This window comes from Streptomyces sp. NPDC056373 (assembly GCF_042262425.1).
Taxonomy (GTDB): Bacteria; Actinomycetota; Actinomycetes; order Streptomycetales; family Streptomycetaceae; genus Streptomyces.
Genome location: NZ_JBHJPX010000006.1, coordinates 412,067 through 468,222, shown reverse-complemented (window position 1 = coordinate 468,222; position 56,156 = coordinate 412,067). Strand labels below are relative to the sequence as shown.

Genomic DNA, 56,156 nt, shown 5'->3' with positions numbered 1-56,156 from the left:
GCGTTTCCGACTCTATCAGATCTTTCCGACCCGATTTCCTCGGTGCTTTCCAGGTTCCCGCTTCCGCGTTTCCCTTTCCGGCGGTTCCGACTTTATCAGAAGTTTTTGGCCGGTCTGACCGGCCGCTCGTTTCCGATTCATCGGGAGAGGCTTCAATGAAAGCAACGTTTCAAGAAGCAGATAGATGTTCACTGTGGCCGGTCTGGGACTAGAGCCCATCTCCAGGCAACTGTTCGAATCTACCTCCCCGCACTTGCCGTGTCAACGGCTCCTGTGGGGCGAAGAGGAGACTAGCAGTTGAACGGACGTGGTCGCACATCCGGCGGTCGGCGGGACGATCAGGCGGCTGTCGGGACGGTCGCGCTGCGTTCCGCCGCCTCGACGTCTCCGGTCTCTCCCGCGCGGGCGGCCCGGCCGCCCAGGACGTAGACGTAAGCCAGGAAGGCCGCTTCGGCGACGACGCCGATGGCTATGCGGGTCCAGGTGGGGAGGCCCGACGGGGTGACGAAGCCTTCGATGGCGCCCGAGACGAAGAGGACGAGGGCCAGGCCTATGGCCATGCCTATGGCCGCGCGGCCTTCCTCCGCGAGCGCCGTGCGCCGTGTCCGCGGACCGGGGTCGATGAGTGTCCAGCCGAGGCGCAGGCCCGTGCCGGCTGCGACGAAGACGGCGGTCAGCTCCAGGAGGCCGTGCGGGAGTACCAGCCCGAGGAACGTGTCGAGGCGGCCGGCCGAGGACATCAGGCCGACGCCGACACCGAGATTCAGCATGTTCTGGAAGAGGATCCAGAGGACCGGGAGTCCGAGGAAGACCCCGAGGATGAGGCACAGGGCGGCTGCCCAGGCGTTGTTCGTCCAGACCTGGGCGGCGAAGCTGGCGGCCGGATGGCTGGAGTAGTACGTCTCGTACTGACCGCCGGGGCGGGTGAGCTCGCGCAGTTCACCGGGAGCCGCGATCGAGCCCTGTACCTCGGGGTGGGTGCCGATCCACCAGCCCAGAAGGGCGGCGACGGCCGTGGACAGGAGAGCGGTGGGCACCCACCAGTGCCGTGCCTTGTAGACGGCGGCGGGGAAACCGTGGGCGAGGAAGCGGGTGACGTCCCGCCAGGAGGCGCGGCGGGTGCCTGTCACGGCACTGCGCGCGCGTGCCACGAGTTGACTGAGCCGGCCGGTCAGCTGCGGGTCGGGGGCGCTGGACTGGATCAGGGAGAGGTGCGTCGCGGTGCGCTGGTAGAGGGTGACGAGTTCGTCGGCCTCAGCGCCGTCGAGGCGGCGCCGGCGGCGGAGGAGGGCTTCGAGGCGGTCCCACTCCGCTCGGTGGGCGGAGACGAAGACGTCGAGGTCCATCGGTGTGCCTGCTCCTCGGCTGGTCGTCGGAGGCTCGTCGTGGATCAGCTTGTCGTACTACGGTGCGATGCGCCCTCAGCTTGGCAGACTGGCCCTGTCGGGGGCAGGGCAGGGGAAGGACGGCGGGCGTGAGTGAGCTGGTGACGGGCGAGGCTGTGGCGTTGGAGCTGCGCCCCGCGAGGCTGCCCAGCAGGGCGCTGGCCGTGCTGCTCGATCTGATGGCGGCCATGGCGGTCTACGTCGCGGTGACCATCGTGCTGGTCACCTCCACGGCCTCCCTCGACGAGGCGGCGCAGACGGCGTTGTCCATCGCGTCCTTCGTTCTCGTGCTGGTGGGTGGGCCGATCGCGGTCGAGACCCTCAGTCACGGGCGGTCGCTCGGGAAGATGGCGTGCGGTCTGCGGGTGGTGCGGGACGACGGAGGCCCCATCCGGTTCCGGCATGCGCTGGTGAGGGGCTTGATCGGGGTGATCGAGATCCTCATGACCTTCGGGATCGTCGCCTGTATCGCCTCGTTCGTGTCGGCGCGCGGGCGGCGGCTGGGAGACGTGTTCGCGGGGACGCTCGTCGTGCGGGAGCGGATTCCGGTCACGCGGACCGGTTTCGTGCCGCCTCCTCCGCCCTGGCTGTCCGGGCGGTTCGCGGGGCTCGATCTGTCGGCGGTGCCCGACGGGTTGTGGCTCGCCGTCCGGCAGTACCTGACGCGCATGCAGCAGCTGGATCCGCAGGTGGGCCGGTCGATGGCGGAGCGGCTGGCGGCGGATCTGGCGGAGCGTACGGGGGCTCCGGTGCCCCACGGTGTGCCGCCGGCCGCGTATCTGGCGGCGGTCGTGCAGGAACGGCAGGCGCGGGAGGCCCGGCGGGCTTTCGGGAACGAGGCGGCCCTGGCGGCGAAGTCCACCGCCGCCCCGGCGCCCGCCGCCCCGGTCGCCGCGGCCGATGCTGCCGTGGACGGCGCCACTCCCGGATTCCGACCCCCGGCGGGGGCTGTGCCCGGGGTGGTGCCCGAGGTGGTCGAGCCGTCCGACGGGGAGCGGCTCGCAAAGCCGGCGGTGCCACCGGCGGTTCCGGCCGGCGAGCAGCCTCGCACCGGGTTCGTGCCTCCGGCCTAGGGCGGGGCGGGGCAGGCGGCGCCGGCGGAACGCGGCTGCCCGCTCAGGTGAACACCGACGGCGGTGATTCCAGGTCTTCGAGCTCGATGCCGGGGGCCGCGAGCACCACGTCCCCGGCGATGTGCACGGCGTGCTGCTCACCTGTGTCCAGGGCTGTGACCTGGTATTCGTCCACGGTCAGGGGGCCGTTGTCAGTGGCGTGTGCTTCGCTTCTCAGCAAGGTCCAGGACTGGTCCAGGGTGCGGGGGGCGAGGACCGGGTCCGTGAAGGCGACGAGGCGTACGCGGGTGGCCGCTGAGGAGGGGGTGAGGCGCAGGAGGCGGGCGGTGGCGACGAGGAAGGCCGGGGATGTGCCGGTGAAGGCGTGGGCGCGGACATTGCCTTCGGTGGCCTCGGTCCCGGTGGGGTCGGTGCGGACCCAGGTGACGCCGTCGAGGGCTGCGCCACGGACCTGCCAGGCGGCGGCGTGGAGTTCCAGGCGGATGGGTCGGCCCAGTTCGTCGAGGGTGAGGTCGACGGAGCCGTGGTGATCGCCTGCGGGGGTGGTGAGCTGGGAGACGTAGCGCCAGCCGGAGGGGCCGGGGGCGCATTGGAAGTGTTCGTCCGCGAGGGGGGTGTGATCGTGCGGATCGTGGAGCGAATAGCGGCCGCGGGGCATGGGAGTCCTGGGTCCTGACGGGCTGGGCCGGTCGCCGGCCGGGCGAACGGAGCAGGCCCCCGGCACGGGGGTGCGGGGGCCTGCCTCGGGGATCTGACCGGTTACCGGCCGGCCGGCAGCGGTGCTGCTCGGCTCAGTGGCGATATCGGCTCAGTAGCGGTAGTGGTCCGGCTTGAACGGGCCCTCTACCTTCACGCCGATGTACTCGGCCTGCTCCGGGCGGAGCGTCGTCAGCTTCACGCCGAGCGCGTCGAGGTGGAGGCGGGCGACCTTCTCGTCGAGGTGCTTGGGCAGCACGTAGACACCGGTCGGGTACTCGTCGGGCTTGGTGAACAGCTCGATCTGGGCCAGGGTCTGGTCCGCGAAGGAGTTGGACATCACGAACGAGGGGTGGCCGGTGGCGTTGCCCAGGTTCAGCAGGCGGCCCTCGGACAGGACGATGATCACCTTGCCGTCGGGGAAGGTCCAGGTGTGGACCTGGGGCTTGACCTCGTCCTTGACGATGCCGGGGATCTTCGCGAGGCCGGCCATGTCGATCTCGTTGTCGAAGTGGCCGATGTTGCCGACGATCGCCTGGTGCTTCATCTTGGCCATGTCCGCGGCCATGATGATGTCCTTGTTGCCGGTCGTGGTGATGAAGATGTCGGCCTTGTCGACGACGTCGTCGAGGGTGGCGACCTGGTAGCCGTCCATCGCGGCCTGCAGGGCGCAGATCGGGTCGATCTCGGTGACGATCACCCGGGCGCCCTGGCCGCGCAGGGACTCCGCGCAGCCCTTGCCCACGTCGCCGTAGCCGAAGACGACCGCGGTCTTGCCGCCGATGAGGACGTCGGTGGCGCGGTTGATGCCGTCGATCAGGGAGTGGCGGCAGCCGTACTTGTTGTCGAACTTCGACTTGGTGACGGCGTCGTTGACGTTGATCGCCGGGAACAGCAGGACACCGTCGCGCTGCATCTCGTACAGGCGGTGGACACCGGTCGTGGTCTCCTCGGTGACACCGCGGATCTCCGAGGAGAGCTGGGTCCACTTCTGGGGGTCCTCGCCCAGGGTGCGGTTCAGCAGCTCCAGGATGACGCGGTGCTCGTCGGACTCGGCCGTGTCGGGCGAGGGGGCCTTGCCGTCCTTCTCGTACTCCACGCCCTTGTGGACCAGGAGGGTGGCGTCACCACCGTCGTCCAGGATCATGTTGGGGCCGCCGGTGGGGCTGTCCGGCCAGGTCAGCGCCTGCTCCGTGCACCACCAGTACTCCTGGAGGGTCTCGCCCTTCCAGGCGAAGACCGGCACACCCTGCGGGTTGTCGGGCGTGCCGTTCGGGCCGACGGCGATGGCGGCGGCCGCGTGGTCCTGGGTGGAGAAGATGTTGCAGGACGCCCAGCGGACCTGCGCGCCCAGGGCGACCAGCGTCTCGATGAGCACGGCGGTCTGCACCGTCATGTGCAGGGAGCCGGTGACACGGGCGCCGGCCAGGGGCTGTGCGTCGGCGTACTCCTTGCGGATCGCCATCAGGCCCGGCATCTCGTGCTCGGCGAGGGTGATCTCCTTGCGGCCGAACTCGGCCAGGGAGAGGTCGGCGACCTTGAAGTCCTGTCGGTTCTCGACAGTCGTCATTGCGAGCTGCTCCTCGGGGTGTGGGTCGAGGGTGGGTACGGCTGGTCTGCGCGGCGGCGGACACAGGGGTGCCCGAAAGAGGACACAGGCATGCCCGCGTACGCGCAGCGCAGTCCGTCGGAGGCCCTCTCTCCCTCGGCCGGTCCGCTTCAGGACCGCCCGACCGCCATCAGCAGCGACGTCTGGCTCCGTCCCAAGCTACACCGGGCGCGGGCGCGATCCCCAGTCCGTGGGCGAACACATCGAGCCGATCATGTGACGGACCGGAGGACGGACCGGGCGGCACGAACTGCGTGACGGGGCCGGGAAGCGGGACGACGAGCCAGGTGGCGGGGCCGGGAAGCGGGACGGGGCCCGCCGAGTGGTTCGGCGGGCCCCGTGGGCCGGAGAGGGAGGGTCAGTGCTCGGCGGGGTGGGGGGCGGGGCCGCCCGGGGAGGCCTCGGGGTCGGGGCCCTTGGCCGCTTCCTTCTCGCTGTAGATGTCCGGCTCGAGGTAGATCACGCGGGCGATCGGGACGGCGTCGCGGATGCGGGCCTCGGCGGCGTCGATGGCGGTGGCGATCTCGGTGGCCGTGTCGTCGTGCTGGACGGCGATCTTGGCGGCGACGAGGAGTTCCTCGGGGCCGAGGTGGAGCGTGCGCATGTGGATGATGCGGGTGACCGTGTCACCGTCCACGATGGCGGCCTCGATCTTGCGGGTCTCCTCGGCGCCGGCGGACTCGCCGAGCAGCAGGGACTTGGTCTCGGCGGCGAGGACCAGCGCGATCAGGACGAGCAGGACGCCGATGCAGAGGGTGCCGATGCCGTCCCAGACGCTCTCGCCGGTCAGCAGGGCGAGGCCGACGCCGCCGAGCGCGAGGACCAGGCCGACGAGGGCGCCGAAGTCCTCCAGGAGGACGACCGGCAGCTCGGGGGCCTTGGCGTGGCGGATGAAGTCCTTCCACGAGCGGTGGCCGCGGAGGGTGTTGGACTCCTTGATGGCCGTGCGGAAGGAGAAGCCCTCGGCGATGATCGCGAAGACCAGGACGCCGACGGGCCAGTACCAGTGCGTCAGCTCGTGCGGGTGCTTGATCTTCTCGTAGCCCTCGTAGAGGGCGAACATGCCGCCGAGCGAGAAGAGCACGATGGAGACGAGGAAGGCGTAGATGTAGCGCTCGCGGCCGTAGCCGAAGGGGTGTTCGGGGGTGGCCTCGCGCTTGGCCTTCTTGCCGCCGACCAGGAGCAGTGCCTGGTTGCCGGAGTCGGCGACGGAGTGCACGGACTCTGCGAGCATCGACGACGAGCCGCTGAAGAGGAACGCCACGAACTTCGCCACCGCGATCGCGAGGTTGGCGCCCAATGCCGCCACGATCGCCTTGGTACCGCCTGACGCGCTCATATGTCCGCGTTGTCCCTTCGTACGCCGTTCCAGGGCCCGGGCGACCGCCTTGGTGCGCGCCCGTGGCTTTGCCCGTGCTTGACGGTGGGCCATTGTTGCAGCCCGCCGTGACAGCGGTGAGTCAGGTCACCAGCACGGGGTTCTCGAAACGGTCAGGCGACGACGGTGGCCCGGAAAAGCGTTCCCGTTCCGGATACTTCGGCCTTTTCGCCGGCGGGGACGAAGACGGACGCGCCGGGGGTGAGGTCGTGCTCGCCGGCCCGGACGGTGCCGGCCGTGCAGAGCAGGATCTGCGGGGTCGGGCGGGTGAGGTCGTGGGTGGCGCCCGCCTCGGGGAGGACGTAGCGGGACAGGCGGAACTCGTCGATGGGGGTCTCGTAGACCTCCTCGCCGTCCGGGGTGGCCTCGGGCCGCAGGACGCCGGGGTCGCTGGGGAGGAAGCGGACGATGCGCAGGAGTTCGGGGACGTCGACGTGCTTGGGGGTGAGGCCGCAGCGCAGGACGTTGTCGGAGTTGGCCATGATCTCCACGCCGAGGCCGTTCAGGTAGGCGTGCGGGACGCCGGCGCCGAGGTAGAGGGCCTCGCCCGGCTGGAGCCGGACGTGGTTCAGCAGCATCGCGGCGAGAACGCCGGGGTCGCCCGGGTAGTGGTGGGCGATGTCGGCGTAGGGGGCGTAGGCGCCGCCGAGGCGGGTGCAGGCGGTCGCGGCCTCCGCGACCGTGCGGGACATCTCGTCGGGGTCGGCGGTGAGGATCGCCGTGAGGACCTCGCGCAGGGCGGCGTCCTCGGGGTGGGCGTGGAGCAGGTCGACGTAGGGCTTGAGGGAGTCGACTCCGAGGTCGTCGAGGAGAGCCGCTGCGGCCAGGGGGGCGCGGAAGCCGCACAGGCCGTCGAACTCGGTGAGGGCGCAGATCAGTTCGGGCTTGTGGTTGGCGTCCTTGTAGTTGCGGTGCGGGGCGTCCAGGGGGATGCCCCGTCGCTCCTCGTCGGCGTAGCCCTCCTGCGCCTGGGCGAGGTCGGGGTGGACCTGGAGGGACAGCGGGGCGCCCGCGGCGAGGATCTTGAGGAGGAAGGGCAGCCGGGGGCCGAACCTGGCGACGGCGGCGGGCCCGAGTTCCTTCTCGGGGTCGGCGTCGAGGACCTCGACGAGCGTGCCCCGGCCGGTGCGCGAGGGCGCGCCCGGGTGGGCGCCCATCCACATCTCCGCCTGCGGTTCGCCGGTCGGTTCGACGCCGAGCAGCTGCGGGATGGCGGTCGGGGAGCCCCAGGCGTAGGGGCGGACGGTGTTGTCGAGGCGGTCCATGGGGTTCTCTCTGCGTGGTGCGGGGGCGGGCGCGTCAGGGTGTCCCGGGCAAGATCAGGCCCTCGAAGCGAGCGCCAGGTAAACGGCGGCGAAATCCGTGATGGCGATCAGTTCGGCGAGGGTCTCCAGTTCGCCGCCGGCTTCCGGTTCGAGCTCGCTGATCGGTGTGTCGTGGCTCAGGGCGAGGTCGCGGGCGCCGGGTGCGGCGGTGAGGCCGCCGATGGGGCGGTCGCGCAGCAGCACCACGCGCGCGTGCAGGGCGGGTGGCTCCTCGACGCGGTCGCGGAAGAAGTCGTCGGGGTCGGCGCTGGCGGCCAGGGGGCCGGCGAGCAGGGCACCGTGGGCGGCGAGCGCCTCGGGGAGTTCGGCGACGACGGCGGGGGTGCCGGACAGCTCGGCGAGGGCGGCGGCGAAGCGGCGGCCCGCGGGCCCTGCCGAGGTGCCTTCGGTCCAGACGACGGGGAGCGCGTCGGCCAGTTCGGCGGCCAGGGTCTTGGCGGCGTTGCTGTAGGTGGCGATGGCCGGGCCGCAGCGTTCGGCGACGAGGTCGAGCCGGTCGGCGACCTTGCCGAGGGCGTCCGGCGGGGCGTCGAGCACGCCGGTGCGGTCCAGGAGTGCCAGCAGCGGGGTGAGCAGGGCCCACAGGACGCCGGGGGCGGACGCGGCCAGGGGCTCGTCCTGGTCGTACGGGGCGGTCGCCACGGGGACGAACAGGCCGTGCGCACCGGCGACCGCCTCGGCGAGCGGGGTGCGGGCAGGGGCCACGGCGACGACGGTGCAGCCCCTGCGGTACGCCTGCTCGGCGAGCAGCGACAGTCCGGGTTCGGTGCCGTCGGGGGTGGTGATCAGCAGGAGGTCCACGGAGCCGGTCCAGCCGGGCAGTTCCCACCGCAGGGCTCCCGCGGCGGGGGCGACGCCGGTGGGAGCGAGGCGGGTGACCGGGCTGCCTGCGCCGGCCAGCGTGCCGATGAGGTCGGCGGCGTGGGTGGCGGCGGCACCCGGGCCGGCGATGAGGACCGCGCGGGGGCGGCCGTCCGGCTTGAGGTCGTTGACGCCGGCTTCCGCGGCATGGCGGGCGGCCGTGCGCACGCGGGCGCCGGCTTCCGCGGCGCCGCGGAGCAGCCCGCGGTGGTCGGCCTCGGCGAGGCCCTCCGGAGAGTCGAGCAGCGATTCGTCGAGCATGGGCGGCATTTCCCATCGCCGGGGTCCGTTGTGAGGGTGTCCTGGATCGTGCCCGCTGAGCCGGGGGTCATGTGCACCGGGTGTCGCTCGGGTGCGTGTGAAGGCGGTTGCCCGGTCGGCAGCCGCCGTGTGCGGTGCCGGAGCCGGCATCCGGGCGCACCCCGGCGCTCACGCGGGGCGGCGGGCCTCGTCGACGAGCAGCACGGGGATGCCGTCGCGGACGGGGTAGGCCAGGCCGCAGCCGGCGTCGGTGCAGATCAGCTCGGCGTCCTGCTCCCTGAGGGGGGAGTGGCAGGCCGGGCAGGCGAGGATCTCGAGGAGGCCGGATTCGAGGGGCATAAGGGGTTCCTCCGGGGATGCGTGCGCTCGGGTCGTGCCTGGTCAGGTTACCGCCGGTGGGGGTGGGGCCTCAGCCTCTGATGATCCCCAGCACCTCGTCCCGCACCCGGGCCATCGTGCCGGCGTCCCTCGCCTCCGCGTTCAGGCGCAGCAGTGGCTCCGTGTTGGACGGTCGGACGTTGAACCACCAGTCGGCGCCGGAGACGGTGAGGCCGTCGAGCTCGTCGAGGGTGACGCCCTCGCGGCTCCCGTATGCGGAACGGATGGCGGCGAGGCTGGCCTGCTGGTCGGCGACCGTGGAGTTGATCTCGCCGGAGCCGGCGTAGCGGTCGTACTGGGCCACGAGGGCGGACAGGGGGCCGTCCTGGCCGCCCAGGGCCGCCAGGACGTGCAGGGCGGCGAGCATGCCGGTGTCGGCGTTCCAGAAGTCGCGGAAGTAGTAGTGCGCGGAGTGCTCGCCGCCGAAGATCGCGCCGGTGCGGGCCATCTCGGCCTTGATGAAGGAGTGGCCCACGCGTGTGCGGACCGGGCTGCCGCCGTTCTCCTCGACGACCTCGGGCACCGACCAGGACGTGATCAGGTTGTGGATGATCGTGCCCTTGCCGCCGTGCCGGGCCAGTTCGCGGGAGGCGACCAGGGCGGTGATCGCCGACGGGGAGACCGGCTCGCCGCGCTCGTCGACGACGAAGCAGCGGTCCGCGTCGCCGTCGAAGGCGAGGCCCAGGTCGGCGCCCTCCTCGCGGACACGCTTCTGCAGGTCGACGAGGTTGGCCGGGTCGAGGGGGTTGGCCTCGTGATTGGGGAAGGTGCCGTCGAGCTCGAAGTACATCGGCACCAGGGTCAGGGGCAGGCCGGCGAAGACCTCGGGGACGGTGTGCCCGCCCATGCCGTTGCCCGCGTCGACGACGACCTTCAGGGGGCGGATGGACGTCAGGTCGACCAGGGAGCGCAGGTGGGCCGCGTAGTCCGACAGCGTGTCGCGGCCGGTGACGGTGCCCGCCTTCGCGGCCGGCTCCGGGGCGCCCGACTCGCTCCAGCCCTCGACCAGTTCACGGATCTCCGCCAGGCCGGTGTCCTGGCCGACGGGCGCGGCGCCCGAGCGGCACATCTTGATGCCGTTGTACTGCGCCGGGTTGTGGGAGGCGGTGAACATGGCGCCCGGCAGGTTCAGCGCGCCCGAGGCGTAGTACAGCTGGTCCGTCGAGCAGAGGCCGATCTCCGTCACGTCGGCGCCCAGGGCTGCCGCCCCGCGTGCGAAGGCCCGCGACAGGCCCGGGGAGGAGGGCCGCATGTCGTGTCCGGTCGTGATGGCGCTCGCGCCGGTGACCCGCACGAAGGCCGCTCCGAAGAGCTCGGCCAGGGACTCGTCCCACTGGTCGGGGACGACCCCGCGTACGTCGTACGCCTTCACGACCTGCGACAGATCAGCAGCCACGGCCAACCTTCCTGAAAAAGTACTGTCGGTCCGCCCAAACTACCCTCGCCCACCGACGAAGCGCCGGGCGGATGCCAAGAGGACTCCCAGCCGTAACCCTCAGGTCAGGGCAGCACTTCAGTCGGGGCGGGGGTGCGGGGGCCGGCCACGGTCGCGCTCATCACAGCCGGGTCCGCTCGACGGGGTCGCGCGTGAGGAGCTGAGGGGGGCGGGGTCAGCTGTCGGGCGATCGCAGGACCCGCAGGTGGCCGCGTCGCGCGACCTCTCTCGGGTCTGCACCGCGGCCCGCGCCGCCGGCCTCGGCCGCACGCTCCTGCGGACGGGCCGCCTCGCGCACCGCGTTGGCGAGCGCTTCCAGGTCGTCACCGCTGGGGCGGGCCGGGGCCGAACCGTCGAGGAGCCGGACGACCTCCCAGCCGCGCGGGGCGGTGAGGCGCTCGGAGTGCTCGGCGCACAGGTCGTAGCAGTGGGGTTCGGCGTAGGTGGCGAGCGGGCCGAGGACCGCGGTCGAGTCGGCGTAGACGTACGTCAGCGTCGCGACGGCGGGACGGCCGCAGGCGGTGCGCGAACAGCGACGTACAGGGCTCACGACGTTGGACGGTACCGCACTCTTGAGCGGGCCGCGACGACTCTCCACCAGGTCACTCCCCCGTGTCGTGCTGTGAAACGCCGCACACCCCCCTTCGGGCGCACCCTTCTGACCTGCCAGGACCTCGGCGTCCGAGGTGGAGATCAACCCCGCAGGCGATCAAGAGTCATCACAAAACCCTCAAATACCGTGAGGGCGCCGCTCTCGACGGGATACGGATTTGAGCCCAACCTTGGCTTGAATCGTCATGTAACGACATGGCGCACGGTGGCGGCCGGAAGGCGCCCCTGCCGTCGTGCGGTGCCGGGCACGGGGGCACGGCGGGGACTACCCTTCACCAGTGATGGACAAGCCCGTATCGCCCCGTGCCGCCGCCCCAGGGCCCCGCCGTCGTGATCGTCACGGACGGGGCATGCGCGGCCCGATCGCACCGCCGCAGGTGCCGCTCGCCGCGAGCCGCGCGGAGGCGTTCGCCGATCTGGTGCAGGACTCCGTGGAGCGTCTGGAGCGGCGGTGGCCGCAACTCGCCGACATCGACTTCCTGGTCCTGGAGGTGCCGCGGCTCGACGGGCCCGGCCAGGCGTGGAACGACGAGGCGGTGCCGCTCGGCGGCACGATCAGCGCGCGCGAGGACCGCCCCGCGCGCGTGGTCGTCTACCGGCGGCCGGTCGAGATCCGCACCAAGGGGCGCGACGAGCGGGCGGCGCTGGTGCACGAGGTCGTCGTCGAGCAGGTCGCCGAGCTCCTCGGGCTGACTCCGGAGACGGTGGACCCGCGATACGGCGAGGACCAGGGCTGAGAGGCCGGCCTGCTGGAGCCGAGACGGCAAGCCTGCCTGGCTGGGGGCGGCCGGCCAACTTCGGACACGGCCGGGCTGCGACGGCTGAGACGGCCGGCCCACCAGGGCTGAGACGGCCGGCCTACTTCTGGAGCACCGACAGGTCCTCGTCCGCCTCCGGTACGGCCACCGTGCCCCGGTCGTCCGGCAGGGTCTGCACCGTGAAGGCGGGGACGCCGTCCTCGTTCGCCGCCAGGGTGCGGGCCCCGTAGACCGGGCCTCCGGAGACAGGCTCGACCGTGAGCGCGTAGGTGCCCTTCAGGCCGCCGGGGACCGGGGGCTCGATGTCCTGGGTCGTGCCGGCCTTGATCGTGTACGTCTTCGACACCGGTGTGCCGCCCTCGCTGCCGGCCGAGGCGGTGACCTTGACCGTGGCGGCGGCGCCGGGGGCCGTCAGGGACAGAGTGCTGCCCTTGCCGCTGTTGTCCGCGGACGTCGCGCGTGTGCCCACGGGGCGGGTGGCGGGGATGAACGCCGTCTCCTGCTTGTCGCCCTTGCCACGCACGACCCGCAGGGCCGCCACGACCGGCACGGAGCGGTCCGTCGGGGTCAGCACCAGGGAGCCCGCCTCGCCGCGGGTGACGTCGCCCAGGTCGGCGGCGGTCGTCATGCCGCCCTTGACGTGCACGGTCTCGTGTCCGGCCGGGGTGATCAGCCCGGAGGGGGAGGCGAGGCGCACCTTGAGGTCCGCGTCGGCGTCGCCGGGGGTGAAGGCGACCAGGCGCACGGAGGTGGCGTCCTTGGGGATGCCGGGCAGGACCAGGCTGCCCGACGGGTCCGTGGACGCGGGCAGCCAGTCGCCGCCGAGCTTGTCGTCCAGGGCCTGCACGGCGGCGCCGACGCGTCCGCTGCGGACGTTGACGTGCACGGTGAGGTCGGTCTGCCGCTCGTCGGTCAGGGTGGACAGCAGGACCGGCTCGGCGGCGTGCGGCGGGACCGTGATGCCCTCCCCCACCGTGGACTTCAGGGCGCCGTCCTTGCCGTAGAGCTCGATGTCGACCACGGCGGCCGAGTCGTCCGGGTTCGTCAGGTGGACGTAGTCGGTGCGGTCGGCTGCCGTGCTGGCACCGGGGAACCAGAAGTCGGTGTCCGGGGCGGTGCAGTTGACGCCCTGCAGGCCGCGCCCGGTGCCCGCGGCGACCTCGGTTGTCTCCTGGACGGTCCAGCCGGGCGCGAAGCCGCCGTCCGCGGTCCCGACGAGCGCGGGCGCGTCACCGCCGGAGCTGTCGCCGGTGACCGGCTTGCCGGGCTTCTCGGGAGTCAGTACGGGCTTCTCGGGCTTGCCCTTGCCGGACTTCCCGCCGTCCTTGCCACCGTCCTTGCCGCCGGACTTGCCGTCACCCGTGCCCTTGTCGCCGGGCGGGGTGTCCGCGGACTCCTCGGTGGCCGCCCGCAGTTCGGCCTTGCCGCCGCTCCCGGTGCCCTTCGTGACGGGCGTGAAGGAGGTGTAGGACGTCTCGGCGAGGTCGGACGTGCTGGGCGCCGGGCACAGCAGGCTCGTGCGCTCCACGGGCAGTTGGGCGGCCGCCTTGGCGGTGCCGGGGTCCCGGGCGTCGTCCGGAGCGGAGAGCGCGGCGAAACCGGTGACGGCGGCGAGCGCGGTCGTGCCGGCGATCAGGGACAGGGTGGTGCGGTTCACTGCTGGCTCCCGTCGGGACGCTCGCCACCCGTGCCGTGGGGGTGGTGCTGCTGCGCGGGGTCGTACGGCGTGCCGTAGCCCTGGCCCTGGTCGTAGGCCTGGTCGTAGCCCTGCTGATCGTAGGACGGGGTCTGACCCTGGCCGCCGTAGGCGTAGGGGTCGTACTGGCCGCCCTGGTACGGGTCGGCCTGGTACTGCTGGCCGTAGGGGTCCGCGGGGTACGGGGCGTTCTGGTACTGGTCGCCGTAGCCCGTGTACGCGCCGTTCTGGTAGCCGGCGTTGTCCCACTGGCCGTAGTTCTGCTGCTGGGGCACTGCCGCCGGCGGTTGCTGGGGCTGCGGGGGCTCGAACTCCTCGGGGGCCGCGGCCTCTTCGGACTCTGCCTCCGCCTGGGCACGCAGGCGGCGGGCCCGGCGGCCCTCGCCGGTGACGGCCTCGGCCGGAGCCGCCGGCTCGTCGGGGAGGTCGTCGTCGACGTCGCGGCGGCGGCCCGGCAGGGCGAGCACCACGAGGACGACCGCGAGGAGGCCCTGGGCCCACAGCCAGGCCGTGTGTCCGATCGGGTCGTCGTAGGTGACGTCCAGCGTGCCGCCGGTGGCGGGGAGCCGGAAGCCCTGGGCCCAGCCGTCGACCGTGGTGGGGGTCAGCGGCTTGCCGTCGAGCGTGGCGGTCCAGCCGTCGGAGGCGGAGTCGGCGAGGCGCAGCACGCGTCCGTCGGCGCCGGCCGGGATCGTGGTGTGGATGTCGACGGGCCCGGCGGCGACGGGCTGTGGGGTCCCGGCGCCGGAGGCGGGGTCGATGGTGGCGCGCGCGACTTCCCGGTTGACGCGCCACAGTGCGCCGCCGTCCTGCTGGCTGAGCCGGGTCAGGCCGGGCGTGGCGTCCAGGACGCGGGTGACCTCGCGGGGCGCGCCCTGGTGGACCAGGATGTAGCGCACGGCGAAGCCGCCGAGCTGGTCGGCCTGGTCGGCGCCGGAGCCCGCGACCAGGTTGGCGACGACCTTGTCGAGCCCGCTGTTCTCGCCGTCGGCCGCGGCGATCTCGCCGTCGCCGAGGCGGGCTCCGGAGCCGCGGACCAGCATGTAGCCGACGTGGGCGCCGGAGTCGCTGTCGAGGACGAGGGTGCGGGCCTGGTCGCGGGTGCCGCTCTCCTCGGCCACGAACGCCGGGACCTGGGTCGGGTCGCGTCGCTCCACGGGGTTGTCGGCGCCGCGGATCATCCAGCCGGCGGCGATGAGCAGGGGGCCCGCGGCCGAGGCGAAGGCGATCAGCACGGCGACCGGCTGGCGCCAGCCGAAGCTCTGCTCGGCCACCCGCGCGCGTGCCCCGTCGGCGCCCAGCGCCGCAGCCGCAAGGAGGGCGATGCCGTAGACGAGGGTCGCCGGTCCGGCCCAGGCGGAGTTGTTGGACAGGACCGCGAAGACGAGGCCGGTCAGGGCGACCGCCCAGGCCGTCCAGATGCCCGACTGGCGTTCCGAGCGCAGCAGGGCGGCGAGGGCGGCCGGCACGATGCCGATGAGCATGAGGCCGCTGACGGTGCCCGGGCCGCCCGGGCTGGCGCCCAGCAGGTCGAGGGCGGACGCGGCCGAGGGGCCGTACGCGAGGCCCGCTTCCTTCAGGAAGCCGAACGGGAGCAGCGTCAGCGACCAGGGGGCGAGGATCAGCAGGGGTGTGCCGAGCTGGGCGAGGAACCGCAGCCCGTAGGCCGTGATGTCGCTCCGGCGCAGGGCGAGCAGTGCGATGCCGAGGAGCAGCGCGATGGGCCACACGATCGGTGTGAAGGCGGTGGTGACGGTCAGCAGCAGTGCGTACGCCCAGGTGGCGCGCCAGCTGCCGCGGGTCCCGGCGGAGTTGGTCAGGCCGGCGGCCGCGACGCCCGCGCGGGCGATGAGCGGCAGCAGCGCGGCCAGGACGGCGGTGCCGATGCGGCCGCCGGCGAGGGCGCCGGTGGCGGCGGGCAGGAAGGCGTAGACGACGGCCGCCCAGGCGCGCAGCAGCCGGGACTCGACGAGCGGGCGGGACGCGAAGTAGGCGGTGACGCCGGCCAGCGGCACCGAGCAGACCAGCAGGACGGTGACGGCGAGGCCGGTCGAGCCGAACAGCAGGGACGCCAGCATCGCCACGAGCGCGATGTACGGGGGTGCCGACGAGGTGCCGCCGGCGCCGACCGGGTGCCAGGCGTCCAGGTAGCGCGACCACAGCTCGGCGGAGTCGGCCGGGGCGGGCAGCAGGGCGCCGCCCGCGAGCGCGCCGCCGCCGAGGAGCTGGCGGCAGGCGACCAGGGAGACGAGCAGCAGTACGAGGAAGAGCACCGGGCCGGGCTTGCGCGCGATGCGCTTGAGCCGGGCGAACTGCTCGATCTCCAGGAAGTCGGCGTCGTCGCCGCCGGGGCCCGACTCGACGGCGCTGCCGTGCCGTCCGGCGCCGGCCGCGACCTCCGGGTCGGAGCGGCCCACGAGGCTGCCCGCGACCTGCTCGACGGTGACGCGGACGGTCGCGCCGGGCGGCGGGAACAGCGCCCGCAGCTCCCCCTTGTCGATCCGGGGCGCGCCTCTGCCGCGCCGCCCGGCCAGGATCCGCTCGGGCCGGAGCAGTGTGCCCAGCAGGCCGCGGATCTCGTCGACGGCCTGTCCGGGGACCTTGCCCACGAGGTAGGCCACGGTGCGCAGCAGGGTGCCGAGCACGATCCGCAACAGCACCCAGGGGAGCACGGCCGTACGCGAGTTGACGAGCAGGGTGTAGACGGCGCCGGCCTTGTCGACCTTGTGCGGGGAGGCGGCGGTGCGGCCGACGCAGTCGACCGTGCGGCGCTCGCGGCTGGACGCCTCGGCGTGCCGGACGACCGCCTCGGGGGCGACCAGGACCCGGTATCCCGCCGCGTGCGCGCGCCAGCACAGGTCGACGTCGTCGCGCATGAGGGGCAGGTGGCGGTCGAATCCGCCGAGCTGCTCGAAGACGTCGCGGCGCACGAGCATGCCGGCGGTGGACACCGACAGCACGGGCCGGACGTGGTCGTGCTGGCCCTGGTCCTGCTCGCGCCGGTCCAGGCCGGTCCAGCGGCGGCCGGAGTTGGCGATGGAGACGCCGACCTCCAGCAGCTGCCGCCGGTCGTACCAGCCGCGGAGCTTGGGGCCCACGACGGCCACGTCCTCGCGGCCCAGTTCGTACTCGTTGTCCACGACCCGCAGCAGCTGGGCCAGGGCGTCCGGGGCCGGGGCGCAGTCGTCGTGCAGCAGCCACAGCCACTGCACCGGCTCGCCGTGCGGGAGGTCGGGCAGGTCGTAGGCGTCGTCGCGCCACGAGCGCGTGACCGGGTCCCAGCCGCTGGGGCGCTTGAGATAGGGCAGCTCGTCCGGGGTGAGGACCGGGGCGGTGCGGGCGCACTCCTCGACGGCCTGGCCGAAGCCGGTGCGGCGGGCGAGGTGCAGCACCCGGTCGGCGCCGAGCGTGTCGGTGACCAGTTGCGCGGAGGCGTCCGAGCTGCCGGTGTCGGCCCCCGTCGCGTACTGGACGGGGCGCTCCTGGCCGAGGAGACCGGCGAGCGCGTCGGGCAGCCAGCGGGCGCCGTCGTGGGAGACGAGGACCGCGGTCACCACATGGCGCGGGAACTCAGGTGCGGCAGCGGCGTCGTGAGGAGCTGCCGGGTGGCTGTGCACGGACATCGAGGTACGGGCCCCGGTTCGGTGGACTGCGGTGGACGCCTGCGCCCGGTGGGGGCGGCGGGGCGTCTCGGACGAGCGACCACACTATCGGCAGTCCAGCAGGGGCGGCGGCGCAGCGCCTCGTTGAGGGGCGGTGGCCGGGAGGCGGGCGGCCGAACGGCCCGCCGCCTGTGGATGACCCACGGGCGACGGGCCGTTCACGCAGAGGGGTGAGGGGTCAGACGGCCGCCTTCTTCAGCCGGCGGCGCTCCCGCTCGGACAGGCCGCCCCAGATGCCGAATCTCTCGTCGTTGGCGAGGGCGTACTCGAGGCACTCGGAGCGGACCTCGCAGGCGAGGCAGACCTTCTTGGCCTCCCTGGTCGAGCCGCCCTTCTCGGGGAAGAAGGACTCGGGGTCGGTCTGGGCGCACAGCGCGCGCTCCTGCCAGCCGAGTTCCTCGTCCGCGTCGTCGACCAGCAGTTGCTGCACCGTCTCGGTCATGTGCGCCCCTCGTCTGTCTTCGCGTCCCCGTGATCTAGCCGTTACCGATTCCGGCTGAACGACACGAGTGAAATTACAAGTGTGCTGCTCCGGGCGAGTCAAGCCGAGATCTGCTATTGAGCCCCTTATTCACTCTGCGGAACCAAGCCCGTGCGGAAAGTGTTCAAATCACCATAAAACCTGACACACCGAAAGAGCCCGCGAGGGCTCACCTCTTCCGCCGGACCCCACGCAGCCCTGTACGAACAAGGACGCCCAGGAGTTCGATCTCGTTCCGACGCGCACGTCGAAGCGAAACGGATCACAGTCGGATCACAAGTGCGCAACGGGGTTTGTGCGTCCCGGATGGACGCCATGTGTCCCGGACGGCGCATGAACAAACCTTTCATCTGAGCGATCGACCGGATGAGGTGAACCACGTCCCACATACCGGGTGTCGAGTTGACAGTGAAGGTGTGAACCGGTGTCCTTGTGGGCATGCTCGCGAACTTGGCGCTCACCTCGACCCGCACCGCCGGGTCCCACGGTGCTGCCCGCGCTCGCTGTAGCTGTTGCTGTTCCAGCTGTTGAGCCACACCTGCTCCAGCTGGAGGCCGAGCCACCCGTCTCTCGGCTCCCGTTCCCTCTGACCTTCTTTCACTGAGGAACCACGCACCCCATGAACAGCGACAGCGACCTCCAGATCGCCGGCGACATCCTCGAAGTCACCCACCTCCTCCAGACCCCGCGCGAGCACCCGGCCACCGTCGCCGAGTTCGCCGGGCTGGCCCGCTCCCTCGCCGAGGACCGCTCCACGTGGGAGCACCTCGTCCGCTACGACGCCGCCGGCCGCTGGTACCACCGGCTGCGCACCGGCCCGGGCTACGAGGTGTGGCTGCTGTCCTGGGTCCCGGGACAGGGCAGCGGACTGCACGACCACGGCCGCTCCTCCGGCGTGCTGACCGTCCTGGACGGCACGCTGACCGAGCGCACGGAGCGGGGCACGCGCGCGTTGCGGGCGGGCGCGCAGCGCGTGTTCGCGCCGGGGTACGTGCACGAGGTCGTCAACGACGCGCTGGAGCCGGCGGTGAGCCTGCACGTGTACTACCCGGGCCTCACCGAGATGCCCATGCACACCGCGCAGCACTGCGAAGCCCGGAGCGTACCGGGCGTGGTGACTGCCTGACCGGTTGTCGCAGGGGCCTGCGAGACTGTCCCACCCGTCGCCCGGTCGCCACCCCTCAACGAGTCGGCCTGACGGCTGACACACTGTTTCCATGCGCATTGTGGTTCTGGCAGGCGGCATCGGCGGTGCCCGGTTCCTGCGTGGTCTGAAGCGGGCCGTCCCGGACGCGGACATCACGGTCATCGGCAACACCGGGGACGACATCCACCTCTTCGGGCTGAAGGTCTGCCCGGACCTCGACACGGTGATGTACACGCTCGGCGACGGCATCAACGAGGAGCAGGGCTGGGGGCGTACCGACGAGACCTTCCACCTCAAGGAGGAGCTCGCGGCCTACGGCGTCGGGCCCGAATGGTTCGGCCTGGGCGACCGGGACTTCGCCACGCACATCGTGCGGACGCAGATGATCGCCGCCGGATACCCGCTGAGCGCGGTGACGCAGGCGCTGTGCGACCGCTGGAAGCCGGGTGTGCGGCTCCTGCCCATGTCCGACGACCGTGTCGAGACCCATGTGGCCGTCGAGATCGACGGCGAGACCAAGGCGATCCACTTCCAGGAGTACTGGGTGCGGCTGCGCGCCTCGGTGCCCGCCCGGGCCGTCGTGCCGGTGGGCGCCGACCAGGCGAAGCCCGCCCCGGGCGTCCTGGAGGCCATCGGCGAGGCGGACGTGATCCTCTTCCCGCCGTCCAACCCGGTCGTGTCGATCGGCACGATCCTCGCCGTGCCCGGCATCCGGGAGGCGATCGCCGACGCCGGGGTGCCGGTCGTCGGCCTCTCCCCCATCGTCGGTGACGCGCCCGTGCGGGGCATGGCCGACAAGGTGCTGGCCGCCGTGGGTGTCGAGTCGACCGCCACGGCGGTGGCCGAGCACTACGGCTCGGGCCTGCTGGACGGCTGGCTCGTCGACTCGGTGGACGCCGGGGCGGTGGAGCGGGTCGAGGCGGCCGGGATCCGCTGCCGGGCCGTACCGCTGATGATGAGCGACGCCGACGCGACCGCGCGGATGGCCCAGGAGGCGCTGGCGCTGGCCGAGGAGGTGCGGGGAGCGTGAGCGGTGAGGTCACCGGCGCGGAGCCGGCTGCCGCCGGGTACCGGGTGTGGGCCCTGGGCGGGCTGCCCGAGATCACGGCCGGGGACGACCTGGCGAAGCTGATCGCTGCCGCCGAGCCCGGCCTGGCCGACGGAGACGTGCTGCTCGTCACCTCGAAGATCGTGTCCAAGGCGGAGGGCCGGATCGTCCGGGCCACCGACCGGGAGGCGGCGATCGACGCGGAGACGGTCCGGGTGGTGGCCCGGCGCGGCGCCCTGCGGATCGTGGAGAACCGGCAGGGCCTGGTCATGGCCGCGGCCGGGGTCGACGCGTCCAACACCCCCTCCGGGACGGTGCTGTTGCTTCCCGAGGACCCGGACGCCTCCGCCCGCGCCGTCCGGGACGGACTGCGCGAGGCCCTCGGCGTCGACGTCGGGGTCGTCGTCACCGACACGTTCGGCCGGCCCTGGCGCTCCGGGCTCACGGACGTCGCGATCGGCGCCGCCGGAGTGCGCGTGCTCGACGACCTGCGCGGCGGCACGGACGCGTACGGCAACCCGCTCAGCGCCACCGTCGTCGCCACGGCCGACGAACTCGCCGCCGCCGGCGATCTCGTCAAGGGCAAGGCCTCGGGGCTGCCCGTCGCGGTGGTGCGCGGGCTCCCGCATCTGGTCGCGCGGGGCGACGACGGCGAGGGAGCGCGGGCCATGGTCCGCGGCGCACGCGACGACATGTTCCGCCTCGGTACCTCCGAAGCCGTCCGGCAGGCCGTGACACAGCGGCGCACGGTCCGGTCCTTCACGGACGAGCCCGTCGACGGGGGTGCCGTACGGCGGGCCGTGGCCGCCGCCGTGACGGCGCCGGCCCCGCACCACACGACACCCTGGCGGTTCGTGCTGCTGGAGTCGCAGGAGTCGCGGACGCGACTGCTCGACGCCATGCGGGACGCCTGGATCGCCGACCTGCGGCGGGACGGCAAGAGCGAGGAGTCCATCGCCAAGCGGGTCCGGCGCGGGGACGTGCTGCGCAACGCGCCCTACCTCGTCGTCCCCTGCCTGGTCATGGACGGTTCGCACACCTACGGCGACCCGCGCAGGGACGGTGCCGAGCGGGAGATGTTCGTGGTCGCCACCGGTGCCGGTGTGCAGAACCTCCTGGTCGCGCTGGCCGGGGAGCGGCTGGGGTCGGCCTGGGTGTCGTCGACGATGTTCTGCCGGGACGTGGTGCGCGAGGTGCTGGAGCTGCCGGCGGACTGGGACCCGATGGGGGCGGTGGCGGTCGGGCATCCGGCGGAGGAACCGCGGCCCCGTCCCGGGCGGGACGCGGCGGCGTTCATCGCGGTGCGGTGACAGGTGCCGGGCGGCGCCTACGCTCGTAGGGCTGCTCCTTTCGGATCCCAGGGACGTCATTCATGGCAGGACGGTTCGCTCCGCGACCCACTCGTACGACTGTGCGCGGTGGGCAGGTCGCCGTGCCCCCGGGTGTGCCGCGGCAGGCGACGGGACCGGGGCTGGTGCGGGAGTGGGTGCCGGACGGGCCGCTGGATCTCGGTCTGGTGCTCGGGCCGTTGCGGCGCGGGCCCGGCGATCCGACGTTCCGGGCGACACCGGACGGGTCCGTGTGGCGCACCTGTCTGACTCCGGCCGGGCCCGGGACGCTGAGGGTGTGCGCGTACGGCGGTGGAGTGCGCGGGGAGGCCTGGGGGCCCGGGGCGCAGTGGCTCCTGGAGGGGTTGCCCGCCTTGCTCGGGGCGGCGGACGATCCGTCGGCGTTCGTGCCGCGGCACCGGCTGCTGGCGTCGGCCCGGCACCGGCGGCCGGGGCTGCGGCTGACGCGGAGCGGGCTCGTGCTGGAGTCGCTGATCCCGTCGATCCTGGAACAGAAGGTCACGACCGACGAGGCGTACCGGGCGTGGCGGCTGCTGGTGCGGAAGTTCGGGGAGCCGGCGCCGGGGCCCGCGCCCGCGCGGATGTACGTGATGCCGGAGCCGCGGACGTGGGCGCTGATCCCGTCGTGGGAGTGGCACCGGGCCGGGGTCGACAACAAGCGGGCGTCGACGATCCTGCGTGCCGTGCGGGTCGCCGCGCGGCTGGAGCAGGCGGTGGGGATGGAGCCCGGGGCGGCTCGGGCGCGGCTGGAGCTGGTGCCGGGGGTCGGGCCGTGGACCTCCGCGGAGACGGTGCAGCGCAGTCACGGTGCGGCGGACGAGGTGACGGTGGGGGATCTGCATCTGCCCGGGATCGTGGGGTGGGCGCTGGCCGGGGACCGGGATGCGGACGACGCGGCGATGCTGGAGCTGCTGGAGCCGTATGCGGGGCAGCGGCATCGGGCGGCTCGGTTGATTCTGCTGAGCGGGAGGGTGCCGGCCCGGAGGGCGCCGAAGATGCCGCGGTGGGACATCGGGCAGTTGTAGCGGGCGGTTGTGAACTGCCGGGTTCCGGTGCTCGGCGTGGGGGCTGGGGCGGGGGGTTTCGCAGCCCGGCGTAGCGGGGTGCCGCTGCGCCCACCCTCCCCCAAGCTCTCGGCTTCGCTCGAGCAGGAGGGACCCCCATCGCCCCTAGCGGCACGCATGCCCGCAGCGGGGGCGGCACGCATGCCCGCAGCGGGGGCGGCCCGTGTCCTACTGGTCCGATGAGAAGCGGACCGCGCCCGCCGGGATGCGGGCGTCGCACCATATGCGGGCGCCCTCCAGGAGTTCGTTGTCGGGGCCGATCACCGCGCCGTCTCCTATGACCGTGCCGGTGAGGACCGAGCGGCGGCCCACGCGGGCGCGGGTGCCGATCAGGGAGTCGGTGATGACCGCGCCCGGCTCGATGACCGCGCCCGGCAGGATCGTGCTGCCGAAGATCCGCGCGCCCTCGGCGACGAAGGCGCCCTCTCCCACCACCGTGCCGCCCGCCAGCTTCGCGTCGGACGCGACCTGGGCCGTGGGCAGAACCAGGCGGTCACCGCAGCGGCCGGGGACGGCGGGCGAGGGGGCCCGGCCGAGCACCAGGTCCGCGGAGCCCCGGACGAAGGCCGCGGGGGTGCCCAGGTCCAGCCAGTACGTCGAGTCGACCATGCCCTGGAGGTGCGCGCCGGCCGAGAGGAGGCCGGGGAAGGTCTCCCGTTCCACCGATACCGGCCTGCCCAGCGGGATCGAGTCGATGACCGAGCGGCGGAAGACGTACGCCCCCGCGTTGATCTGGTCGGTGACGATCTCCTCGGGGGTCTGCGGCTTCTCCAGGAACGCCAGGACCCTGCCCGTGTCGTCGGTGGGGACCAGGCCGTAGGCACGCGGGTCCGTGACCTTGGTGAGGTGCAGGGAGACGTCCGCGCCCGACGTCTCGTGGGTGTCGACCAGGGCCCGGATGTCCAGGCCCGTCAGGATGTCGCCGTTGAAGATCAGGACCGGGTCGTCGGGGCCGGAGTGCAGCCGGGAGGCCACGTTGCGGATGGCTCCGCCCGTGCCGAGCGGCTCCTCCTCCGTGACGTACTCGATGTGCAGTCCGAGCGCGGCGCCGTCCCCGAAGTACGGTTCGAAGACCTCGGCCAGGTAGGACGTGGCCAGGACTATGTGCTCGACGCCGGCGGCTCTCGCCCTCGCCAGCTGGTGCGTGAGGAAGGGCACCCCGGCCGCCGGGACCATGGGCTTGGGCGTGTGCACCGTGAGCGGGCGCAGCCGGGTGCCCTTGCCGCCGACCAGGAGGATCGCTTCAGTCACGTGTCGTCTCTGCTTCCTGCCGGGACCGGCCGAACTGTCTTTCGGCCGGTCAGTGTATGCAGATCGTTCCGTGGCGCCTTCGTCGGCCGTGCGGCGTGCCGCCCGCTGCCCCCCGACGGCGGTGAACGTGTGCTCAGCGGCCCTGGTAGCGGGCCGCCTTGGAACGGGCCGAGCCGAGCTTTCCGTAGAGCTTGCGTCCCGGGCACTCGGTCTTGAAGCCGTCCCGGTGCCCCGAGATCACATTCAGTCGTACTTTCTTACCTTTTCGGTAGAGATTGCTGCCGGCCGACTTCAGGTAGGTCTTTCCCTTCGGGTTCACCTGGTACAGCCCCAGCTTCCACGCGGTCAGCCGGGCGATGGCCTTGACCGCGGATTTCGACGGCTTCTTGGTGCCGTAGGACCCGAGGACGGCGATCCCCATGCTGTTGCTGTTGAAACCCAGCGTGTGCGCGCCGAGGACGGGTTTCGCCACGCCCCCCGCGCGGCCCTCGTAGATCTTTCCGCACTTGTCGATGAGGAAGTTGTAGCCGATGTCCCGCCATCCCATGCTCTTGACGTGGTAGCGGTAGATACCGCGGATGAGTGACGGGACCTGCGAACAGCGGTAGTTGTTGCCGCTGGCCGTGTGGTGCACGAAGGCCGCCTTGACCTTCTTCGTGTACCTGAGGCCGCTCTCCCGCAACCCCTCGTTCGCACCCCAGCCGCGCCGCGTGACGATCCCCGGGCGCGGTCCGATGTACGGCTTCGCCTGCCGCTGCTGCTCCGTCAGCTTCGCGGCGTTGAAGGCGCGGTACTCCTGCTCGGTCCCGGCGCGGCTCAGTGCCGCGATCGCGGTGGCGCCGAGGGGGGCGAGGTCGGTGTTGGCGGCGGAGGCCTCGGCGAGGGCGGAGGACTCTGCGTTCCGGGCGTCGGCGGCGCGGGGTCCCCCGACGCCGAGGGAGGTGGCGTCGGCCTCGCCCGGGTCGACGAGTTCGAGGCGCAGGCCCGAGGGCAGCGGGAGCGCGGCGCGCAGGGCGCGGGCGTCCGAGGTGCGCGCGCGGGAGCCGGCCGCCTTGCCGCCGGACTCGGAGCTGACCCGGAGTTCCACGCCGTTGGAGTCGCCCACCCACAGCGGTGCGGTGGCACCGCGGACGCGGCCCGAGGCCCTCTCGGGGGTGCCCGGGTCGGCGGCGTGGTCGGCGTTGTGGGTCTCCAGGTCCTGCCAGCCCGACCAGGTGCCGGTGCCGGCGGCGCGGGTGCGGACCCGGACGCGGCCGTGCAGTTCGGCGTCGGGGTCGTCCCAGATGACGCCGACGAGGGAGAAGTGCCGTACGGCGCGACGGGACAGGCCCTGCTCGGTGGCGGGGGCGGAGGGGGTGGCGCGGGTGCGGGTGAGGGGTTCGAGGGGGAGGGACTGGGTGCTGCCGGCGGCGTACGGTGCGGCCGCGCGCCGGCCGGCCGGGTTCGTGGCCGGGGAACCCGCGGGTCTCGCGGCTTCCGTGGCCGGCGCCGGTCTCGCCGACGCCGCGAGGGCGGGTGGGGTGAGGGGGAGGGCCAGTGCGGCCGCGCAGGTGACACCGATCGAGGAAGCAAGGAATCCACGCATGCCCCTGATCTTGGACATAGTCGTATAAGTCTGTCCATTTGGGAGTTGACGGACCATCGGCCGGGGTACGGCCGAACCGGTGGCGGATCCGGGGCGCGGCGCCGGGCGGGCCGTTGGGTGGGGGCCGGCGGGTTGCGTACCCTTGCGCGGGTGAACGCCACCGATCGCACCCCTGCCGACCTGCTGGGTTCCGCGCTCGCCGCGGATCCGGGACGCCCCCTGGTGACCTTCTACGACGACGCCACGGGCGAACGGGTCGAACTGTCCGTGGCCACCTTCGCCAATTGGGTGGCCAAGACCGCGAACCTCCTCCAGGACGAGCTGTCCGTCGAGCCGGGGGACCGGGTGGCGCTGCTGCTGCCCGCGCACTGGCAGACGGCGGTGTGGCTGCTGGCGTGTGCGTCGGTGGGAGTCGTCGCGGACGTGTCCGGTGAGGTCCGGGCGGCCGACGTCGTGGTGAGCGGGCCGGACCGGCTGGAGGAGGCCCGGGCGTGCTCCGGTGCGCGGATCGCCATGGCGCTGCGACCTCTCGGAGGGCGGTTCCCGCAGGCACCCGAGGGCTTCACCGACTACGCGGTGGAGGTGCCGGGGCAGGGTGACCGGTTCGTGCCGTACGCGCCCGTGGATCCGGAGGGGCCCGCGCTGATCGTGGCCGGGCGGGAGTTCAGCGGGGCCGAGGTCGTCGAGCGGGCCCGGGCGGAGGCGACGGCGCTGGGGCTGACCGGGCCCGGGTCGCGGATCCTGTCGGGGCTGCCGTACGACACGTGGGACGGCTTGAACGCCGGGCTGTTCGGGCCGCTGGCCACCGGGGGTTCCGTGGTGCTGTGCCGGCACCTGGAGCAGGCCGGGGACGGGGTGCTGGACAAGCGGGTCGACAGCGAACGGGTCACGGTGATCGCCCAGGGCACGGCGGGCCGCTGACGCCGGGCGTCGCACAACGGACGCCACCACGGTCAGCACCCGGAGCACGGCGGGCCACGGTCACCACCCGGAGCACGGCGGGCCACCGGCACCGGTTCCGACACGACGGACACCGGCACCATCACCCGCGGGGCAGCCGGCCGCCGGCGCCGTGCCCGCATGCCGGGGACACCGCGCCGGGCAGCCGGCCGCCGGCTCCGTGCCCGCCGTGCCAGACACCGCCACGCACCACAACCCGGGGCACAACCGGCCGCCGGCGCCGTGCCCGCACGCCGGGCACCGCCACCCCCGACTGCGGCACGGCGGGCCGGCAGCTCTGTCGCTGCCCCGTTCGGCCCATCCCCACCCCTCCCCCGGCCGCCATCCGCGCCATGGTCGTAGGAGCAGTGCGCGCGGGGTGTCCCCGGTCTAGGAGGAGTGGTTGCTGCCGTGGGCTACAGGGTCGGTCCGGGCGCGGGGGCGTCCGCCAGTGGGCGGGGGCTGGTGCGGCGACGCCGACGGCGGTGGGTGCGCATCGCGGCGTTCGGGGTCACGGCTCTCCTCCTGGCGGCCGGCGGGGCCGGCTGGGCCGTGTACGCGAAGCTCAGCGGGAACATCACGCCCGACGAGGCGGCCGCCGCCGAACTCGCCCGGTACGACAAGGAGCGGCCCACCTCCCTGGTCAAGGACGCCCGGAACATCCTGCTGATCGGGTCCGACTCCCGCGAGGGGACCGACAACTCCCGCTACGGGCGGGACTCCGGCACCGAGCGGTCCGACACCACGATCCTGCTGCACCTGTCCGCCGGCCGGGGCAGCGCCACCGCCGTCTCCCTCCCCCGGGACCTGATGGTGGACCTGCCGGGGTGCCGGCGCCCGGACGGGTCCCGCAGCGCGCCCCGGTTCGCCATGTTCAACCAGGCCTTCCAGCTGGGCGGTTCGGCCTGCACCATCCGGACGGTGGAGAAGCTGACCGACATCCGCGTCGATCACCACGTCGTCGTCGACTTCCACGGCTTCAAGGAGATGGTCGACGCGGTCGACGGCGTCGAGGTGTGCCTGCGGGAGCCGATCGACGACCGGGCCGCCGAGCTGCGGCTGCCGGCCGGGCACGTGACACTGAACGGCGAGCAGGCCCTCGGCTACGTCCGCGCCCGCAAGACCCTCGGCGACGGCAGCGACACCGAGCGGATGGAGCGGCAGCAGCGATTCCTCGGGGCACTGGTCAACAAGGTGCGCAGCAATGACGTCCTGCTGAATCCGGTGAAGCTGTACCCCGTCCTGGACGCGGCCACGTCGTCCCTCACCACCGACCCCGACCTGGCCAGCTTGCGTGGTTTGTACGACCTTGTGCGCGGCCTGCGCGACATCCCCATGGAACAAGTGCAATTCCTGACCGTCCCCCGGGAGTCGTATGCGTACGACGCCAATCGCGACCAACTCGTGGAGCCCGCGGCGGACCGCCTCTTCGAGCGGCTGCGTACGGACGCGCCCCTGGTGGTGAAGGGGAACGGCCCGCCGGATTCCGCCCGGCAGAGCCTCTCGGGCCCGCCCGGCGGGTCGCACGGGGGCGCTCATCCGGGCCCTCGCCTCGGGCCCGCCGTCACCGTTTCTCCTCCACCGACGTATCGGGGGAACACGGCAGCCGAGGACACCTGCGGGTAAAGCGGGCGCCAAGGCCGCTCCAAGGCAAGGAACTCTCCACCCGGGAATAGGCGAATTGCCCGAGTGTGCGGACGTGGCGTGGGTCACCGTCGTCGCCCGGCGCCGAAAGGGCCGGTTAGTGTGAGCGATCCGGTGCGCCCGGCCCCGAGGGAGGATCCCGAGGTCGCGCACTGTGTGACCGAGACCCGGGCGCCTTTGGAGGGGGAAGGCGCCGCGTCCCCCGACGGAGGAATCAGGCAACCGTGGACGCGCAAGGCCGTGGGCGGGCGGACGACGTCGACCCCGCAGATCAGTGGGTGCTCAACCCGAACACCGGCGAGTACGAACTGCGCCTGGGGCCTTCGGCTCCGCAGTCGGGCGTCCCCGCGCCGCGCAGGCCCCGGTCCTCCGAGGCGGTGCCCCCCGCCCGCGGCCGCAACGAGGCACGCGGACGTACGGAGGCCCCCGGCCGGTCACGGCCCGAGACGCCCGGCCGTGCGGTGCCGCCGCCGCGCCGACGCCGCGGGGCGCCGGAGGAGCCGCTGCCGGGACGGCGCGGACGGCGCCCGGCGAAGAAGGCCTCGAAGGGCAGGAAGATCCTGCTGTGGACCGGCGGCACGATGGCGTTCGTGCTGGTCGCCGGCGCGGGTGCCGCGTACTTCTACATCGAGCACCTGAACAACAACATCGCGTCCGTCTCCGACGACGGCGCGAGCACCGGTGGCTTCAGCAAGGACAAGGCGATCAACATCCTGCTGATCGGCACCGACAAGCGCACCGGCAAGGGCAACGCCAACTACGGCGACGCGGGCAGTGTCGGGCACGCCGACACCACGATCCTGCTGCACGTCTCCAAGGACCGTTCGAACGCGACCGCGCTGAGCATCCCGCGTGACCTGATCACCGACGTGCCGGACTGCCCGACGACGCAGGAGGACGGCACGCAGAAGATCATCCCCGGCACACAGCAGGTCCGCTTCAACACGAGTCTCGGCCAGGACGGCCGTACGCCCAGCTGCACGATGCGGACCGTGACCGAGCTGACCGGGGTCAAGCCGGACAACTTCATGGTCGCGGACTTCAACGCGGTCAAGACGCTGACCAGCGCGGTGGGCGGGGTCGAGGTCTGTGTGGGCAAGGACCTCGACGACCCGGACTCGCACCTGAAGCTGTCCAAGGGCATGCACACCATCGAGGGTGAGCAGGCGCTGGCCTTCGTGCGCACCCGGCACGCCGTCGGTTTCGGCGGGGACCTCAGCCGGATCGGGCTGCAGCAGCAGTTCCTGAGCGCGCTGATGCGCAAGCTGAAGTCCAACGACACCCTCACCAGCCCGTCGAAGATGCTCGACCTGGCGGAGGCGGGCACCAAGGCGCTGACCGTCGACTCGCAGCTGGACAGCATCAGCAAGCTGAAGGACCTCGGTCTGGAGCTGGGCAAGCTCAACACCAAGAACCTGACGTTCACCACCGTCCCGGTGATCGACAACCCCGCGGAGAAGGTCAAGGCCACCGTCGTCCTCAACGAGTCGACGGCCCCGCAGGTCTTCGACATGATCAAGAACGACGTCTCCTTCACCGCCGTCAAGGAGCAGAAGAAGAAGGAGGCCGCCGCGGTAGCCGCCCGCCTGAAGGGCACCAAGGCACCGGCCTCCGACGTCCGGGTGCGGATCCTCAACGGCGGTGCCGTCGCCGGCAGCGCCCAGGAGACCCTCAGCTGGCTGCAGAACGAGGAGGGCGTGACCAAGTCCGAGAACGCGGGCAACGCGCCCGCCCCCCTGGCGAAGACCACTCTCGAGTACGCGCCCGACCAGGCCGACCAGGCCCGCCGCCTCGCCGGCCTCATGGGTCTGTCCGGGTCCGCGATGAAGCCGGGCAAGAGCGTGACCAACGACCAGGGGCTGCCCGCGATGACGCTGACCCTCGGCAAGGACTTCGAAGGGGCGGGAGTCTCCCTCACCGCACCCACAAAGGCACCGGAGGGGGTGCAGAAGTCCACTGCCGACAAGGTGGAGTGCGCCAAGTGACGTGAATTTCCTTCGCGTTCGCCAAAGTTCCTTCAAACAAATGGGCGGGATTGCCCAGTTGTGAGAACGTGCATTTTCTCACCCACGTCGCTTGACGCCGAAGTGTGCGGATAGTGTGTGCGATCCAGTGCTCTGACCCATGAGCTCCGTCCTGGGGAGTGCACTGCTTGACCAGCACCGTGCGCCTTCCGGGGGAGGGCGCCGCGTGGCCCGACGGAGGAACAGGCAACCGTGGACGCGCAAGGCCGTGGGCGGGCGGACGATGTCGACCCCGCAGACCAGTGGGTACTCAACCCGAACACCGGCGAATACGAACTGCGACTGGCCCCTTCCCCAGCGCAGTCGTCCGTTCCCGGGCCCCGTGGTTCCGGTGGCCGTGGCCCGGCCGGGGCGGACGGTGCCGCCCGTGCCCGCCGGACCGAACCCGCCCGGCGTGCCGGGGCGGCGGCGTCCGGCGGTGAGGCTCCCTCCCCGCGCAGACGCACCAACCCCCCGGCCGACGCGGACGCGGGGCGGCGCGGGCGCCGTCCGGCGCCGAAGAAGGGCAAGGGCAAGAAGGTCCTGATGTGGACCGCCGGTTCGCTGGCCTTCGTGGTCCTCGGGACGGGCGCGGCCGCCTACGTCTACTACGAGCACCTCAACGACAACATCACGTCCGTCTCCGACGACGGCGCCGGCACCGGCGGGTTCAGCAAGGACCGCGCGATCAACATCCTGCTCATCGGCACGGACAAGCGCACTGGCGAGGGCAACGGGGGCTACGGCGACAAGAACAGCGCCGGGCACGCGGACACCACGCTCGTGCTGCACGTCTCCAAGGACCGCACGAACGCCACCGCGCTGAGCATCCCGCGTGACCTGATCACCGACATCCCGGACTGTCCGACGACGCAGGAGGACGGCTCGGAGGAGGTCATCGCGGGCAAGCAGGGCACCCGCTTCAACAACAGCCTGGGGCAGGAGAACCGGACGCCGAGCTGCACCATGCGCACGATCACCGAGCTCACCGGGCTGAAGATGGACCACTTCATGGTGGCCGACTTCAACGCGGTCAAGACGCTGTCCAGCGCGGTGGGCGGGGTCAAGGTCTGTCTGGCCAAGGACATCAAGGACCCCGACTCCAAGCTCGACCTGCCCAAGGGCGAGCATCTGATCGAGGGCGAGGAAGCACTGGCCTTCGTCCGGACCCGGCATTCCGTGGGCTTCGGCGGAGACCTGAGCCGGATCGAACTGCAACAGCAGTTCCTGAGCTCGATGATGCGCAGCCTGAAGTCCGACGAGACCCTGACCAACCCGTCGAAGATGATCAAGCTGGCCGAGGCGGGCACCAAGGCGCTGACCGTCGACTCGCAGATCAGCACGATCAAGAAACTGGCCGACCTCGGGGCGGAGCTGGGCAAGTTCGACACGAAGAACCTCACGTTCGCCACCGTCCCCGTCGTCGACAACCCGGCGGAGAAGGTCAAGGCCACGGTGGTCCTGAAGGAGCCTCAGGCCCAGCAGTTGTTCGCGATGGTCCGCGACGACGTGTCGCTGACCGCGGTGAAGCAGGAGAAGAAGAAGGAGAAGGCCGCCGAGGCCGCCCGGCTGAAGGGCACCAAGGCACCGGCCTCCGAGGTCCGGGTGCGGATCCTCAACGGCGGTGCCGTCGCCGGCAGCGCCCAGGAGACCCTCAGCTGGCTGCAGGTCCAGGAGGGCGTGACCAAGTCCGAGAACGCGGGCAACGCCGAACAGCCGCTGGACAGGACCACGCTGGAGTACGGGCCCGACGAGGCGGACCAGGCGCGCCGGCTCGCCGAGATCATGGGCCTGTCCGGGGCGGCGCTCAAGCCGGGCAAGAGCGTGACCAACTCCCAGGGGCTGCCCGCGATGACGCTGACCCTGGGCAAGGACTTCGAGGGTGCGGGCGTTCCCCTCACCACTCCGGCGAAGGTGCCGGACGAGGTGCAGAAGGCCACGGCCGACAAGGTCGAGTGCGCGAAGTGACCTGACCGTCCCTTCCTGCGTCTAACAGGTCGACGGAGCAAGCCCGGACGAATCGGCCGGGTGTACATCCGACCGGGCATGTCAGAGGTCCAACCAGAAGCGGGGACGACCGTGCTCCGGCGGAGCGGCGGGGGAACCCGTGGTCCGGACGGACACGGATCGCCCGTGATCCGAACACGACGCGGGGCGTACCCGTGGGTCGGCCATTTGGGGTGGGGAGGCAGGGGTATGGCGCAGAGTGACGTGCGTGCAGGCGGCACACGGCACGATTCGGGCGGTCCGGCCCAGGACGAGCGTCCGGGGACGGCGGCGCACGCCGGGGGCGGGGGCGAGGCGGGCAGAGGCGGCCGCGGCCGTCGGCACGGCCGGCGGCGCGGCGGCGGACGCCGGATATTGCGCTGGTCCGCGATCGTGCTGTCGGTGCTGATACTCGGGACGGCCGGCGCCGGATACCTCTACTACCGCCATCTCAACGGCAACCTCGACAAGGGCAAACGCAACAGCGGCGAGTCCGACGTCAAGAAGAGCGGCCCCAACGCGGCGGGCCAGACGCCGCTCAACATCCTGCTCATCGGCTCCGACAGCCGGAACTCGGCGGAGAACGTCAAGCTCGGCGGCGGCAGGGACAACGTCGGCAGCAAGCCCCTGGCGGACGTGCAGATGCTCCTGCACGTCTCTGCGGACCGCGAGAGCGCGTCCGTGGTGAGCATCCCGCGCGACACCCGGGTGGACATCCCCAAGTGCGTCGACCCCGACACCGGGGAGAAGTACCCGGCGAAGAACACGATCATCAACGAGACGCTCCAGCGCGGCGGTCCGGGCTGCACCCTCGCCACCTGGCAGAACCTGACCGGCGTGTACATCGACCACTGGATGATGGTCGACTTCGCCGGAGTGGTGGACATGGCGGACGCCATCGGCGGTGTCCCGGTCTGCGTCAACCAGAACGTGTGGGACCGGCCGCTGCCCGGCCAGCGCGGCGGCTCCGGACTGAAGTTGAAGGCCGGCACGCACAAGGTGCAGGGCAAGGAGGCGCTGCAGTGGCTGCGCACCCGCCACGCCTGGGGCAGTGACCCGCTGCGCGCCAAGGCTCAGCACATGTACATGAACGCGATGATCCGGACGCTGAAGCAGCAGAACGTCTTCTCCGACACCGGCCGCCTGATGGGTCTGGCCGAGGCGGGCACGAAGGCGCTGACGGTGTCCGAGGAGATCGGCACGGTCAAGGAGCTGTACGACGTCGGCATGCAGCTGAAGTCGGTCCCGACGAACCGCATCACGATGACGACGATGCCGTGGATCGAGGACCCGCTGGACCGCAACCACCTGGTGCCCAAGGGGCAGGACGCCGACAAGTTGTGGGCGATGCTCCGTGACGACGTCTCGTTCGACAAGAGCGGCAAGGCCCGCACGACGCCGGAGGCGGGCTCGTCCCCGGCTCCGGCGAAGGCCACCGGACCCGCCGCCGCGCCGGCCGCGGGGCTGTCGGTCTCCGTCGTCAACGGCACGGCCAGCGACCAGCAGGCCGCCGTTCCCCAGCGGGCCGCCGCGGTCGTGGCGGCGCTGCAGCGGGAGGGCTTCACCCGGGCCGTCGCCGCGAGCGGGCAGGACCCGCAGGCGCGGACCCAGGTGACGTACCCGAAGAGCACGGGCGAGCAGGGCCGGGCCAACGCGCTGTCGGTGGCGAAAGCGGTCGGCGTCCCGAGCAGCCAGGTGCGGGCCACGGACGACGTGACCACGACGCTGACCATCGGCAGCGACTGGCGGGAGGGCACGTCCTACCCGAAGCAGAAGGCGCCCGAGGCGGGCGACCTGCCCGACTCCGCGGACGCGCTGACCGCGGACAAGACGGAGTGCATGGACGTGTACAAGCCCTACCAGTGGTGAACGTCTCCACGGCATGAGAGAGCGGGAGCCGCTCCGCCGCGCGCCCACGCCAGGGCCCCTTCCCGGACGGGAAGGGGCCCTGGCCCGGTCGGGTCAGTCGTGCCGGGTCAGCTCGCGGCGGCGTCGGCGCGCACCGCGGGGCGCCGGGAGGCGATGACCTTCCTCGCCAGCGCCCGCGGGCTGGTCAGGAAGCCCCAGCCCCACGACATGTGCATGGTGGCCAGCGCCACGGGAATCCGCAGCCGCGCCTTCAGCGGCAGGCCCTTGCCCGCCGGGACCGAGCCGAGCACGATCGCAGCCAGGTAACCGCCGGGCACCACGAAGCCCCACGGGGTCAGCAGGGCGCCCACCAGGATCCCGGCCCCGATCGCGCACACGGCGGCCGGCGGGGCGAGGTAGCGCAGGTTGATCGAGCCCTCGTGGAAGCGGGCGACGACATGCCGCCAGCGGCCGTAGTCCTTGTACTGCTTGGCGAGCGCCTTCACGCTCGGCCGCGGCCGGTACGACACCTTCAGCTCGGGCGAGAACCAGACCAGGCCGCCCGCCTCACGGATGCGGAAGTTCAGCTCCCAGTCCTGGGCACGGATGAACTCCACGTTGTAGCCGCCCTGCTGTTCCAGCGCCTCACGCCGGAACACCCCCAGGTAGACCGTCTCGGCCGGGCCCGCCTGGCCACCGGTGTGGAAGGCGGCGTTGCCGACCCCTATCTTCGAGGTCATCGCGGCGGCGACCGCGTGCTCCCAGTCGTTCTCGCCCTCGGCGTGCATGATGCCACCGACGTTCTGCGCGCCGGTCTCCTCCAGGAGCCGTACCGCCGTCGCGATGTAGTTCGGCGAGAGCATGCCGTGCCCGTCGACGCGGACGACGATCGGATGCCGGGAGGCTCCGATCGCCGCGTTCAGCGCCGCGGGCGTACGGCCGGTGGGGTTGGGGACGGTGTGGACACGCGCGTCTTCTGCCACGAGCTCGGCGGCGATCTCGTCCGTGCGGTCCGTGGACGGACCGAGGGCGATCACGACCTCCATCTCGCCGGCGTACTCCTGCGCGAGGATCGCTTGGACTGCTCCCCGCAGATGCCGCTCCTCGTCGAGGACGGGCATGATCACGGAAACGGCGGGGTGGCGCACGTCGGGATTGGCGTTCATAGAGGGGTCACGTTACCGCGAACGGGGGACACCGGTGCGCGCCGCCGGGGCGGTACCGCAGGCCGCAGATCGTATCGGCCTACGGTTTCACAGTTCCCACGTACGGCCGTCGTCCGGAGGTGTTCCCATGCCCACGCCGCCGCGGTCCTCCCGGTCCACCGCCGGCCCCCAGCGCCGCCCCCAGCCCCCCGCCGCCCGCCGCGCTCCGCGCAGGCCCGCGCCGCCCGCGCGCAAACCGCGCTGGGCCCTGCGGGCGGCCACCACGCTGTCCGTGGTGGTCCTCGCCTCCGCCGGCATCGGGCACGCGGTGATGACCAGCCTGGACGCGGACATCGCCCGGGTCGACCCCTTCAAGGACATGAAGAACCGCCCGCAGGCGGGCCACGGCATGAACCTGCTGCTCGTCGGCACCGACGGCCGGGAGAAGATCGGCCAGGAGGAGCGTCGCACGTACCGGCTGGGCGGCGCGCCCTGCCACTGCACCGACACGATCATGATCGTGCACATCTCGGAGAACCGGGACCGGGCCAGCGTGGTGAGCCTGCCGCGTGACTCGTACGCGGTGACGCCGGCGCACGTCGACCGTACGTCCGGCGAGCGGCACGACGGACACCCCCTCAAGCTGAACGCCGCGTACGCCGAGGGCGGGCCGCAGCTGACCGTGCGCACCGTCGAGGACATGACCAAGGTGAAGATCGACCACTACCTGGAGGTCGACTTCACCAGCTTCATGAAGACGGTGGACGTGGTCGGCGGCGTGCAGATCTGTACGGCCGACCCGCTGCAGGACAGCTACACCGGGCTGAACCTCCCGGCCGGCCGGCACACGCTCCGGGGCGGGCAGGCGCTCCAGTTCGTGCGCGCCCGCCATGTCGACGGGGCCTCCGACCTGGGCCGCATGAAGCGGCAGCAGCGCTTCATGGCGGCGCTCGTGGAGCGGCTCACCTCGTCCGGGATCCTCCTCAACCCGATGAAGTTCCGGGACGTGACCCGGGCGGTGCTCGGCTCGGTACGCGCCGACAAGGGCTTCGGCACGGACGAGATGCTGGACCTGGGCCGCGCCATGCGGAACTTCTCCCCCTCCTCCTCCGAGTTCACCACCGTCCCGGTCGGGCAGCTGGGGTTCTTCGTGAAGGGCGTCGGCTCCACGCTGAAGTGGGATCCCGTGAAGGCGGAGCGCCTCTTCGAAGCCCTGCGCAAGGACCAGCCGCTGTCGGTGCACCGGCCGCGTGGGGCCGCCCGGGTCGTCCCGGTCGCCCCGCAGCAGATCCGCGTCCAGGTGGAGAACGGCACCCGCACACCCGGCCTCGGCCGCAAGGTGGACGCGGCCCTGGCGGCGACGGGCTTCCGCACGACCCGTGCGCCCGTGAGCGCCGCCACCCTCGACGTGAAGCGCACGGTGGTCGCGTACGACCCCGGCTGGGACCGCTCGGCCAAGTCCCTCGCGGCCGCCCTGCCGGGCAGCGAGCTGCGCGCGGTCCCGGGCCTGGGCGCGACCCTGAAGGTGATCGCGGGCCAGGACTTCGAACGCGTCCGCAAGGTGCGGGCCGAGGACCCGGGGCAGGGCGAGGCCCGGGTGGTGCGGGGGGACGAGGTGGCGTGCGGTTAGGGCCTGCCGTACGGCCCGAGGACCTGCCGCCCGGCTCCGGGTCCGGCAGCCCAGGTGGCCCGGGTCAGTCCTCGAAGCCCTCCGCCGCGCGCTTCTCGCGCAGGTCCATGATCGCTCGGCGGCGGGCCAGGCGGTGGGTGCGGCGGATCTGGGCCTCCTGGCAGCGGCGCTTGTCGCGCTCCGTCTCCGGAAGGACCGGCGGAACCCGGCGCGGCTTGCCGTCGGCGTCGACCGCCGCGAAGACGAGGTAGGCCGAGCCGACCTGCGTGGGCGGGGCGGACTCGTTCCAGCGTTCGGCCAGGACCCGGACCCCGACCTCCATGGACGTCCGGCCGGTCCAGTTGACCTGCGCCTTGACGTGCACCAGGTCACCGACGCGGACCGGCTCCAGGAACGCCATCTCGTCCATGGACGCGGTGACCGCCGGCCCGCCGGAGTGCCGTCCGGCCACGGCCCCCGCAGCGTCGTCGACGAGCTTCATGATCACACCGCCGTGCACGGTCCCCAGAAGGTTCGTGTCGTTGTGGGTCATGATGTGGCTGAGGGTGGTGCGGGACGCCGAAGTCGGCTTGCCCGGGATATCCGGACTGCCGGAATCCGCAGCTGGGGCCTGGTCTGTCATGGCCTCTACCTTAAGCCGAGGCTGCGCGTGGGGGTTTTGTGTCAGCTTCGCCACAGCCGTGCTCTGATTTTCCGACGACTCTTGTATGGCGTACCACCGGGACCTGCACACTGGGGCGCATGAATGACTGGCCCGAGGGATTCTCCGGTGACAACCGCGGCAACCGCTTCGGACGCGGCAGCTCGAGCGCACGGCCCGAGAGCGCCCGCGTCATGCGGCAGGTCCGCCGCGGCCCGGCGGCATCGCCCGGGCAGGCGGGATACGGCGGCGCCCCGCCGTACGGCGGCGGCGTACCGCAGCAGCCGTCCTACGTGGACGGCGGCGGCTACGGCCCCGGTGACGGCTACGACAGCGGCTACAACACCGGCCAGGTCTACGGCTCCCCCGGCGGCAGAGGCCCCGGCGGCCCGGGCGACGGCATGTACGAGCCGCGTCCCGCGCCGAACTGGCGCCGCCGCATCAAGGTGACCGCCATCACGCTGGTCACGCTGCTCGTCGTGACGAGCGTCGGCACCTACTTCTGGGCCGACTCCAAGCTCAACCGCGAGGTCGACCTGTCGAAGGTCATCGACCGGCCGGAGGCGGGCGAGGGCACGAACTACCTGATCGTCGGCTCCGACAGCCGCAAGGGCATGTCGGCCGAGGAGAAGAAGAAGCTGCACACCGGGTCCGCCGAGGGCAAGCGCACGGACTCGATGATGATCCTGCACACCGGCGGCGGTGCCCCGACGCTGGTCTCGCTGCCGCGCGACTCCAACGTCACGATCCCGTCGTACAAGGGCTCCGACTCCGGCAAGCTCTACCCGGCCACGGGCCGCCAGACCAAGCTCAACGCGGCCTTCGCGGAGGACGGCCCGGAGCTGCTGGTCCGCACGGTCGAGGCCAACACGGGCCTGCACATCGACCACTACGTGGAGATCGGCTTCGCCGGCTTCGCGAACATCGTGGACGCGGTCGGCGGCGTCGAGATGGACATCCCGCAGGACATCAAGGACACCAAGTCCGGCGCGAACTTCAAGAAGGGCGAGCAGACGCTGAACGGCGAGCAGGCCCTCGCCTTCGTCCGCACCCGCTACGCGCTCGCCGGCTCCGACCTGGACCGTACGAAGAACCAGCAGAAGTTCCTCTCGGCCCTGGCCAACCAGGTCGCCACCCCGGGCACGGTCCTCAACCCCTTCAAGCTGTACCCGACCATGAGCGCCGGCCTGGACACCCTCGTGGTCGACAAGGACATGAGCCTGTTCGACCTGGCGTCCATGTTCTGGGCGATGAAGGGCGTCAGCGGCGGCGAGGGCAAGTCGATGAACATGCCGATCGCCGGCAACACCTCCAACGGCAACCTCCAGTGGAACACCGCGAAGGTGAAGACGCTGGTGAACGAGCTGAAGAACGACGAGAAGGTCACCGTCTCCGGCAACTGAGCGGGAAGGCGAGGCTGCTTCTCGGGCCGTGGCGAAGGGGGCACCCGGGCGGGTGCCCCCTTCGCCGTGCGGTGGTTCTCACATCGAGGCGCCCGACATCGAGCGGCACGACTCGGCACAGCGGCGACATGCCTCGGCGCAGCGCATCATCTGCGCGTCCTCCGGCATGGACATACACGCCTCGGCGCACATGTCACAGGCCCGGGCGCACATCGCGCACATCTCGGCCATGAGCGGGGAGCGGCGCATCATCATGTCGGCGCACATGCGCGTCATCTCGGCGCAGTCCATGACCGCGCGCATGATCTGCATCTGGGCCGGGCCGCCCATCTGCAGGCAGGAGCTCATGGTCTCCTCGCACACGCTGTGGCAGGTCATGCAGGTCTGGACGCAGTCCTGCATCTCCTTGCTGAGCGGGGTGGTGGTGGCGGGCTGCTGGGTCATGACGTCCTCCCAGGGGATGGCGGGAGCCGCGGATCGACGCCCGCTCCTCTCGTCCTACGCCTCCGGCCCCATGAGCACCACAGGGCGGACCGTCCCTCGTGTGTGAGGCACGACTCAGCGGGCTCTGCGTGAAAGCGCCGGCAGCGGCAAAAAGGGGATGCAGGCGCGCCGGGGTCCGGCGCGGCAGGGCGGGACGGGGCAACCGTGCAGGGGGGAGACCCACACATGACACAGCAGATGTACGACGAACCGCAGGCCGCGGGTCCGAGCGGCCGGAGAGGTACGGGCCCGAGAGGGCCGGAGGAACAGAAACTGCGGCTGCGCAGACGGCTGGAGCGGTTGATCGGCATCGCCGCGACCGAGGGCAACGAGCTGAAGCCGCTGCGCAACGGCGACGAGATCTTCCCGGCGATGCTGGCCGCCATCCGGGCCGCCGAGCACACCGTCGACATGATGACGTTCGTGTACTGGCGCGGCGAGGTCGCCCACGAGTTCGCCGACGCCCTGGCCGAGCGGGCCCGCGCGGGTGTGCGGGTGCGGCTGCTGCTGGACGGCTTCGGGGCCAAGGAGATAGAGCGGGGCCTGCTGGACGCCATGGACGAGGCGGGTGTCCAGGTGGCCTGGTTCCGCAGACCCACGCGCCTGTCACCGATGCGGCAGAACCACCGCTGCCACCGCAAGGTGCTGGTCACCGACGAGCACACGGCCTTCACCGGTGGCGTGGGCATCGCGGAGGAGTGGTGCGGCGACGCGCGCAACCCGGACGAGTGGCGCGACACTCACGTCCAGGTCCGCGGCCCCGCTGTGGACGGCATCGCCGCGGCCTTCGCCCAGAACTGGGCCGAGTGTCACGACGACCTCTACGACGAGCACGACCGCTTCACCACCCAGGAGCAGCCGGGACAGGCCACGGTCCAGGTCGTGCGGGGCTCGGCCTCGTTCGGCTGGCAGGACATGCAGACGGTCCTGCGCGTCCTGATCACCTCGGCACAGGAGCGCCTGCGGCTGGCCACGGCCTACTTCGCCCCCGACACCTACTTCATCGACCTGCTGGCCGCGGCCGCCCGTCGCGGGGTCGAGGTCGAGATCCTGCTCCCCGGACCGCACACCGACCAGCGGGCGTGCCTGCTGGCCGGGCGGCAGCACTACCAGACGCTCGTCGACGCCGGTGTGGACGTGCGGGAGTACCAGCCGACGATGCTCCACACGAAGATCATGACGGTGGACGGGGTCTGCTCCCTCATCGGCTCCACGAACTTCAACCGCCGCTCCATGGAGCATGACGAGGAGGTCGTCCTGGCCGTCCTCGACGAGGACTTCACGGCGCGGCTCGACGCCGACTTCGAGACGGACAAGAAGCGGAGCGAGCCGATCGACCCGGCCCGCTGGAAGCGGCGGCCCCTCACCGAGCGCCTGACCGAGGCGGCGGTGACCCCGATCCGCCGCTTCCTGTGAGAACGCCGGGGGCCGGAACGTCCGGCCCCCGGGGCCGGGCTACGGCAGGTTGCGGGCCATGACGATCCGCTGAACTTGGTTCGTTCCTTCATAAATTTGCGTGATCTTGGCGTCGCGCATCATGCGCTCCACCGGGTAGTCGCGGGTGTAGCCGTAGCCGCCGAGGAGCTGGACCGCGTCCGTGGTGGCCTCCATCGCCACGTCCGAGGCGAAGCACTTGGCGGCGGCGCCCAGGTAGGTGAGGTCGGCGTCGACGCGCTGGGAGGCGGCGGCGGCCTGGTAGGTCAGGGCGCGGGCGGCCGAGATCTTCATGGCCATGTCGGCGAGCATGAACTGGATGCCCTGGAAGTCGGCGATCGGCTTGCCGAACTGCTTGCGCTCCTGGACATAGCCCTTGGCGTAGTCGAGGGCGCCCTGGGCGATGCCGAGGGCCTGGGCGGCGATGGTGATGCGGGTGTGGTCGAGGGTCTTCATCGCCGTGGCGAAGCCGGTGCCCTCCTCGCCGATCATGCGGTCGGCGGGGATGCGGACGTTGTCGAGGTAGACCTCGCGGGTCGGGGAGCCCTTGATGCCGAGCTTCTTCTCGGGGGCGCCGAAGGAGACGCCCTCGTCGGACTTCTCGACGACGAAGGCGGAGATGCCCTTGGAGCGCTTGGTGGGGTCGGTGACGGCCATCACCGTGTAGTACTCGGACTCGCCGGCGTTGGTGATCCAGCGCTTCACGCCGTTGAGGATCCAGTGGTCGCCGTCGCGGACGGCCTTGGTCTTCATGCCGGCGGCGTCCGAGCCGGCGTCCGGCTCGGAGAGGCAGTAGGAGAACATGCCCTCGCCCTTGGCGAGCGGGGTCATGTACCGCTTCTTGAGGTCCTCGGAGCCGGAGAGGATCACCGGCAGGGAGCCCAGCTTGTTCACGGCCGGGATGAGGGAGGAGGAGGCGCACACGCGGGCGACCTCCTCGATCACTATGACGGTGGCCAGCGCGTCCGCGCCGGAGCCGCCGTACTCCTCGGGTACGTGCACGGCGTGCAGGTCGTTCGCGACCAGGGCCTGGAGGGCTTCGCGGGGGAAGCGGGCCTCCTCGTCCACCGCGGCGGCGTGCGGCGCGATCTTCGCCTCGGCCAGCGAGCGGACGGCGTCACGGAGCATGTCGTGCTCCTCGGACGGGCGGTACAGGTCGAAGTCAGCCGATCCGGCCAAGGTCTCTCACGCTCCAAAACGCTGCGATGCTGACGCTAACTACCGTTAAGTAATCAAAAGTTTATGGGGTCGCCCACCCGAGTGATACGTGAGCTAGGCGACAGCGGAGAAGTTGCCCGGTGAGGCGCGCCGCCATGCCCCGGCTATGCTCGGGCGCGCACCGCATGCCGTAGACCCCTGGAGTTCCCATGGCCCTGAAGATCACCGTGATCGGCACCGGTTATCTCGGCGCGACACACGCGGCGGCCATGGCCGAGCTGGGCTTCGAGGTGCTCGCCCTCGACGTGGTGCGCGAGAAGATCGAGAAGCTGGAGCGCGCCGAGGCCCCGATGTACGAGCCGGGCCTGGAGGAGCTGCTGCGCAAGCACGTGGCCGGCATCGAGGGCTCCAGCGGACGGCTGCGCTTCACCCGGGACTGGGCCGAGCTGGGCGCGTTCGGCGATGTGCACTTCGTCTGCGTGAACACCCCGCAGCGGCACGGCGAGTACGCCTGCGACATGAGCTACGTCGACGCCGCGATCGCCTCGCTCGCCCCGCATCTGCACGGTCCGGCGCTGGTCGTCGGCAAGTCGACCGTGCCGGTCGGCTCCGCGGACCGCCTCGCTGCCTACCTGGCCGCGCACGCGCCCGCCGGTCAGGACGCCGAGCTGGCGTGGAACCCGGAGTTCCTGCGCGAGGGTTTCGCCGTCGAAGACACGCTGCACCCGGACCGTCTCGTGGTGGGTGTGCGCAGCGAGCGGGCCGAGAAGCTGCTGCGGGAGGTGTACGCGACGCCGATCGCCGAGGGCTCGCCGTTCGTGGTGACGGACTTCCCGACCTCGGAGCTGGTGAAGACCTCCGCGAACTCCTTCCTCGCCACGAAGATCTCGTTCATCAACGCGATGGCGGAGGTGTGCGAGGCGGCGGGCGGTGATGTCGCCAAGCTGGCGGAGGCCATCGGGTACGACGACCGGATCGGCAGGAAGTTCCTGCGGGCCGGGATCGGCTTCGGCGGCGGGTGTCTGCCGAAGGACATCCGGGCGTTCATGGCGCGCGCCGGTGAGCTGGGTGCGGACCAGGCGCTGACGTTCCTGCGGGAGATCGACTCGATCAACATGCGCCAGCGCGGGCAGATGGTGGAGCTGACCCGGCAGGCGCTGGGCGGCGGGCCGTTCCTGGGCAAGCGGGTGGCGGTGCTGGGCGCGACCTTCAAGCCCGACTCGGACGACGTCCGGGACTCCCCCGCGCTCAACGTGGCCGGGCAGATCCATCTGCAGGGCGGCCAGGTCACGGTCTACGACCCGAAGGGCATGGACAACGCCCGCAGCGTGTTCCCGACCCTCGGCTACGCCGGCTCGGCGCTGGACGCGGTGCGCGGCGCCGACATCGTGCTGCATCTGACGGAGTGGCGGGAGTTCCGGGAGCTCGACGCCGAGGCGCTCGGCGAGGTCGCCGCGGCCCGGGTCATCCTGGACGGCCGCAACGCCCTGGACCCGGAGCTGTGGCGCAAGGCCGGCTGGACGTACCGGGCGATGGGGCGTCCCAAGGCCTGAGCGCGTAAGGCGCCCACAGGCGACGCCGGTTCGGCCGAGGCTCAGTCGGCCGAACCGGCGTCTTCGTGCATTCTGCCCCACCCGGACGGGTGGCGGGGCGGCTGGAGCGCTTTGGGCGGAGCGGGCCGGGCAGGACGGCGCCGCGGAGGCCCGCCGGGGCCCCGCTACGCTCCCTTGGCCCGGTAGCGGCGCATCTTCGCGCGGGCCCCGCAGACCTGCATGGAGCACCAGCGGCCACGTCCGGCCGGGCTGCGGTCGTAGTAGGCCCAGTGGCAGTCGGCGGCCTCGCAGGCCTTGAGGCGGGTCCAGGTGCCGGCGACCAGGGCCTCGGCCACGGCGGCGGCCACACGGGCGTGCAGGGAGCTGCTGTCGGCGGGGGCCAGGGCGGCCGAGCCGTCCGCCGCGTCGACGGTGACGAGGAGCGGGGCCTCGGCCAGGAGCGCGCCGAGCGGGGTGACCTCGCGGTGCGGCGGGTGGCCGGCGTGGGCGAGCAGGGTCGCGCGCAGGGACTCGCGCAGGGTGCGGGCCCGGTCGGTCTCGTCCGCGGTGATGCCGAGGCGCTCCCGGCCTTCGCGCGTGTCCAGCGCGTCGGCGCCGGACTCGATGTCCAGCGTGTTCACCAGGGCCTCGACCAGGGTCAGGCCGCCGGGCGCGGGCGATCTCTCCGTCATGGCTGGACCGTACCTCTCGCGAATTCCCTTGCGAGGTTACCGCCTATGGGGGAGCATGCAGTAACGGTTACTGGTTACCCGTCCCTGTGGGTAACGTCGACTTCGAGGAGGAAGTCATGGCTCTCGCCAAGCTGGGTGTCGTGGTCCTGGACTGTCCCGACCCGCACGCGCTGGCCGGTTTCTACGCCGAGGTGCTCGGGGGTACGCCGACGGTGGAGACGGACGGGGACGACGTGTGGATCGACCTGAAGGTGCCGGGCGGCACCCCCCTGGCCTTCCAGGCCGCTCCCGGACACGTGCCGCCGCCGTGGCCGTCGCCCGACGGCTCGCAGCAGTTCCACCTCGACCTGGTGGTGGACGACCTGGACGAGGCCGAGAAGGGCGTGCTGGCCCTCGGCGCGAAGGCGCTGGACGCCGAGGACCGGAAGCGTTCCTTCCGGGTTTACGCCGATCCGGCCGGGCACCCGTTCTGCCTCTGCGCCTGCTGACCCCTGGAGGCCCTATGTCCGCCGTGGCACGTTTCCGTTCCGTGGTCGTCGACTGCCCCGACCCTCACGCGCTGGCCCGCTTCTACGCGCAGGTCGTCGGCGGTACACCGGAGCGGGAGGACGACGACCCCGGCTGGGTGGTGCTGCGCGTCCCCGGCGGCCCCAGGCTCGCCTTCCAGCGCTCGCCGGACCACACCGCGCCGGAGTGGCCGCGGGCCGACCGCAACGCCCAGCAGTTCCATCTGGACTTCGACGGCGGAGCGACCTGGGACGAGATCGACGCGGCCGAGGAGCGGGTGCTGGCGCTGGGCGCGCGGGTGCTGGACAAGGAGGACGACGAGAAGAAGGGCTTCCGCGTCTACGCCGACCCGGCGGGACACCCGTTCTGCCTGTGCCGGATCGAGCCGTAGCCAGGCAGAACGGCTTCGGGCCGGGCAGCACGACCGGCCCGACGAGCCGGAACGGGCCTGCGGCCCCGCTACCCGTCCAGCTCCGAGATCTTCGCTGTCGACGGCTCCCGGCGTTGCTGGGCGGCGCGGGCCGTGAAGTCGGCCCCGCGCAGGACGCGCTGGACGTTGCCCCAGGTCAGCTGGGCCACATCGGCCTCCTCCCAGCCGCGCCGCAGCAGCTCGGCGACCAGGCGCGGATAGCAGGAGGTGTCGGCGAGCTCCTGCGGGTGGGCCGCCCCGGAGTCGTAGGTGCCGGACAGTCCGACGCAGTGCGCTCCGGCCACGTCCCGGATGTGGTCGAGGTGGTCGGCGACGTCGCGGACGGTGGGGCCGGCCTGCTCGGCGGTCAGCGGCACCAGGCACAGCCCCTTGGCCGCGCCCAGCTCCGCCAGCAGGTCGTCGGGGAGGTTGGCGGGGTGGGGGCGCAGGCTCCGGGCGGCGGAGCGGCTGCACAGCACGGGGGCCCGGGACAGGCTCAGGGTCCGGCGCAGGGTCGGCACGGAGGCGCCCGAGAGGTCCGCGATCACGCCGAGGCGGTTCATCTCGCGCACGACCTCCTCACCGAACCGGGTCAGCCCCGCGTCACTCGCCCAGGACACCCCGGCCAGGGTGAGGACACGCAGCCCGAGCAGGTGCAGCTGGCGCAGGATGCCGAGCGAGTCGCCCAGGGACGCGGCACCGGCGGGGCCGAGCAGCACGGCGACGCGGCCGCAGTTGCGGGCGTCCGCGACCTGCCCGGCCGTGCAGGCGGGCCGCAGTCCCTCCTCGCAGGTCCGCACGATGGTCTTCGCCAGGTCCAGTTGCTCCAGGGTGGCGCCCACGGCCCGGTCGCCGACGAGGCCCTCGGGCAGGTGCAACGACCAGAACAGGGCGCCCACATGCCCGCTGCGCAGCCGGGGCACGTCCGTGTCGACGGTGCTCTCGCCGTCCTGAAGGTCGTACCAGGAAAGGCGCTTGAGCGCCCAGGGCAGTCCGTTGTAGCCGTCGGCCACGGGGTGGGCGGCGAGGATGGCGCGGGCCCGGGTCATGGGCGCGTCTTCCGGGTCGGAGACGGGCTCGTAGGGCTCCGCCGTGACAAGGCCCTCGTCGGGGTACGGCTCGGCCAGCTCGTCGAACTCGCCGGCGGCCGCGGCGCCGGTGCGCAGGTCGTCCTGGAGGTCTGCCATGGCGGCTCCGTACGGTCGTTCGTGAGGTACGGTCACCGTCGCACGGAGTGGGACGCGGTTCCTGGTGGGCGGGGCGTTCGGAGTACGGCGCCGGCCTCGCGCGCGGGTGCCCTCAGGACGGCCGGGCGGCCTCGATCACCTCGTCCAGGGTGTCCCGCGAGCGGACCAGATCGGCGATCATCCGGTCGATGCGGGCCCGCTCGGCGGTGAGGTCCGCGACCAGCTTCGGGGTGGCCACGACGGAGGGGCCGCCGTCGGTGTCCCGCATGCAGGGCAGCAGCTGGACGATCTTCTCGCTGCACAGCCCCGCCGCGAACAGCTCCTGGATCCGGATCACCCGGTCCACGGCCGCCTCCGGGTACTCCCGGTGCCCGCCCGGGGTGCGCTCGGCGAACAGCATCCCCTGCTTCTCGTAGTAGCGCAGCGACCGCTCGCTCACGCCGGTGCGCCGGGCCAGTTCACCGATCCGCACGTGCCACCCCCGGACTTGAATCTGACATCAGTGTCAGGTTCTAGCGTACCGGCATGACGTACTCGACAGCACTCTTCGAACCGGCTCGGCTGCCCGCGCTGGACCTGCAGCCGTCTGGTGATGGCTCCGCTGACCAGGAACCGGGCCGCGGCCGACGGCACTCCGACCCCGCTCATGGCCACGTACTACGCCCAGCGCGCCTCGGCCGGACTGATCATCGCCGAGGCCTCGACCCCGAACGCGACCGGGCAGACGTACCCGAACATCACCGCCGTCCACAGCCCGGCGCACGTGGCCGGCTGGCGGCGGGTCACCGATGCGGTGCGGGACGCGGGCGGGCGGATGTTCCTGCAGCTCCAGCACGGCGGCCGGGTCGGCCACCCCGCGACCAGCGGACTCACGCCGGTCGCGCCCTCACCCGTCCCGCTGCCCGAGACGATCCACACGCCCCAGGGGCGCGTGCCGTCCGTCGTCCCCCGGGAGATGACCGCCGAGGACATCCGCACCACCGTCGCCGACTTCGCGAAGGCGGCCCGCAACGCCGTGGACGCCGGGTTCGAGGGGGTGGAGGTGCACTCCGCCAACGGTCATCTGCTGCACCAGTTCCTCGCCCGCAACACCAACCTCCGCACCGACGGCTACGGCGGCTCCGTCGCCGCCCGGATCCGGTTCACCGCCGAGGTGACCGAGGCCGTGGCCGCCGAGATCGGTGCGGAGCGGACGGGGCTGCGGGTCTCCCCCGGCAACACCGTCAACGGCATCGCGGAGGGCGAGACGGAGGAGCTCTACCCCGCGCTCGCCGCGCGGCTCGGCGGTCTGGGCCTGGCCTATCTGCACCTGGTGCACGCCGACCCGGACACATCGGTGTTCCGGAAGGTACGCGCCGCCTGGCCGGGCGTGCTCATCGGCAATCCGGTGCTGAGGGAGGTCTCCACGCGGGAGGTGCACCGGGCCTCCGGGGCGCTGCTGGCCGCCGGGGCCGACCTGATCGCGCTGGGCCGGCCCTTCCTCGCCAACCCCGACCTGGTGGCGCGGCTGCGGCTCGGGGCGCCGCTCAACGCGATGCGCGACCGGTACTTCATGTACGTGGGCGGGGCGGCCGGCTACACCGACTACCCCGCCCTCGACGCTCAGCCGGCGGGCGCGTCCAGCGACTCGATCGTGGCGTTGGACGGCGGCCGCGTCGCCTGAAGACCCCGGGCGACGTCCTCCGCCGCGTCCAGCACCCGGACCGCGTTCTTCCAGGTCAGCTTGGCCAGGTCGGCCTTGGACCAGCCGCGGTCGAGCAGTTCCGCGAGGAGGTTCGGGTAGCCGGAGACGTCGGCGAGGCCGTCGGGGGTGAAGGCCGTGCCGTCGTAGTCGCCTCCGATGCCGAGGTGGTCGATGCCGGCCACCTCGCGCATGTGGTCCAGGTGGTCGGCGACCGTCGACACCGTCGCGACCGGGCGCGGGTGCCGCTCCTCGAAGGCGCGGTGGACCTTCATGGCCTCCGCGGTGGTGTCGAGGTGGTGGAAGCCGTGCGCGCGCATGTTCTCGTCGGCCTCGGCCGTCCAGTCCACGGCCGCCTGGAGCACGAACTTCGGCACGAACGTCACCATCGCCATGCCGCCGTTGGCGGGCAGCCGCTCCAGGACGTCGTCGGGGATGTTGCGCGGGTGGTCGCACACCGCCCGGGAGGACGAGTGGGAGAAGATCACCGGGGCGGAGCTCGCGTCGAGCGCGTCCCGCATGGTCGTCGCCGCGACGTGGGAGAGGTCGACGAGCATGCCGAGCCGGTTCATCTCCCGGACGACCTCACGGCCGAACGCGGTCAGGCCACCGGCCTTCGGCTCGTCGGTCGCGGAGTCCGCCCAGTCGACGTTGTCGTTGTGGGTGAGGGTCATGTACCGCACACCGAGCCCGTACAGGCCGCGCAGGGTGCCCAGGGAGCCCGCGATGGAGTGGCCGCCCTCCGCGCCCATGAGGGAGGCGATACGCCCCTCCCCGCGCGCGGCCTCCATGTCGGCGGCGGTGAGCGCGGGGCGCAGGTCCTCGGGGTGGCGGGTCAGCAGCTGCCGTACGCAGTCGATCTGTTCGAGCGTGGCGGCGACCGGGTCGGGCGCGTCCGTGCGGACGTACACCGACCAGTACTGCGCGCCGACCCCGCCCGCGCGCAGCCGGGGGATGTCGGTGTGCAGGTGGGCGCTCTGGTCGGTGGCGATGTCGCGGGCGTCGAGGTCGTAGCGGACCTGCTCGCGCAGCGCCCAGGGCAGGTCGTTGTGGCCGTCGACGACCGGGAACTCCCGCAGGAGTTCCCGGGCTGCCTCCTGGGAGGTCATCGCCGTCACTTCCCCGCGCCGAAGCCGAAGCCGCCCGAGCCCTCGACCTTGGAGCGCAGGCGCTTGCCCTTCTCGGTGGCCTGGTCGTTCAGCTCCTGCTGGAAGTCGCGCATCCGGCCGCGCAGTTCCTCGTCGTGCGCGGCGAGGATGCGGGCCGCGAGCAGCCCGGCGTTGCGGGCCCCGGCGACGGAGACCGTGGCGACGGGGACACCGGCCGGCATCTGCACGATGGACAGGAGGCTGTCCATGCCGTCGAGGTACTTCAGCGGCACGGGCACGCCGATGACCGGCAGCGGGGTCACCGAGGCGAGCATGCCGGGCAGGTGGGCGGCGCCGCCCGCCCCGGCGATGATCACCTTGAGCCCGCGGGCGTCGGCCTGCTCGCCGTAGGCGACCATCTCGCGCGGCATGCGGTGCGCGGAGACGACGTCGACCTCGTAGGCGATCTCGAACTCGTCGAGGGCCTTGGCGGCGGCCTCCATGACGGGCCAGTCGGAGTCCGACCCCATGACGATGCCAACAACAGGGCTCATTCGGTGATGGTGCCTCTCAGGTAGCCGGCAGCGTGACGGGCGCGCTCCAGCACCTCGTCCAGGTCGTCGCCGTAGGTGTTGACGTGACCGACCTTGCGGCCGGGCTTCACGTCCTTGCCGTACATGTGGATCTTGAGCTGGGGGTCGCGTGCCATGCAGTGCAGGTACGCGGAGTACATGTCCGGGTAGTCGCCGCCGAGGACGTTGACCATGACCGTCCACTCGGCACGCGGGCGCGGGTCGCCGAGGGGCAGGTCCAGGACGGCCCGGACGTGGTTGGCGAACTGGCTGGTGACCGCGCCGTCCATCGACCAGTGGCCGGAGTTGTGGGGGCGCATCGCGAGCTCGTTGACGAGGATCCGCCCGTCGCGGGTCTGGAACAGCTCGACCGCGAGGTGCCCGACGACGCCGAGCTCCTTGGCGATGTTCAGCGCCATCTCGGAGGCCTCCAGGGCGAGGGCCTCGTCGAGGTCGGGGGCCGGGGCGATGACCGTGTCGCAGACGCCGCCCACCTGGCGGGACTCGACGACGGGGTAGGCCACGGCCTGGCCGTGCGGGGAGCGCACCACGTTGGCGGCGAGCTCGCGCAGGAAGTCGACCTTCTCCTCGGCCAGCACGGGGACACCGGCCTTGAAGGGGTCGGCGGCCTCCTCGACGGAGTCGACGACCCACACGCCCTTGCCGTCGTAGCCGCCGCGGACGGTCTTGAGGACGACCGGGAATCCCTCGCCCTCGGCCGCGAAGGCCGCCACGTCCTGCGGATCGGAGACGAGTCTGTGTCTGGGGCAGGGGACGCCGATCGCGTCGAGCTTCGCGCGCATCACCCCCTTGTCCTGGGCGTGCACGAGCGCGTCGGGGCCGGGACGGACGGGGATGCCGTCCGCCTCCAGGGCCCTGAGGTGCTCGGTGGGTACGTGTTCGTGATCGAAGGTGATCACATCGCACCCCCGGGCGAACTCGCGCAGCGTGTCGAGGTCGCGATAGTCGCCGACGACGACATCGCTCACGACCTGCGCAGCGGAGTCCTGCGGGGTGTCACTGAGAAGCTTGAACCTGATGCCCAGCGGGATGCCCGCCTCGTGTGTCATACGAGCGAGCTGGCCACCGCCGACCATGCCGACTACCGGGAACGTCACGCCCCCAGGGTATCGGCCGCGCCAGGGTGGCCGGTTTCCTGTCCCCCACCGGCCCCGCCCGGACCATCTCCGGCCGCCCACCGGCATCCGCAGGAAGATCGCGCGGGAGGGTGGTTAGCATGGCTGGGTTGACGCCGACGAACGGACGGGGGCCTGTACGACCATGGAACGTGGTGCCTCCCGGCTCCGACGTGTCGTTCACGAAGTCGCCAAGTTCGGCGCGGTGGGCGGCGCCGGGGTGCTGGTCAACCTCCTCGTCTTCAACCTGGTGCGGCACACCACCGACCTCCAGGTGGTCCGCGCGAGCGTCATCGCGACCGTCGTGGCGATCGTCTTCAACTACGTCGGCTTCCGCTACTTCACGTACCGCGACCGCGACAAGAGCCGCCGTACCCGTGAGATGACCCTGTTCCTGCTGTTCAGCGCCATCGGCTTGGTCATCGAGAACGGCGTCCTGTACGCGGCCACCTACGGCTTCGGCTGGGACACCCCGCTGCAGAACAACGTCTTCAAGTTCCTGGGCATCGGCATCGCGACCCTGTTCCGCTTCTGGTCCTACCGTTCCTGGGTCTTCCGCGCGCTGCCCGCCCGGGAACCGGCCCCGGCCCCCCGGACCGAGCCCACCGACCTCCCGAAGACCAGGCAGCAGGTGCCGTGACCCGCACGCGGCGCGGTCCTGGGTCGTGTCCGCAAAGTCCCGTCGTCCGCCCGCGGGGCAGGCGGGACTTTGCGGAATGACCTAGCGGACCGTCGGCTCCTCGTCGTCGTCCGCGGGCTTGTGCAGGGGGGTGCGGGACAGGAACAGGCCGAAGACCGGGGGTTTGGTCTGGAGCATTTCCAGACGGCCGCCGTCGGCCTCCGCCAGGTCGCGGCCGACCGCCAGGCCGATGCCCGTGGAGTTGCGGCCGCTGATCGCCCGTTCGAAGATGCGGGCCCCGAGGTCGGCGGGGATGCCGGGGCCTTCGTCCGTGACCTCGATGACCGCCTGGTTGCCGGTGACGCGGGTGCGCAGGGCCACCGTGCCGCCGCCGTGCATGAGGGAGTTCTCGATCAGCGCGGCCAGCACCTGCGCGACCGCGCCGGGCGTGCCCACCGCACGCAGATGCCGTTTGCCGGAGCTGACGATCGCCCGCCCCGCGCTGCGGTACGCCGGCCGCCACTCCGCGAGCTGCTGCTGGATGACCTCGTCGAGGTCGAAGGAGACGGCGGAGCCGGTGCGCGGATCGCGGGAGTTCGTCAGCAGCCGCTCCACGACGTCCGTGAGCCGCTCGACCTGCGTCAGCGCGATGGTCGCCTCCTCCTTCACCGTGTCCGGGTCGTCGGTGAGGGTGATCTCCTCCAGCCGCATCGACAGCGCCGTGAGCGGCGTGCGCAGCTGGTGGGAGGCGTCCGCGGCCAGCCGGCGTTCGGCGGTCAGCATGCGGGCGATGCGCTCGGCGGAGCCGTCCAGCACGTCCGCCACCCGGTCCAGCTCGGGCACCCCGTACCGCTTGTGCCGGGGCCGCGGATCGCCCGAGCCGAGCCGCTCGGCCGTCTCCGCGAGGTCGGTCAGCGGCGACGCCAGCCGGTTCGCCTGGCGGACGGCCAGCAGCACCGCGGCCACCACGGCCAGCAGTGCGACGAGCGCGATGATCAGCAGCGTCCGGCCGACCTCCCGGGTCACCGAGGAGCGCGGCTCCTGGACGGTGACCGTCTCGCCCTCCTCGCCGGGCGCGGTCGCGGTGATGACGTCACCGTCCGGCCTGTCGCCGACCTCGATGGGCGACTCGCCCGGGATGCGGATCACCGCGTAGTAGCGGTCCTGCGTGACCTGCTGGCGGAGCACCTCCGCGTCGACCTGCTGCGCCCCGAAGAGCCGGCTGTCGACGATGCTGGCCAGCCGGACCGCCTCGGAGTCCACCCGCTCCTGGGCGCTGTTGCTGATCGTCCGGGTCTCGACGATGACGAGGGAGACGCCGAAGACGGCGATCACGACGAGCACCACGGCGAGCGTGGACTGGATCAGTCGGCGACGCATGTCCTGTTACCCGAGCCGGCCTCGCGGCTCAGCTCTTCTCGAAACGGAAGCCCACACCGCGCACGGTGGCGATGTAGCGGGGGTTGGCCGCGTCGTCGCCGAGCTTCTTGCGCAGCCAGGAGATGTGCATGTCGAGGGTCTTGGTCGAGGACCACCAGGTCGTGTCCCAGACCTCCCGCATCAGCTGGTCGCGGGTGACGACCCGGCCCGCGTCGCGCACCAGCACCCGCAGCAGGTCGAACTCCTTGGCGGTGAGCTGGAGCTCCTCCTCGCCCATCCAGGCGCGGTGCGACTCGACGTCGATGCGCACGCCGTGCGTGGCGGGCGGCTGCTGCGGCTCGGAGACCCCGCGCCGGAGCAGGGCCCGCACCCGGGCCAGCAGCTCGGCGAGCCGGAACGGCTTGGTGACGTAGTCGTCGGCGCCCGCGTCGAGCCCGACGACGGTGTCCACCTCGTCGGCGCGCGCGGTCAGGATGAGGATCGGGATGGCGTGGCCTTCGCCCCGCAGGCGACGGGCCACTTCCAGGCCGTCCATGCCGGGCAGACCGAGGTCGAGCACGACCAGGTCGACACCACCCTGCAGTCCGGCGTCGAGAGCGGTGGGTCCGTCCTCACGGACCTCGACCTCGTAGCCCTCCCGGCGCAGAGCACGGGCCAGCGGCTCCGAGATGGACGCATCGTCCTCGGCGAGCAGTACACGGGTCATGAGGTGATGGTAGACCTGCAACGCCCTGAGCTGGGGTGTGACCGGATCCCTTGATTCTTACCGTCGGCATGCGCGGTTCTTACGTGCGTGAGGTACGCGTAAGAACCTCCGCCCCTGGGATGGGATCGCGGTAAGGACCTTGGAAACGGGCGTACGGTTCCCCCGACACCTGTGATCCGTGTCTCAAGTCCTTCCATATGGGGCGGTGTCCTGCCGTATGGTGAATCAACGCCTGTAGCACCATGGCGACCTTCAGCGGCCGTTTGCCCTGAGGGTCTCTTTTGTGTGCGGGTCGGTTCCCGCCGGCCCCCCAACGTGAAACGACCTGTGGCCGGGCCTCGCAGTGCGGCGACGCGCGTAGAGGTGTGGATCCCCGTGGCGACCGCCCACCGCTCCGTGACCCGGAGCGGACCCCCCGAAGGCGTCGGGTGGACGGCCGTACCCACCGGTGCCGGCATACCCCCACCGGGCGCACCACCGCTGCTGCGGGGCGCGTCCCGAGCAGCAAGGAACGACCATGGCGTCCAGCCTGACGAAGGACTCGGCCCGACCGGGCACCCCCGGTTCCGAGAAGACCTTCTTCGGCCACCCCCGCGGACTGGCCACTTTGTTCATGACCGAGATGTGGGAGCGGTTCAGCTTCTACGGCATGCGGGCCCTGCTCGTCGTCTACCTGCTCTCCGGCGGTCCGGACGCCAAGAAGGGCAGCATGGGCGGCGGTCTGGGCATGGACCTCGCCACGACGACGGCCATCTACTCGGTGTACCTGTCGATGGTGTACCTGCTCGCCATGCCCGGTGGCTGGCTCGGCGACCGCGTCTGGGGACCGCGCAAGACGGTGGCGATCGCGGCCGTCACGATCATGGCAGGCCACCTGGTGCTGGCCCTGCCCGGCGGTCAGGCGCCCTTCTTCGCCGGTCTGGCGCTGGTGGCCCTGGGCTCCGGCCTGCTGAAGGCCAACATCTCCACGATGGTCGGCCACCTCTACGACGGGCCGGACGACCCGCGCCGTGACGGCGGCTTCACGATCTTCTACATGGGCATCAACATGGGTGCCTTCTTCGCGCCGCTGATCATCGGCACCGTCGGCCAGCAGGTGAGCTGGCACCTCGGCTTCGGTCTGGCCGCGGTCGGCATGGGCATCGGCCTCGTCGCCTTCCTCCTCGGCACCCGCAACCTCAGCCCGCAGAGCAACGTCGTGCCCAAGCCGCTGGCGGCCGAGGAGCGCGCGTCCTGGCTGCGCAAGGGCCTGCTGTGGCTGATCGTCGCGGCCGTCTTCTACGGCGTCGTCGGTTTCACCGGCCACTTCACCCTGAACTGGGCCATGATCCCGCTGACGGTCATCGGCCTGGTCATCCCGGCCGGCGTGCTGCTCCGCATCAAGCGTGACAAGGAACTCAGCACGGTCGAGCAGTCGAAGATGACCGGCTACATCTGGTTCTTCGTCGCGGCCGCCGCGTTCTGGATGATCTACGACCAGGGCGGCTCCACGGTCCAGGCGTTCGGTGAGACGAAGGCTTCCGGCTCGCTGCTCGGCTTCGACTTCCCGTCCTCCTGGTACCAGTCGCTGAACCCGGTGTTCATCATGGCGCTGGCCCCGGTGTTCGCCTGGATCTGGCTGTGGCTGAACCGCAAGGGCAAGGAGCCGAGCACCGTCGCCAAGTTCGCCGCGGCGCTGTTCTTCATCGGTGTCTCGTTCTTCTTCTTCCTGCTGCCGCTGGGCATGGCCGGTGGCGACACTCTGGTCAGCCCGATGTGGCTGGTGGGCATCTACCTGATCCAGACCGTCGGTGAGCTGTGCCTCTCGCCGGTCGGCCTGTCCGTGACGACGAAGATGGCCCCGGCCAAGTACGCCAGCCAGATGATGGGCGTCTGGTTCCTCGCGGTCACGGCGGGCGACTCGGTGACGGGTCTGCTCTCCAACCCGGCCGTCGGCGGCGTGGACCTGAGCGGCACCGGTGCGGTCGCCGCGGAGGCGGTGCTCGCCGTGCTGGCCGGTCTCGCGGTGTACATGTACCGCAGGCAGGTCAAGTCGCTGATGGGCGACGTCCACTGATCGCGGCCGTCTGATTCGCGGAGAAGGGCCGTCGCAACCCCCGGGTGTGACGGCCCTTCCTCATGTCCCGGTCCCTCTCGGCGGGTCGCCGTCCGGGGCGAACCAGGGCGTGGCGGAGGCCCGGCGGGGGGCCGGCAGCGGCAGGCGGCGGGCCGGGCGGGCCGCGTGCCCCGGGCGGCGCGGCCGTACGTGGTCGATCACGGCCAGTGCGCCGCGCACGAGTGCCGCCGGTACGACCAGGAGGGCGAGGATCCAGAACAGGGTCACGCCCCAGGGGCGGTCAACGCCCCAGGGGTGTTCGGCGAGCACCTTGCCCCCGTACTTCAGCGACACGGTGTAGTCGCCGTGCGCCCCGGCGCCGAGTTCCACGGGCAGCTCGACGCGGGCCCTGCCGCCGGGCCGGATCGTGCCGCGCCAGCGCTGGTCCTGCCACTCGGGGGCGTACACGCCGTGCGCGGTGCCGACCTGGAAGACCGGGTCCTTCACTGCGGACGTGCCGATGTTGCCGAGCGTGACCACGAGGGTCCGGGCGGGCGGGGAGCCGAACCAGGTGAGCAGGCCGCCGGAACCACGCAGCCGGGTGTCCGCGAGCAGGGACAGCCGTCCGCCGGCCGCCTCCGCGGGCAGCGGCTCGACCGTGTGCCCGGCGACCTGGAGGGCCGCGTCGGCCTCGGCCTCGGCTCCCGTCACGGTCGCCGCGTGCACCACGCAGGGGCACGGCACGGGCGGCTCCACGACGGGCAGTTCGCGGCGGAAGCGCCCGTCGGCGCCGGTGGTGACGGCCCGGCCGTCGGTGTTGGCGCAGGAGTTGGTGCCGCCGGTCACGCCCCGCCGCGGCTCGGCCTGCCCGCACACGAGCAGCGTCAGCAGGGCGCGCGGCCGCCAGCCGCTGCCGCTGACCGTGACCGAACCGCCCGTGCCCGCCTGGGCCTTGGACAGCTCGACGACGGGCCGGTCCACCGCGCCGACGGGCCCGGCACCCACCAGGACCAGCAGCAGCGCCAGCAGCACCGGCAGTGACACGTACGGAGAACGAACGGCGAACGGCATCGGCGGCTCCAGCAGTCCTACGGTGCCGGCACGGGGCCGGACCGAGCGGCGTACGGTCCTGCACACGGGCGGTGCGACCCGCCCGAAACGGCACCGGCGGCACCGGCAGCCGCACGGTGACGGCACGCGGCCCGACCGAGCGGCGTACCGTCCCGCACACGGGCGGTGCGACCC

General features: G+C 71.9%; 46 protein-coding genes and 1 pseudogene. 20 read left to right on the top strand and 27 right to left on the bottom strand.

What is annotated here, in order from left to right; translation table 11 throughout:
* Nucleotides 1–338: 338 nt before the first annotated feature.
* Entirely contained in the window at nt 339–1,346 is a 1,008-nt protein-coding gene (locus ACFCXS_RS15835) for a stage II sporulation protein M (protein WP_376643828.1), read from the bottom strand.
* 128 nt (nt 1,347–1,474) lie between these two features.
* On the opposite strand from ACFCXS_RS15835, the gene ACFCXS_RS15830 reads away from it, so the two are divergent.
* Nucleotides 1,475–2,458 carry an RDD family protein gene (locus tag ACFCXS_RS15830; protein WP_376643827.1) on the top strand — a complete coding sequence of 328 codons (984 nt, stop codon included), beginning with the start codon at nt 1,475–1,477 and terminating at the stop codon, nt 2,456–2,458.
* A gap of 43 nt (nt 2,459–2,501) precedes the next feature.
* On the opposite strand, the gene ACFCXS_RS15825 is transcribed toward ACFCXS_RS15830, so the two are convergent.
* The 8 genes from ACFCXS_RS15825 to ACFCXS_RS15790 all read right to left on the bottom strand — a co-directional run bounded on the left by ACFCXS_RS15825 (nt 2,502) and on the right by ACFCXS_RS15790 (nt 10,999).
* Entirely contained in the window at nt 2,502–3,116 is a 615-nt protein-coding gene (locus tag ACFCXS_RS15825; protein ID WP_376643826.1) for a hypothetical protein, read from the bottom strand.
* A 150-nt stretch (nt 3,117–3,266) separates the two neighbouring features.
* Nucleotides 3,267–4,724 carry an adenosylhomocysteinase gene (gene ahcY / locus ACFCXS_RS15820; RefSeq protein ID WP_376643825.1) on the bottom strand — a complete coding sequence of 486 codons (1,458 nt, stop codon included), beginning with the start codon at nt 4,722–4,724 and terminating at the stop codon, nt 3,267–3,269.
* A gap of 397 nt (nt 4,725–5,121) precedes the next feature.
* Nucleotides 5,122–6,102, bottom strand: coding sequence for a cation diffusion facilitator family transporter (locus ACFCXS_RS15815; protein WP_376643824.1), 981 nt, complete (start codon nt 6,100–6,102; stop codon nt 5,122–5,124).
* 152 nt (nt 6,103–6,254) lie between these two features.
* Nucleotides 6,255–7,406 (bottom strand): mannose-6-phosphate isomerase, class I, encoded by a 1,152-nt coding sequence (gene manA, locus ACFCXS_RS15810; protein ID WP_376643823.1) that lies wholly within the window; start codon nt 7,404–7,406, stop codon nt 6,255–6,257.
* 54 nt (nt 7,407–7,460) lie between these two features.
* Complete coding sequence (locus ACFCXS_RS15805) at nt 7,461–8,588, bottom strand: SIS domain-containing protein (RefSeq protein WP_376643822.1); 1,128 nt, start codon at nt 8,586–8,588, stop codon at nt 7,461–7,463.
* Nucleotides 8,589–8,756: 168 nt separating this feature from the next.
* On the bottom strand, nt 8,757–8,927 hold the full coding sequence (locus ACFCXS_RS15800; RefSeq protein WP_376643821.1) for a Trm112 family protein: 171 nt from the start codon (nt 8,925–8,927) through the stop codon (nt 8,757–8,759).
* Between the two features lie 70 nt (nt 8,928–8,997).
* A complete protein-coding gene (locus tag ACFCXS_RS15795; protein WP_376643820.1) occupies nt 8,998–10,362 on the bottom strand; it encodes a phosphomannomutase/phosphoglucomutase in 1,365 nt (454 codons plus the stop codon).
* 214 nt (nt 10,363–10,576) lie between these two features.
* Nucleotides 10,577–10,999, bottom strand: coding sequence for a DUF3499 domain-containing protein (locus ACFCXS_RS15790; protein ID WP_376643819.1), 423 nt, complete (start codon nt 10,997–10,999; stop codon nt 10,577–10,579).
* 295 nt (nt 11,000–11,294) lie between these two features.
* Between ACFCXS_RS15790 and ACFCXS_RS15785 the strand changes: the two genes are divergently transcribed.
* A complete protein-coding gene (locus tag ACFCXS_RS15785) occupies nt 11,295–11,750 on the top strand; it encodes a metallopeptidase family protein (RefSeq protein WP_376643817.1) in 456 nt (151 codons plus the stop codon).
* A 121-nt stretch (nt 11,751–11,871) separates the two neighbouring features.
* On the opposite strand, the gene ACFCXS_RS15780 is transcribed toward ACFCXS_RS15785, so the two are convergent.
* The 3 genes from ACFCXS_RS15780 to ACFCXS_RS15770 form a co-directional block, all read right to left on the bottom strand.
* The gene (locus ACFCXS_RS15780) at nt 11,872–13,428 is read right to left on the bottom strand and encodes a DUF5719 family protein (protein WP_376643816.1); all 1,557 of its coding nucleotides are present in this window, start codon (nt 13,426–13,428) and stop codon (nt 11,872–11,874) included.
* A complete protein-coding gene (locus ACFCXS_RS15775) occupies nt 13,425–17,090 on the bottom strand; it encodes a glycosyltransferase (protein ID WP_376643815.1) in 3,666 nt (1,221 codons plus the stop codon). The genes ACFCXS_RS15780 and ACFCXS_RS15775 overlap by 4 nt, the downstream gene beginning before the upstream one ends.
* Nucleotides 17,091–17,307: 217 nt before the next feature.
* Nucleotides 17,308–17,571, bottom strand: coding sequence for a WhiB family transcriptional regulator (locus ACFCXS_RS15770; RefSeq protein ID WP_010034659.1), 264 nt, complete (start codon nt 17,569–17,571; stop codon nt 17,308–17,310).
* 658 nt (nt 17,572–18,229) lie between these two features.
* Here ACFCXS_RS15770 and ACFCXS_RS15765 point away from each other — a divergent pair.
* The 4 genes from ACFCXS_RS15765 to ACFCXS_RS15750 all read left to right on the top strand — a co-directional run bounded on the left by ACFCXS_RS15765 (nt 18,230) and on the right by ACFCXS_RS15750 (nt 22,179).
* Entirely contained in the window at nt 18,230–18,736 is a 507-nt protein-coding gene (locus ACFCXS_RS15765; protein ID WP_376643814.1) for a cysteine dioxygenase family protein, read from the top strand.
* 91 nt (nt 18,737–18,827) lie between these two features.
* Entirely contained in the window at nt 18,828–19,787 is a 960-nt protein-coding gene (gene cofD / locus ACFCXS_RS15760; protein WP_376643813.1) for a 2-phospho-L-lactate transferase, read from the top strand.
* On the top strand, nt 19,784–21,115 hold the full coding sequence (locus ACFCXS_RS15755; protein WP_376643812.1) for a coenzyme F420-0:L-glutamate ligase: 1,332 nt from the start codon (nt 19,784–19,786) through the stop codon (nt 21,113–21,115). Before cofD ends, ACFCXS_RS15755 begins: the two co-directional genes overlap by 4 nt.
* Nucleotides 21,116–21,177: 62 nt before the next feature.
* A complete protein-coding gene (locus ACFCXS_RS15750) occupies nt 21,178–22,179 on the top strand; it encodes a DNA-3-methyladenine glycosylase family protein (RefSeq protein ID WP_376643811.1) in 1,002 nt (333 codons plus the stop codon).
* A 207-nt stretch (nt 22,180–22,386) separates the two neighbouring features.
* Here ACFCXS_RS15750 and ACFCXS_RS15745 read toward each other — a convergent pair whose 3' ends face one another.
* Nucleotides 22,387–23,469 (bottom strand): sugar phosphate nucleotidyltransferase, encoded by a 1,083-nt coding sequence (locus ACFCXS_RS15745; RefSeq protein WP_376643810.1) that lies wholly within the window; start codon nt 23,467–23,469, stop codon nt 22,387–22,389.
* A 133-nt stretch (nt 23,470–23,602) separates the two neighbouring features.
* Nucleotides 23,603–25,054, bottom strand: a complete 1,452-nt coding sequence (locus tag ACFCXS_RS15740; protein WP_376643809.1) for an N-acetylmuramoyl-L-alanine amidase — start codon at nt 25,052–25,054, stop codon at nt 23,603–23,605.
* 150 nt (nt 25,055–25,204) lie between these two features.
* Here ACFCXS_RS15740 and ACFCXS_RS15735 point away from each other — a divergent pair, with 150 nt between their 5' ends.
* From ACFCXS_RS15735 to ACFCXS_RS15715, 5 genes are all read left to right on the top strand, one after another.
* Nucleotides 25,205–25,975, top strand: a complete 771-nt coding sequence (locus ACFCXS_RS15735) for a TIGR03089 family protein (protein ID WP_376643808.1) — start codon at nt 25,205–25,207, stop codon at nt 25,973–25,975.
* 429 nt (nt 25,976–26,404) lie between these two features.
* Entirely contained in the window at nt 26,405–27,619 is a 1,215-nt protein-coding gene (locus ACFCXS_RS15730) for an LCP family protein (protein WP_376643807.1), read from the top strand.
* 242 nt (nt 27,620–27,861) lie between these two features.
* On the top strand, nt 27,862–29,622 hold the full coding sequence (locus ACFCXS_RS15725; RefSeq protein WP_376643806.1) for an LCP family protein: 1,761 nt from the start codon (nt 27,862–27,864) through the stop codon (nt 29,620–29,622).
* 231 nt (nt 29,623–29,853) lie between these two features.
* Nucleotides 29,854–31,608: an LCP family protein gene (locus tag ACFCXS_RS15720; protein WP_376643805.1), complete on the top strand. Its 1,755-nt coding sequence runs from the start codon at nt 29,854–29,856 to the stop codon at nt 31,606–31,608.
* Nucleotides 31,609–31,836: 228 nt separating this feature from the next.
* A complete protein-coding gene (locus ACFCXS_RS15715; protein ID WP_376643804.1) occupies nt 31,837–33,495 on the top strand; it encodes an LCP family protein in 1,659 nt (552 codons plus the stop codon).
* Between the two features lie 107 nt (nt 33,496–33,602).
* Here the strand turns inward: ACFCXS_RS15715 and ACFCXS_RS15710 are convergent, their stop codons facing one another.
* Nucleotides 33,603–34,640 (bottom strand): glycosyltransferase family 2 protein, encoded by a 1,038-nt coding sequence (locus ACFCXS_RS15710; protein WP_376643803.1) that lies wholly within the window; start codon nt 34,638–34,640, stop codon nt 33,603–33,605.
* Nucleotides 34,641–34,767: 127 nt separating this feature from the next.
* Here ACFCXS_RS15710 and ACFCXS_RS15705 point away from each other — a divergent pair, with 127 nt between their 5' ends.
* The gene (locus ACFCXS_RS15705; RefSeq protein WP_376643802.1) at nt 34,768–36,249 is read left to right on the top strand and encodes an LCP family protein; all 1,482 of its coding nucleotides are present in this window, start codon (nt 34,768–34,770) and stop codon (nt 36,247–36,249) included.
* A gap of 64 nt (nt 36,250–36,313) precedes the next feature.
* On the opposite strand, the gene ACFCXS_RS15700 is transcribed toward ACFCXS_RS15705, so the two are convergent.
* Entirely contained in the window at nt 36,314–36,871 is a 558-nt protein-coding gene (locus ACFCXS_RS15700; RefSeq protein WP_376643801.1) for an acyl-CoA thioesterase, read from the bottom strand.
* 119 nt (nt 36,872–36,990) lie between these two features.
* On the opposite strand from ACFCXS_RS15700, the gene ACFCXS_RS15695 reads away from it, so the two are divergent.
* A complete protein-coding gene (locus ACFCXS_RS15695) occupies nt 36,991–38,292 on the top strand; it encodes an LCP family protein (RefSeq protein ID WP_376643800.1) in 1,302 nt (433 codons plus the stop codon).
* A gap of 78 nt (nt 38,293–38,370) precedes the next feature.
* On the opposite strand, the gene ACFCXS_RS15690 is transcribed toward ACFCXS_RS15695, so the two are convergent.
* On the bottom strand, nt 38,371–38,736 hold the full coding sequence (locus ACFCXS_RS15690) for a four-helix bundle copper-binding protein (RefSeq protein WP_104780261.1): 366 nt from the start codon (nt 38,734–38,736) through the stop codon (nt 38,371–38,373).
* A 225-nt stretch (nt 38,737–38,961) separates the two neighbouring features.
* Between ACFCXS_RS15690 and ACFCXS_RS15685 the strand changes: the two genes are divergently transcribed.
* Nucleotides 38,962–40,191 carry a phosphatidylserine/phosphatidylglycerophosphate/cardiolipin synthase family protein gene (locus ACFCXS_RS15685; protein ID WP_376643798.1) on the top strand — a complete coding sequence of 410 codons (1,230 nt, stop codon included), beginning with the start codon at nt 38,962–38,964 and terminating at the stop codon, nt 40,189–40,191.
* A 39-nt stretch (nt 40,192–40,230) separates the two neighbouring features.
* Here the strand turns inward: ACFCXS_RS15685 and ACFCXS_RS15680 are convergent, their stop codons facing one another.
* The gene (locus tag ACFCXS_RS15680) at nt 40,231–41,388 is read right to left on the bottom strand and encodes an acyl-CoA dehydrogenase (protein WP_358282308.1); all 1,158 of its coding nucleotides are present in this window, start codon (nt 41,386–41,388) and stop codon (nt 40,231–40,233) included.
* 188 nt (nt 41,389–41,576) lie between these two features.
* Here ACFCXS_RS15680 and ACFCXS_RS15675 point away from each other — a divergent pair, with 188 nt between their 5' ends.
* Complete coding sequence (locus ACFCXS_RS15675; protein WP_376643797.1) at nt 41,577–42,920, top strand: UDP-glucose dehydrogenase family protein; 1,344 nt, start codon at nt 41,577–41,579, stop codon at nt 42,918–42,920.
* Between the two features lie 164 nt (nt 42,921–43,084).
* Here the strand turns inward: ACFCXS_RS15675 and ACFCXS_RS15670 are convergent, their stop codons facing one another.
* On the bottom strand, nt 43,085–43,591 hold the full coding sequence (locus ACFCXS_RS15670) for a CGNR zinc finger domain-containing protein (RefSeq protein ID WP_376643795.1): 507 nt from the start codon (nt 43,589–43,591) through the stop codon (nt 43,085–43,087).
* A 116-nt stretch (nt 43,592–43,707) separates the two neighbouring features.
* Here ACFCXS_RS15670 and ACFCXS_RS15665 point away from each other — a divergent pair, with 116 nt between their 5' ends.
* Together ACFCXS_RS15665 and ACFCXS_RS15660 are read left to right on the top strand one after the other, a co-directional pair.
* Nucleotides 43,708–44,079, top strand: a complete 372-nt coding sequence (locus tag ACFCXS_RS15665; protein WP_376643794.1) for a VOC family protein — start codon at nt 43,708–43,710, stop codon at nt 44,077–44,079.
* Nucleotides 44,080–44,093: 14 nt separating this feature from the next.
* A complete protein-coding gene (locus ACFCXS_RS15660) occupies nt 44,094–44,489 on the top strand; it encodes a VOC family protein (protein WP_376643793.1) in 396 nt (131 codons plus the stop codon).
* A 68-nt stretch (nt 44,490–44,557) separates the two neighbouring features.
* Here ACFCXS_RS15660 and ACFCXS_RS15655 read toward each other — a convergent pair whose 3' ends face one another.
* Both ACFCXS_RS15655 and ACFCXS_RS15650 read right to left on the bottom strand, forming a co-directional pair.
* Nucleotides 44,558–45,694, bottom strand: coding sequence for a dipeptidase (locus ACFCXS_RS15655; protein ID WP_376643792.1), 1,137 nt, complete (start codon nt 45,692–45,694; stop codon nt 44,558–44,560).
* Nucleotides 45,695–45,806: 112 nt separating this feature from the next.
* A complete protein-coding gene (locus tag ACFCXS_RS15650; RefSeq protein WP_376643791.1) occupies nt 45,807–46,166 on the bottom strand; it encodes a MerR family transcriptional regulator in 360 nt (119 codons plus the stop codon).
* Between the two features lie 53 nt (nt 46,167–46,219).
* Between ACFCXS_RS15650 and ACFCXS_RS15645 the strand changes: the two are divergent.
* A pseudogene (locus ACFCXS_RS15645) lies at nt 46,220–47,357 on the top strand (alkene reductase).
* On the opposite strand, the gene ACFCXS_RS15640 reads toward ACFCXS_RS15645, so the two are convergent.
* From ACFCXS_RS15640 to ACFCXS_RS15630, 3 genes are read right to left on the bottom strand one after another with little or no spacing between them, the layout of a single operon-like run.
* Nucleotides 47,297–48,484, bottom strand: a complete 1,188-nt coding sequence (locus tag ACFCXS_RS15640) for a dipeptidase (protein WP_376643790.1) — start codon at nt 48,482–48,484, stop codon at nt 47,297–47,299. The pseudogene ACFCXS_RS15645 and the gene ACFCXS_RS15640 overlap by 61 nt on opposite strands.
* A gap of 5 nt (nt 48,485–48,489) precedes the next feature.
* Nucleotides 48,490–49,017 (bottom strand): 5-(carboxyamino)imidazole ribonucleotide mutase, encoded by a 528-nt coding sequence (gene purE, locus ACFCXS_RS15635; protein WP_003990723.1) that lies wholly within the window; start codon nt 49,015–49,017, stop codon nt 48,490–48,492.
* Nucleotides 49,014–50,153, bottom strand: coding sequence for a 5-(carboxyamino)imidazole ribonucleotide synthase (locus ACFCXS_RS15630; protein ID WP_376643789.1), 1,140 nt, complete (start codon nt 50,151–50,153; stop codon nt 49,014–49,016). The genes purE and ACFCXS_RS15630 overlap by 4 nt, the downstream gene beginning before the upstream one ends.
* Nucleotides 50,154–50,316: 163 nt before the next feature.
* On the opposite strand from ACFCXS_RS15630, the gene ACFCXS_RS15625 reads away from it, so the two are divergent.
* The gene (locus ACFCXS_RS15625) at nt 50,317–50,811 is read left to right on the top strand and encodes a GtrA family protein (RefSeq protein WP_376643788.1); all 495 of its coding nucleotides are present in this window, start codon (nt 50,317–50,319) and stop codon (nt 50,809–50,811) included.
* 81 nt (nt 50,812–50,892) lie between these two features.
* Here the strand turns inward: ACFCXS_RS15625 and ACFCXS_RS15620 are convergent, their stop codons facing one another.
* Complete coding sequence (locus ACFCXS_RS15620; RefSeq protein WP_376643786.1) at nt 50,893–52,170, bottom strand: ATP-binding protein; 1,278 nt, start codon at nt 52,168–52,170, stop codon at nt 50,893–50,895.
* 28 nt (nt 52,171–52,198) lie between these two features.
* Nucleotides 52,199–52,876 (bottom strand): response regulator transcription factor, encoded by a 678-nt coding sequence (locus ACFCXS_RS15615; protein ID WP_053675697.1) that lies wholly within the window; start codon nt 52,874–52,876, stop codon nt 52,199–52,201.
* A 517-nt stretch (nt 52,877–53,393) separates the two neighbouring features.
* Between ACFCXS_RS15615 and ACFCXS_RS15610 the strand changes: the two genes are divergently transcribed.
* Nucleotides 53,394–54,932, top strand: a complete 1,539-nt coding sequence (locus ACFCXS_RS15610) for a peptide MFS transporter (RefSeq protein ID WP_376643784.1) — start codon at nt 53,394–53,396, stop codon at nt 54,930–54,932.
* Between the two features lie 60 nt (nt 54,933–54,992).
* Here ACFCXS_RS15610 and ACFCXS_RS15605 read toward each other — a convergent pair whose 3' ends face one another.
* Nucleotides 54,993–55,982: a hypothetical protein gene (locus ACFCXS_RS15605; RefSeq protein ID WP_376643783.1), complete on the bottom strand. Its 990-nt coding sequence runs from the start codon at nt 55,980–55,982 to the stop codon at nt 54,993–54,995.
* Between the last annotated feature and the right edge of the window lie 174 nt (nt 55,983–56,156).

Excerpts from the sequence above, each read along its gene's own strand:
- manA (WP_376643823.1), bottom strand. The coding sequence starts at position 7,406 with ATGGACCGCCTCGACAACACCGTCCGCCCCTACGCCTGGGGCTCCCCG.
- ACFCXS_RS15695 (WP_376643800.1), top strand. The coding sequence starts at position 36,991 with ATGAATGACTGGCCCGAGGGATTCTCCGGTGACAACCGCGGCAACCGC.
- ACFCXS_RS15620 (WP_376643786.1), bottom strand. The coding sequence starts at position 52,170 with ATGCGTCGCCGACTGATCCAGTCCACGCTCGCCGTGGTGCTCGTCGTG.
- ACFCXS_RS15785 (WP_376643817.1), top strand. The coding sequence starts at position 11,295 with ATGGACAAGCCCGTATCGCCCCGTGCCGCCGCCCCAGGGCCCCGCCGT.
- cofD (WP_376643813.1), top strand. The coding sequence starts at position 18,828 with ATGCGCATTGTGGTTCTGGCAGGCGGCATCGGCGGTGCCCGGTTCCTG.
- ACFCXS_RS15640 (WP_376643790.1), bottom strand. The coding sequence starts at position 48,484 with ATGACCTCCCAGGAGGCAGCCCGGGAACTCCTGCGGGAGTTCCCGGTC.
- ACFCXS_RS15610 (WP_376643784.1), top strand. The coding sequence starts at position 53,394 with ATGGCGTCCAGCCTGACGAAGGACTCGGCCCGACCGGGCACCCCCGGT.
- ACFCXS_RS15825 (WP_376643826.1), bottom strand. The coding sequence starts at position 3,116 with ATGCCCCGCGGCCGCTATTCGCTCCACGATCCGCACGATCACACCCCC.
- ACFCXS_RS15705 (WP_376643802.1), top strand. The coding sequence starts at position 34,768 with ATGCCCACGCCGCCGCGGTCCTCCCGGTCCACCGCCGGCCCCCAGCGC.
- ACFCXS_RS15805 (WP_376643822.1), bottom strand. The coding sequence starts at position 8,588 with ATGCTCGACGAATCGCTGCTCGACTCTCCGGAGGGCCTCGCCGAGGCC.
- ACFCXS_RS15675 (WP_376643797.1), top strand. The coding sequence starts at position 41,577 with ATGGCCCTGAAGATCACCGTGATCGGCACCGGTTATCTCGGCGCGACA.
- ACFCXS_RS15765 (WP_376643814.1), top strand. The coding sequence starts at position 18,230 with ATGAACAGCGACAGCGACCTCCAGATCGCCGGCGACATCCTCGAAGTC.
- ahcY (WP_376643825.1), bottom strand. The coding sequence starts at position 4,724 with ATGACGACTGTCGAGAACCGACAGGACTTCAAGGTCGCCGACCTCTCC.
- ACFCXS_RS15770 (WP_010034659.1), bottom strand. The coding sequence starts at position 17,571 with ATGACCGAGACGGTGCAGCAACTGCTGGTCGACGACGCGGACGAGGAA.
- ACFCXS_RS15690 (WP_104780261.1), bottom strand. The coding sequence starts at position 38,736 with ATGACCCAGCAGCCCGCCACCACCACCCCGCTCAGCAAGGAGATGCAG.
- ACFCXS_RS15700 (WP_376643801.1), bottom strand. The coding sequence starts at position 36,871 with ATGACAGACCAGGCCCCAGCTGCGGATTCCGGCAGTCCGGATATCCCG.
- ACFCXS_RS15615 (WP_053675697.1), bottom strand. The coding sequence starts at position 52,876 with ATGACCCGTGTACTGCTCGCCGAGGACGATGCGTCCATCTCGGAGCCG.
- ACFCXS_RS15835 (WP_376643828.1), bottom strand. The coding sequence starts at position 1,346 with ATGGACCTCGACGTCTTCGTCTCCGCCCACCGAGCGGAGTGGGACCGC.
- ACFCXS_RS15670 (WP_376643795.1), bottom strand. The coding sequence starts at position 43,591 with ATGACGGAGAGATCGCCCGCGCCCGGCGGCCTGACCCTGGTCGAGGCC.
- ACFCXS_RS15775 (WP_376643815.1), bottom strand. The coding sequence starts at position 17,090 with ATGTCCGTGCACAGCCACCCGGCAGCTCCTCACGACGCCGCTGCCGCA.
- ACFCXS_RS15740 (WP_376643809.1), bottom strand. The coding sequence starts at position 25,054 with ATGCGTGGATTCCTTGCTTCCTCGATCGGTGTCACCTGCGCGGCCGCA.
- ACFCXS_RS15750 (WP_376643811.1), top strand. The coding sequence starts at position 21,178 with ATGGCAGGACGGTTCGCTCCGCGACCCACTCGTACGACTGTGCGCGGT.
- ACFCXS_RS15800 (WP_376643821.1), bottom strand. The coding sequence starts at position 8,927 with ATGCCCCTCGAATCCGGCCTCCTCGAGATCCTCGCCTGCCCGGCCTGC.
- ACFCXS_RS15815 (WP_376643824.1), bottom strand. The coding sequence starts at position 6,102 with ATGAGCGCGTCAGGCGGTACCAAGGCGATCGTGGCGGCATTGGGCGCC.
- ACFCXS_RS15665 (WP_376643794.1), top strand. The coding sequence starts at position 43,708 with ATGGCTCTCGCCAAGCTGGGTGTCGTGGTCCTGGACTGTCCCGACCCG.
- ACFCXS_RS15685 (WP_376643798.1), top strand. The coding sequence starts at position 38,962 with ATGACACAGCAGATGTACGACGAACCGCAGGCCGCGGGTCCGAGCGGC.
- ACFCXS_RS15715 (WP_376643804.1), top strand. The coding sequence starts at position 31,837 with ATGGCGCAGAGTGACGTGCGTGCAGGCGGCACACGGCACGATTCGGGC.
- purE (WP_003990723.1), bottom strand. The coding sequence starts at position 49,017 with ATGAGCCCTGTTGTTGGCATCGTCATGGGGTCGGACTCCGACTGGCCC.
- ACFCXS_RS15605 (WP_376643783.1), bottom strand. The coding sequence starts at position 55,982 with ATGCCGTTCGCCGTTCGTTCTCCGTACGTGTCACTGCCGGTGCTGCTG.
- ACFCXS_RS15625 (WP_376643788.1), top strand. The coding sequence starts at position 50,317 with ATGGAACGTGGTGCCTCCCGGCTCCGACGTGTCGTTCACGAAGTCGCC.
- ACFCXS_RS15655 (WP_376643792.1), bottom strand. The coding sequence starts at position 45,694 with ATGGCAGACCTCCAGGACGACCTGCGCACCGGCGCCGCGGCCGCCGGC.
- ACFCXS_RS15660 (WP_376643793.1), top strand. The coding sequence starts at position 44,094 with ATGTCCGCCGTGGCACGTTTCCGTTCCGTGGTCGTCGACTGCCCCGAC.
- ACFCXS_RS15710 (WP_376643803.1), bottom strand. The coding sequence starts at position 34,640 with ATGAACGCCAATCCCGACGTGCGCCACCCCGCCGTTTCCGTGATCATG.